This window comes from Corynebacterium glutamicum ATCC 13032 (assembly GCF_000011325.1).
Taxonomy (GTDB): Bacteria; Actinomycetota; Actinomycetes; order Mycobacteriales; family Mycobacteriaceae; genus Corynebacterium; species Corynebacterium glutamicum.
On sequence record NC_003450.3, the window covers coordinates 519,045 to 574,389 of the forward strand.

At 54.0% G+C, this 55,345-nt stretch carries 65 protein-coding genes, 1 pseudogene and 1 riboswitch (2 of these 67 only partly in view); of the genes and pseudogenes, 38 read left to right on the forward strand and 28 right to left on the reverse strand.

The genetic code is table 11. The features are described 5' to 3' along the window. The 3 genes from CGL_RS02505 to CGL_RS02515 form a co-directional block, all read left to right on the forward strand. Positions 1–1,451, forward strand: the 3' portion of a protein-coding gene (locus CGL_RS02505) for a DNA-directed RNA polymerase subunit beta' (RefSeq protein ID WP_011013691.1). The gene continues 2,551 nt to the left of window position 1, outside the view; the window shows 1,451 of its 4,002 coding nt (coding positions 2,552–4,002); the start codon falls outside the window, past its left edge; it ends in the stop codon at positions 1,449–1,451. A gap of 175 nt (positions 1,452–1,626) precedes the next feature. After that, the gene (locus tag CGL_RS02510; RefSeq protein WP_003860534.1) at positions 1,627–1,809 is read left to right on the forward strand and encodes a hypothetical protein; all 183 of its coding nucleotides are present in this window, start codon (positions 1,627–1,629) and stop codon (positions 1,807–1,809) included. Between the two features lie 11 nt (positions 1,810–1,820). Then, entirely contained in the window at positions 1,821–2,603 is a 783-nt protein-coding gene (locus CGL_RS02515) for a helix-turn-helix domain-containing protein (RefSeq protein ID WP_011013692.1), read from the forward strand. Between the two features lie 28 nt (positions 2,604–2,631). Here CGL_RS02515 and CGL_RS02520 read toward each other — a convergent pair whose 3' ends face one another. Beyond that, the gene (locus tag CGL_RS02520; RefSeq protein ID WP_011013693.1) at positions 2,632–3,327 is read right to left on the reverse strand and encodes a DUF1707 SHOCT-like domain-containing protein; all 696 of its coding nucleotides are present in this window, start codon (positions 3,325–3,327) and stop codon (positions 2,632–2,634) included. Positions 3,328–3,649: 322 nt separating this feature from the next. On the opposite strand from CGL_RS02520, the gene rpsL reads away from it, so the two are divergent. The 5 genes from rpsL (at position 3,650) to CGL_RS02545 (ending at position 9,727) form a co-directional block, all read left to right on the forward strand. Beyond that, positions 3,650–4,018, forward strand: coding sequence for a 30S ribosomal protein S12 (gene rpsL / locus CGL_RS02525; protein ID WP_003854221.1), 369 nt, complete (start codon positions 3,650–3,652; stop codon positions 4,016–4,018). Positions 4,019–4,024: 6 nt separating this feature from the next. Continuing rightward, complete coding sequence (gene rpsG, locus CGL_RS02530; protein WP_003854222.1) at positions 4,025–4,492, forward strand: 30S ribosomal protein S7; 468 nt, start codon at positions 4,025–4,027, stop codon at positions 4,490–4,492. 347 nt (positions 4,493–4,839) lie between these two features. After that, positions 4,840–6,969, forward strand: a complete 2,130-nt coding sequence (fusA, locus tag CGL_RS02535; RefSeq protein WP_011013694.1) for an elongation factor G — start codon at positions 4,840–4,842, stop codon at positions 6,967–6,969. A 362-nt stretch (positions 6,970–7,331) separates the two neighbouring features. Further along, on the forward strand, positions 7,332–8,522 hold the full coding sequence (gene tuf / locus CGL_RS02540; protein WP_011013696.1) for an elongation factor Tu: 1,191 nt from the start codon (positions 7,332–7,334) through the stop codon (positions 8,520–8,522). A gap of 473 nt (positions 8,523–8,995) precedes the next feature. Further along, positions 8,996–9,727: a hypothetical protein gene (locus CGL_RS02545; protein ID WP_011265571.1), complete on the forward strand. Its 732-nt coding sequence runs from the start codon at positions 8,996–8,998 to the stop codon at positions 9,725–9,727. Positions 9,728–9,731: 4 nt separating this feature from the next. Here CGL_RS02545 and CGL_RS02550 read toward each other — a convergent pair whose 3' ends face one another. From CGL_RS02550 to CGL_RS02560, 3 genes are read right to left on the reverse strand one after another with little or no spacing between them, the layout of a single operon-like run. Continuing rightward, positions 9,732–10,526, reverse strand: a complete 795-nt coding sequence (locus CGL_RS02550; RefSeq protein WP_011013698.1) for an ABC transporter ATP-binding protein — start codon at positions 10,524–10,526, stop codon at positions 9,732–9,734. A gap of 18 nt (positions 10,527–10,544) precedes the next feature. Then, positions 10,545–11,711, reverse strand: a complete 1,167-nt coding sequence (locus CGL_RS02555) for a FecCD family ABC transporter permease (RefSeq protein WP_011013699.1) — start codon at positions 11,709–11,711, stop codon at positions 10,545–10,547. Then, positions 11,701–12,747: an iron chelate uptake ABC transporter family permease subunit gene (locus tag CGL_RS02560; protein WP_011013700.1), complete on the reverse strand. Its 1,047-nt coding sequence runs from the start codon at positions 12,745–12,747 to the stop codon at positions 11,701–11,703. The genes CGL_RS02555 and CGL_RS02560 overlap by 11 nt, the downstream gene beginning before the upstream one ends. A gap of 306 nt (positions 12,748–13,053) precedes the next feature. Between CGL_RS02560 and CGL_RS02565 the strand changes: the two are divergent. The 12 genes and pseudogenes from CGL_RS02565 to rpsQ form a co-directional block, all read left to right on the forward strand. Then, positions 13,054–13,482, forward strand: a pseudogene (locus CGL_RS02565) (acetyl-CoA hydrolase/transferase C-terminal domain-containing protein); the annotation flags it as partial. Between the two features lie 572 nt (positions 13,483–14,054). After that, on the forward strand, positions 14,055–14,360 hold the full coding sequence (gene rpsJ / locus CGL_RS02570) for a 30S ribosomal protein S10 (RefSeq protein ID WP_003854291.1): 306 nt from the start codon (positions 14,055–14,057) through the stop codon (positions 14,358–14,360). Positions 14,361–14,392: 32 nt separating this feature from the next. Next, a complete protein-coding gene (rplC, locus tag CGL_RS02575; protein WP_003854292.1) occupies positions 14,393–15,049 on the forward strand; it encodes a 50S ribosomal protein L3 in 657 nt (218 codons plus the stop codon). After that, positions 15,046–15,702, forward strand: a complete 657-nt coding sequence (gene rplD, locus CGL_RS02580; protein WP_003854293.1) for a 50S ribosomal protein L4 — start codon at positions 15,046–15,048, stop codon at positions 15,700–15,702. The genes rplC and rplD overlap by 4 nt, the downstream gene beginning before the upstream one ends. Then, positions 15,702–16,007, forward strand: a complete 306-nt coding sequence (gene rplW, locus CGL_RS02585; RefSeq protein WP_003854294.1) for a 50S ribosomal protein L23 — start codon at positions 15,702–15,704, stop codon at positions 16,005–16,007. The genes rplD and rplW overlap by 1 nt, the downstream gene beginning before the upstream one ends. 24 nt (positions 16,008–16,031) lie before the next feature. Further along, positions 16,032–16,874: a 50S ribosomal protein L2 gene (rplB, locus tag CGL_RS02590; RefSeq protein WP_003854295.1), complete on the forward strand. Its 843-nt coding sequence runs from the start codon at positions 16,032–16,034 to the stop codon at positions 16,872–16,874. 16 nt (positions 16,875–16,890) lie between these two features. Continuing rightward, positions 16,891–17,169, forward strand: a complete 279-nt coding sequence (gene rpsS / locus CGL_RS02595) for a 30S ribosomal protein S19 (RefSeq protein WP_003854296.1) — start codon at positions 16,891–16,893, stop codon at positions 17,167–17,169. 3 nt (positions 17,170–17,172) lie between these two features. After that, positions 17,173–17,535 carry a 50S ribosomal protein L22 gene (rplV, locus tag CGL_RS02600; RefSeq protein WP_003854297.1) on the forward strand — a complete coding sequence of 121 codons (363 nt, stop codon included), beginning with the start codon at positions 17,173–17,175 and terminating at the stop codon, positions 17,533–17,535. Next, positions 17,535–18,281, forward strand: coding sequence for a 30S ribosomal protein S3 (rpsC, locus tag CGL_RS02605; RefSeq protein ID WP_003854298.1), 747 nt, complete (start codon positions 17,535–17,537; stop codon positions 18,279–18,281). Before rplV ends, rpsC begins: the two co-directional genes overlap by 1 nt. A 2-nt stretch (positions 18,282–18,283) precedes the next feature. After that, positions 18,284–18,700, forward strand: a complete 417-nt coding sequence (gene rplP, locus CGL_RS02610) for a 50S ribosomal protein L16 (RefSeq protein ID WP_003854302.1) — start codon at positions 18,284–18,286, stop codon at positions 18,698–18,700. Beyond that, positions 18,700–18,930: a 50S ribosomal protein L29 gene (gene rpmC / locus CGL_RS02615; protein WP_003854304.1), complete on the forward strand. Its 231-nt coding sequence runs from the start codon at positions 18,700–18,702 to the stop codon at positions 18,928–18,930. The genes rplP and rpmC overlap by 1 nt, the downstream gene beginning before the upstream one ends. A 2-nt stretch (positions 18,931–18,932) precedes the next feature. Beyond that, a complete protein-coding gene (gene rpsQ, locus CGL_RS02620) occupies positions 18,933–19,211 on the forward strand; it encodes a 30S ribosomal protein S17 (protein WP_003854306.1) in 279 nt (92 codons plus the stop codon). A 122-nt stretch (positions 19,212–19,333) separates the two neighbouring features. Here the strand turns inward: rpsQ and CGL_RS02625 are convergent, their stop codons facing one another. Both CGL_RS02625 and CGL_RS02630 read right to left on the reverse strand, forming a co-directional pair. Further along, on the reverse strand, positions 19,334–19,603 hold the full coding sequence (locus CGL_RS02625; protein WP_011013702.1) for a hypothetical protein: 270 nt from the start codon (positions 19,601–19,603) through the stop codon (positions 19,334–19,336). A gap of 67 nt (positions 19,604–19,670) precedes the next feature. Next, the gene (locus CGL_RS02630) at positions 19,671–20,369 is read right to left on the reverse strand and encodes an LppP/LprE family lipoprotein (protein ID WP_011013703.1); all 699 of its coding nucleotides are present in this window, start codon (positions 20,367–20,369) and stop codon (positions 19,671–19,673) included. Between the two features lie 327 nt (positions 20,370–20,696). Here CGL_RS02630 and rplN point away from each other — a divergent pair, with 327 nt between their 5' ends. The 4 genes from rplN (at position 20,697) to CGL_RS02650 (ending at position 23,038) form a co-directional block, all read left to right on the forward strand. Beyond that, entirely contained in the window at positions 20,697–21,065 is a 369-nt protein-coding gene (gene rplN, locus CGL_RS02635; protein WP_003854312.1) for a 50S ribosomal protein L14, read from the forward strand. A 2-nt stretch (positions 21,066–21,067) separates the two neighbouring features. Beyond that, complete coding sequence (gene rplX, locus CGL_RS02640) at positions 21,068–21,382, forward strand: 50S ribosomal protein L24 (protein ID WP_003854314.1); 315 nt, start codon at positions 21,068–21,070, stop codon at positions 21,380–21,382. After that, complete coding sequence (gene rplE / locus CGL_RS02645; RefSeq protein WP_003854317.1) at positions 21,382–21,957, forward strand: 50S ribosomal protein L5; 576 nt, start codon at positions 21,382–21,384, stop codon at positions 21,955–21,957. Before rplX ends, rplE begins: the two co-directional genes overlap by 1 nt. Before the next feature lie 106 nt (positions 21,958–22,063). Then, positions 22,064–23,038, forward strand: coding sequence for an SGNH/GDSL hydrolase family protein (locus CGL_RS02650; protein ID WP_011013704.1), 975 nt, complete (start codon positions 22,064–22,066; stop codon positions 23,036–23,038). Between the two features lie 4 nt (positions 23,039–23,042). Here CGL_RS02650 and CGL_RS02655 read toward each other — a convergent pair whose 3' ends face one another. The 5 genes from CGL_RS02655 to fdhF form a co-directional block, all read right to left on the reverse strand. Further along, positions 23,043–23,852 (reverse strand): aldo/keto reductase, encoded by an 810-nt coding sequence (locus tag CGL_RS02655; protein WP_011013705.1) that lies wholly within the window; start codon positions 23,850–23,852, stop codon positions 23,043–23,045. 21 nt (positions 23,853–23,873) lie between these two features. Next, positions 23,874–24,368 (reverse strand): hypothetical protein, encoded by a 495-nt coding sequence (locus CGL_RS02660; protein ID WP_011013706.1) that lies wholly within the window; start codon positions 24,366–24,368, stop codon positions 23,874–23,876. Then, complete coding sequence (gene fdhD, locus CGL_RS02665; RefSeq protein ID WP_011013707.1) at positions 24,368–25,285, reverse strand: formate dehydrogenase accessory sulfurtransferase FdhD; 918 nt, start codon at positions 25,283–25,285, stop codon at positions 24,368–24,370. The genes CGL_RS02660 and fdhD overlap by 1 nt, the downstream gene beginning before the upstream one ends. A gap of 2 nt (positions 25,286–25,287) precedes the next feature. Further along, the gene (locus CGL_RS02670) at positions 25,288–25,596 is read right to left on the reverse strand and encodes a DUF6457 domain-containing protein (protein ID WP_011013708.1); all 309 of its coding nucleotides are present in this window, start codon (positions 25,594–25,596) and stop codon (positions 25,288–25,290) included. 113 nt (positions 25,597–25,709) lie between these two features. Next, positions 25,710–27,998 (reverse strand): molybdenum-dependent formate dehydrogenase FdhF, encoded by a 2,289-nt coding sequence (gene fdhF / locus CGL_RS02675; RefSeq protein ID WP_011265574.1) that lies wholly within the window; start codon positions 27,996–27,998, stop codon positions 25,710–25,712. 415 nt (positions 27,999–28,413) lie between these two features. Here fdhF and CGL_RS02680 point away from each other — a divergent pair, with 415 nt between their 5' ends. After that, positions 28,414–29,043: a hypothetical protein gene (locus CGL_RS02680; RefSeq protein WP_011013710.1), complete on the forward strand. Its 630-nt coding sequence runs from the start codon at positions 28,414–28,416 to the stop codon at positions 29,041–29,043. Between the two features lie 96 nt (positions 29,044–29,139). On the opposite strand, the gene CGL_RS02685 is transcribed toward CGL_RS02680, so the two are convergent. From CGL_RS02685 to CGL_RS02710, 6 genes are all read right to left on the reverse strand, one after another. Next, positions 29,140–29,946 (reverse strand): ECF transporter S component, encoded by an 807-nt coding sequence (locus CGL_RS02685; protein ID WP_011013711.1) that lies wholly within the window; start codon positions 29,944–29,946, stop codon positions 29,140–29,142. After that, on the reverse strand, positions 29,943–31,652 hold the full coding sequence (locus CGL_RS02690; RefSeq protein WP_011013712.1) for an ABC transporter ATP-binding protein: 1,710 nt from the start codon (positions 31,650–31,652) through the stop codon (positions 29,943–29,945). The genes CGL_RS02685 and CGL_RS02690 overlap by 4 nt, the downstream gene beginning before the upstream one ends. Next, positions 31,652–32,764 carry an energy-coupling factor transporter transmembrane component T gene (locus CGL_RS02695; protein WP_011013713.1) on the reverse strand — a complete coding sequence of 371 codons (1,113 nt, stop codon included), beginning with the start codon at positions 32,762–32,764 and terminating at the stop codon, positions 31,652–31,654. Before CGL_RS02695 ends, CGL_RS02690 begins: the two co-directional genes overlap by 1 nt. Before the next feature lie 42 nt (positions 32,765–32,806). After that, the gene (locus CGL_RS02700) at positions 32,807–33,880 is read right to left on the reverse strand and encodes a hypothetical protein (protein ID WP_011013714.1); all 1,074 of its coding nucleotides are present in this window, start codon (positions 33,878–33,880) and stop codon (positions 32,807–32,809) included. 20 nt (positions 33,881–33,900) lie between these two features. Next, on the reverse strand, positions 33,901–35,085 hold the full coding sequence (locus CGL_RS02705) for a prenyltransferase/squalene oxidase repeat-containing protein (protein WP_011013715.1): 1,185 nt from the start codon (positions 35,083–35,085) through the stop codon (positions 33,901–33,903). A gap of 73 nt (positions 35,086–35,158) precedes the next feature. Next, positions 35,159–35,320, reverse strand: a riboswitch (adenosylcobalamin (AdoCbl) riboswitch). Between the two features lie 84 nt (positions 35,321–35,404). Further along, complete coding sequence (locus CGL_RS02710; RefSeq protein ID WP_011265577.1) at positions 35,405–35,929, reverse strand: GNAT family N-acetyltransferase; 525 nt, start codon at positions 35,927–35,929, stop codon at positions 35,405–35,407. Positions 35,930–36,286: 357 nt separating this feature from the next. On the opposite strand from CGL_RS02710, the gene rpsH reads away from it, so the two are divergent. The 6 genes from rpsH to rplO are packed head-to-tail and all read left to right on the forward strand — an operon-like array spanning position 36,287 to position 38,967. Next, positions 36,287–36,685 (forward strand): 30S ribosomal protein S8, encoded by a 399-nt coding sequence (gene rpsH / locus CGL_RS02715; protein WP_003854344.1) that lies wholly within the window; start codon positions 36,287–36,289, stop codon positions 36,683–36,685. Positions 36,686–36,704: 19 nt separating this feature from the next. Continuing rightward, positions 36,705–37,241, forward strand: a complete 537-nt coding sequence (gene rplF, locus CGL_RS02720) for a 50S ribosomal protein L6 (protein WP_003860588.1) — start codon at positions 36,705–36,707, stop codon at positions 37,239–37,241. A gap of 3 nt (positions 37,242–37,244) precedes the next feature. Next, positions 37,245–37,649: a 50S ribosomal protein L18 gene (gene rplR, locus CGL_RS02725; protein WP_003854346.1), complete on the forward strand. Its 405-nt coding sequence runs from the start codon at positions 37,245–37,247 to the stop codon at positions 37,647–37,649. 40 nt (positions 37,650–37,689) lie between these two features. Next, on the forward strand, positions 37,690–38,325 hold the full coding sequence (gene rpsE, locus CGL_RS02730; RefSeq protein WP_003854347.1) for a 30S ribosomal protein S5: 636 nt from the start codon (positions 37,690–37,692) through the stop codon (positions 38,323–38,325). A 3-nt stretch (positions 38,326–38,328) separates the two neighbouring features. Next, positions 38,329–38,514, forward strand: a complete 186-nt coding sequence (rpmD, locus tag CGL_RS02735) for a 50S ribosomal protein L30 (RefSeq protein WP_003860590.1) — start codon at positions 38,329–38,331, stop codon at positions 38,512–38,514. A 6-nt stretch (positions 38,515–38,520) separates the two neighbouring features. Continuing rightward, positions 38,521–38,967, forward strand: coding sequence for a 50S ribosomal protein L15 (rplO, locus tag CGL_RS02740; protein WP_011013717.1), 447 nt, complete (start codon positions 38,521–38,523; stop codon positions 38,965–38,967). Positions 38,968–39,149: 182 nt separating this feature from the next. On the opposite strand, the gene CGL_RS02745 is transcribed toward rplO, so the two are convergent. The 11 genes from CGL_RS02745 to CGL_RS02795 form a co-directional block, all read right to left on the reverse strand. Further along, positions 39,150–39,362, reverse strand: coding sequence for an aldehyde dehydrogenase family protein (locus tag CGL_RS02745; protein WP_374197334.1), 213 nt, complete (start codon positions 39,360–39,362; stop codon positions 39,150–39,152). Positions 39,363–39,559: 197 nt separating this feature from the next. Continuing rightward, the gene (locus CGL_RS02750; RefSeq protein WP_011013719.1) at positions 39,560–39,925 is read right to left on the reverse strand and encodes a hypothetical protein; all 366 of its coding nucleotides are present in this window, start codon (positions 39,923–39,925) and stop codon (positions 39,560–39,562) included. A 171-nt stretch (positions 39,926–40,096) separates the two neighbouring features. Next, positions 40,097–41,590, reverse strand: a complete 1,494-nt coding sequence (locus CGL_RS02755; protein WP_011013720.1) for an aldehyde dehydrogenase family protein — start codon at positions 41,588–41,590, stop codon at positions 40,097–40,099. Then, the gene (locus CGL_RS02760; RefSeq protein WP_003860600.1) at positions 41,587–42,324 is read right to left on the reverse strand and encodes an HD domain-containing protein; all 738 of its coding nucleotides are present in this window, start codon (positions 42,322–42,324) and stop codon (positions 41,587–41,589) included. Before CGL_RS02760 ends, CGL_RS02755 begins: the two co-directional genes overlap by 4 nt. Next, entirely contained in the window at positions 42,321–43,589 is a 1,269-nt protein-coding gene (locus tag CGL_RS02765; protein WP_011013721.1) for an NAD(P)/FAD-dependent oxidoreductase, read from the reverse strand. The genes CGL_RS02760 and CGL_RS02765 overlap by 4 nt, the downstream gene beginning before the upstream one ends. Positions 43,590–43,598: 9 nt before the next feature. After that, on the reverse strand, positions 43,599–43,919 hold the full coding sequence (locus tag CGL_RS02770; RefSeq protein WP_011013722.1) for a 2Fe-2S iron-sulfur cluster-binding protein: 321 nt from the start codon (positions 43,917–43,919) through the stop codon (positions 43,599–43,601). Between the two features lie 26 nt (positions 43,920–43,945). Beyond that, a complete protein-coding gene (locus CGL_RS02775; protein WP_011013723.1) occupies positions 43,946–44,692 on the reverse strand; it encodes an SDR family NAD(P)-dependent oxidoreductase in 747 nt (248 codons plus the stop codon). Then, positions 44,685–46,586, reverse strand: coding sequence for a PEP-utilizing enzyme (locus tag CGL_RS02780; protein ID WP_011013724.1), 1,902 nt, complete (start codon positions 46,584–46,586; stop codon positions 44,685–44,687). Before CGL_RS02780 ends, CGL_RS02775 begins: the two co-directional genes overlap by 8 nt. 46 nt (positions 46,587–46,632) lie before the next feature. Further along, a complete protein-coding gene (locus tag CGL_RS02785; protein WP_011013725.1) occupies positions 46,633–47,727 on the reverse strand; it encodes a PEP/pyruvate-binding domain-containing protein in 1,095 nt (364 codons plus the stop codon). Between the two features lie 24 nt (positions 47,728–47,751). Beyond that, positions 47,752–49,038: a cytochrome P450 gene (locus CGL_RS02790; protein ID WP_011013726.1), complete on the reverse strand. Its 1,287-nt coding sequence runs from the start codon at positions 49,036–49,038 to the stop codon at positions 47,752–47,754. Between the two features lie 186 nt (positions 49,039–49,224). Next, entirely contained in the window at positions 49,225–50,031 is an 807-nt protein-coding gene (locus tag CGL_RS02795) for an IclR family transcriptional regulator (RefSeq protein ID WP_011013727.1), read from the reverse strand. Positions 50,032–50,407: 376 nt separating this feature from the next. On the opposite strand from CGL_RS02795, the gene secY reads away from it, so the two are divergent. The 7 genes from secY to rpsK form a co-directional block, all read left to right on the forward strand. Then, a complete protein-coding gene (gene secY / locus CGL_RS02800; RefSeq protein ID WP_003854402.1) occupies positions 50,408–51,730 on the forward strand; it encodes a preprotein translocase subunit SecY in 1,323 nt (440 codons plus the stop codon). Then, a complete protein-coding gene (locus CGL_RS02805; RefSeq protein ID WP_003854403.1) occupies positions 51,730–52,275 on the forward strand; it encodes an adenylate kinase in 546 nt (181 codons plus the stop codon). Before secY ends, CGL_RS02805 begins: the two co-directional genes overlap by 1 nt. 156 nt (positions 52,276–52,431) lie before the next feature. After that, complete coding sequence (gene map / locus CGL_RS02810) at positions 52,432–53,226, forward strand: type I methionyl aminopeptidase (protein ID WP_011013728.1); 795 nt, start codon at positions 52,432–52,434, stop codon at positions 53,224–53,226. Between the two features lie 159 nt (positions 53,227–53,385). Then, a complete protein-coding gene (locus CGL_RS02815; protein ID WP_011013729.1) occupies positions 53,386–54,135 on the forward strand; it encodes a L,D-transpeptidase in 750 nt (249 codons plus the stop codon). 227 nt (positions 54,136–54,362) lie between these two features. After that, the gene (infA, locus tag CGL_RS02820) at positions 54,363–54,581 is read left to right on the forward strand and encodes a translation initiation factor IF-1 (protein ID WP_003854422.1); all 219 of its coding nucleotides are present in this window, start codon (positions 54,363–54,365) and stop codon (positions 54,579–54,581) included. Positions 54,582–54,771: 190 nt separating this feature from the next. After that, positions 54,772–55,140: a 30S ribosomal protein S13 gene (rpsM, locus tag CGL_RS02825; protein WP_003854425.1), complete on the forward strand. Its 369-nt coding sequence runs from the start codon at positions 54,772–54,774 to the stop codon at positions 55,138–55,140. Positions 55,141–55,142: 2 nt separating this feature from the next. Then, positions 55,143–55,345: the 5' portion of a 30S ribosomal protein S11 gene (rpsK, locus tag CGL_RS02830; RefSeq protein ID WP_003854428.1), read on the forward strand. Its footprint extends 202 nt past the window's final position; 203 of the gene's 405 nt are visible here — the first part of the coding sequence; the start codon lies at positions 55,143–55,145; the stop codon falls past the right edge of the window.

Sequence of the window (55,345 nt, forward strand, 5' to 3'; positions counted from 1 at the left end):
GTGAAGGCTTGACCGTTCTCGAGTACTTCAACAACTCCCACGGTTCCCGTAAGGGCCTGGCCGATACCGCGCTGCGTACCGCTGACTCCGGTTACCTGACCCGTCGTCTTGTTGACGTCGCTCAGGACGTCATCGTGCGTGTTGAGGACTGTGGCACCCGCCAGGGTGTTCGCGTTCCTGTCGCTGCTGAGGTTCTGGATGCAACTGGTGCTGTCACCGGCTACACCCGCCATGACCTGATCGAGACTTCTGTCTCCGGTCGTGTTCTGGCTGGCGATGCAACCAACGCTGCAGGCGAGGTTGTGCTTGCTGCTGGTACCGACCTGACCGAGCTCAACATTGACCTTCTGGTCGAGGCTGGCATCAAGGACGTCAAGGTTCGTTCCGTACTTACCTGCCAGACCCCAACCGGTGTTTGTGCTAAGTGCTACGGCAAGTCCATGGCTTCCGGCCAGCAGGTTGATATCGGAGAGGCTGTCGGTATTGTTGCTGCACAGTCCATTGGTGAGCCTGGTACCCAGCTGACCATGCGTACCTTCCACCAGGGTGGTGTCGGTGGCGATATTACCGGCGGTCTGCCTCGTGTTCAGGAGCTGTTTGAGGCACGTGTTCCTAAGAACTGTGCACCAATTGCTTCTGTTGAAGGTGTTATCCACCTTGAGGATGAAGGCAACTTCTACACTCTGACCATCGTTCCTGACGATGGCTCCGACAACGTTGTCTACGAGAAGCTGTCCAAGCGACAGGGTCTTGCATCCACTCGCGTGGCTATGGAGTCCAACGCTGGTGCGTTCATTGAGCGCACCTTGACCGAAGGTGACCGCGTCACCGTTGGTCAGCGTCTGCTCCGTGGTGCAGCTGATCCACACGACGTGCTCGAGATCCTCGGTCGCCGTGGTGTGGAGCAGCACCTCATCGATGAGGTGCAGGCTGTTTACCGTGCACAGGGTGTGGCCATCCACGACAAGCACATCGAAATCATCATTCGTCAGATGCTGCGTCGCGGTACCGTCATTGAGTCCGGTTCCACCGAGTTCCTTCCTGGTTCTTTGGTTGACCTCTCTGAGGCGAAGCTGGCTAACTCTGAGGCAATCGGTGCGGGCGGTCAGCCTGCAGAGCTGCGTTCTGAGATCATGGGTATCACCAAGGCCTCTCTCGCAACTGAGTCTTGGCTGTCTGCAGCGTCCTTCCAGGAGACCACTCGTGTCCTGACTGATGCTGCTATCAACAAGCGCTCCGATAAGCTCATCGGCCTGAAGGAGAACGTGATCATCGGTAAGCTGATCCCAGCTGGTACTGGTATTTCCCGTTACCGCAACATCTCCATCAAGCCAACCGAGGCTGCTCGCAACGCCGCATACTCGATCCCAACTTATGGTGAGTCGATTTACGGTGACGATGGATTCGGTGAGTTCACCGGCGCATCCGTCCCATTGGATGAGGCTTTCTAGAGCAAGGAAACCTTAAATCCAGCACAGCTAATTGGTCGCTGAGAAGTTGAGGCCCTGGATCTACTTGAAAAAGTAGAACCAGGGTCTCCTTTCTTTTTGTACACAGACGTGGGGAATAAAACCCTTAACCCCAGATTCTTAGGCAAATCCCCAGATCAGACCTAGTTTTATAACTATGTGGAAACTATCTATTGGCATCGCAGTTGGTGCCATCTTGTTCGGTTTAGGTCTGTGGGGAACCCACTTTGAAGACACCGTCATCTCGATCGCAGGATGGGTCGGAACGTTCGCGTCGTTTGCGGTGTGGTTCTGGGTCATTTGGTGGGCAGCGGTAGGAAATACAAAAAGCCCACTCTAAGATGGCAGGGTATGGATGAGCTGCTCAAACAGGAAGTCAAGGATTTCCTCACCACCAGGCGTGCACGGATTACGCCGGCCGCTGCGGGACTAGAAACGCAGCCGTGGAGTGATCGTCGGGTGCCGGGGCTTCGGCGGGAAGAAGTCGCGGATCTGGCGGGCATTTCTTTGGAGTATTACATCCGGTTTGAGCGCGGAAATCTCAAGGGTGCATCGCCTGAAATATTGCAATCGTTGGCTAAGGCTCTCCAACTGAGCCCAATTGAGCGCGAACACCTTCACAATTTGGCTTATCGCGCCGACCATCCGCGCAACCTACCTAGTGCAGAGACCCCAACGGCACCCCTCCAGGACATCGTTGATGCGGTCACAGATAAACCGGCGTGGATCCGCAACGAGCAGATGGATATTTTGGCTACAAATCGGCTCTGCGCGGAACTTTACGCCCCGATTTTCAAGGATCTGCCCGATCGGCCCAACACTGCGCGGCATTGCTTTATCGGCGCAACAGCCTCCGAGTTCTGGGTGGACCGGGATCAGTTCAGTGCGGAGTTCGCTGCCAAACTACGCCTCGAGTACGCCCGGCGCCCCAGCGTGCCAGGTTTAAAGGAGCTTATCGACGAGCTCCATCAGAAAAGTTCTGTTTTCCGCGATAATTGGGCGTCTGCTGATGTTTTGTCATTCGGCTCTGGCATCAAACGTTTCAGGCACCCAACACTGGGGGAGCGGGTCTATGAATACGAGACGTTTAATCTCAATAGTGCACCGGGGTATGTGTTGAGCATTTACTTTTAGGTGGTGGAGGGGCGCGTCGACAAGCTTTTTAAATGTTTTTCTTGGTGACTACGCTGACTCCGCCCATGAACGCCAGGCCTTTGATGTGGACCGTGGGCGCGTTGCTTGGCAGGCGCGCGGGATTGAGTGCACCGGCCTTGTCCACAGACTGTTCGAAGCCGCCGAAAATGCCCATGCCATCACAAATGACAAAAACACCCTCGGGAACAATAATCTCGATGCCACCCATGAATGTGTAGGCGTTGATCTGAATGCGGTCGCTTTCCAGGAAGGCGTCGCGCAAATCGATCTGATTGCCGCCCATCATGGCGAAGGATGTGTGAACATTAGGCACATGCCATCCACCTTTGCGCACGGTGCCACCCATAAACGAGACCGACATTTTGGAGCCATTCGGGTTGCCGGTAATCCTGTTGCGGACAATATTTACAGGATCTGACACATTGGGCATCGCTGGGGGAGTGGTCTCGTAGGCCGCCGGCGCATAGGAGGCGCCGGGAAATTGCTGACCAAGCAGAGTGTAGGGATTGTCGTTCACATCAGAGATCAGCTCTACAAGAGTGTCTAAGTGGCGGGCATTCCATGCTTTGGAGGAGCGATCTTCAAATTCCTCCAAAGTGAGTTGACCTCGGGAAACAGCTGCAGAAAGTTCATCCACGACTTGGTTTCGGTTAAGGTCAGTGGCGAGCTTCTTTGCTGGTTCGTTTCCTTGAGGAACAGTCATGGGAACCATTCTAACAAGGGATTTGGTGTTTTCTGCGGCTAGCTGATAATGTGAACGGCTGAGTCCCACTCTTGTAGTTGGGAATTGACGGCACCTCGCACTCAAGCGCGGTATCGCCCCTGGTTTTCCGGGACGCGGTGGCGCATGTTTGCATTTGATGAGGTTGTCCGTGACATGTTTGGTCGGGCCCCAAAAAGAGCCCCCTTTTTTGCGTGTCTGGACACTTTTTCAAATCCTTCGCCATCGACAAGCTCAGCCTTCGTGTTCGTCCCCCGGGCGTCACGTCAGCAGTTAAAGAACAACTCCGAAATAAGGATGGTTCATGCCAACTATTCAGCAGCTGGTCCGTAAGGGCCGCCACGATAAGTCCGCCAAGGTGGCTACCGCGGCACTGAAGGGTTCCCCTCAGCGTCGTGGCGTATGCACCCGTGTGTACACCACCACCCCTAAGAAGCCTAACTCTGCTCTTCGTAAGGTCGCTCGTGTGCGCCTTACCTCCGGCATCGAGGTTTCCGCTTACATCCCTGGTGAGGGCCACAACCTGCAGGAGCACTCCATGGTGCTCGTTCGCGGTGGTCGTGTTAAGGACCTCCCAGGTGTCCGTTACAAGATCGTCCGTGGCGCACTGGATACCCAGGGTGTTAAGGACCGCAAGCAGGCTCGTTCCCGCTACGGCGCGAAGAGGGGATAATTAAAAATGCGTAAATCAGCAGCTCCTAAGCGTCCAGTAGTTCAGGACCCTGTATACAAGTCCGAGCTCGTTACCCAGCTCGTAAACAAGATCCTCATCGGTGGCAAGAAGTCCACCGCAGAGCGCATCGTCTACGGTGCACTCGAGATCTGCCGTGAGAAGACCGGCACCGATCCAGTAGGAACCCTCGAGAAGGCTCTCGGCAACGTGCGTCCAGACCTCGAAGTTCGTTCCCGCCGTGTTGGTGGCGCTACCTACCAGGTGCCAGTGGATGTTCGCCCAGAGCGCGCAAACACCCTCGCACTGCGTTGGTTGGTAACCTTCACCCGTCAGCGTCGTGAGAACACCATGATCGAGCGTCTTGCAAACGAACTTCTGGATGCAGCCAACGGCCTTGGCGCTTCCGTGAAGCGTCGCGAAGACACCCACAAGATGGCAGAGGCCAACCGCGCCTTCGCTCACTACCGCTGGTAGTACTGCCAAGACATGAAAGCCCAATCACCTTTAAGATCAACGCCTGCCGGCGCCCTTCACATTTGAATAAGCTGGCAGCCTGCGTTTCTTCAAGGCGACTGGGCTTTTAGTCTCATTAATGCAGTTCACCGCTGTAAGATAGCTAAATAGAAACACTGTTTCGGCAGTGTGTTACTAAAAAATCCATGTCACTTGCCTCGAGCGTGCTGCTTGAATCGCAAGTTAGTGGCAAAATGTAACAAGAGAATTATCCGTAGGTGACAAACTTTTTAATACTTGGGTATCTGTCATGGATACCCCGGTAATAAATAAGTGAATTACCGTAACCAACAAGTTGGGGTACCACTGTGGCACAAGAAGTGCTTAAGGATCTAAACAAGGTCCGCAACATCGGCATCATGGCGCACATCGATGCTGGTAAGACCACGACCACCGAACGCATCCTCTTCTACACCGGCATCAACCGTAAGGTCGGTGAGACCCACGACGGTGGCGCAACCACCGACTGGATGGAGCAGGAGAAGGAACGCGGCATCACCATTACCTCCGCCGCGGTTACCTGTTTCTGGGATAACAACCAGGTCAACATCATTGACACCCCTGGCCACGTTGACTTCACCGTTGAGGTTGAGCGTTCCCTCCGCGTGCTTGACGGCGCAGTTGCTGTGTTCGACGGCAAGGAAGGCGTTGAGCCACAGTCTGAGCAGGTTTGGCGTCAGGCTACCAAGTACGACGTTCCACGTATCTGCTTCGTGAACAAGATGGACAAGCTCGGTGCTGACTTCTACTTCACCGTTGGCACCATCGAGGACCGCCTGGGTGCAAAGCCATTGGTTATGCAGCTCCCAATCGGTGCTGAGGACAACTTCGACGGCGTCATCGACCTTCTTGAAATGAAGGCACTGACCTGGCGTGGAGTTACCCCAATTGGTACCGAAGCTACCGTTGAGGAGATCCCAGCAGAGCTCGCAGACCGCGCAGCTGAGTACCGTGAGAAGCTTCTCGAGACCGTTGCAGAGTCCGACGAAGAGCTCATGGAGAAGTACTTCGGTGGCGAAGAGCTCAGCATCGCTGAGATCAAGGCAGCTATCCGTAAGATGGTTGTTAACTCTGAGATCTACCCTGTTTACTGTGGCACCGCCTACAAGAACAAGGGCATCCAGCCACTGCTCGACGCAGTCGTTGACTTCCTGCCTTCCCCACTGGATCTCGGCGAGACCAAGGGCACTGACGTTAAGGATCCTGAGAAGGTTCTGACCCGTAAGCCTTCCGACGAAGAGCCACTGTCTGCACTTGCATTCAAGATTGCAGCTCACCCATTCTTCGGTAAGCTGACCTTCGTTCGTCTGTACTCCGGCAAGGTTGAGCCAGGCGAGCAGGTTCTTAACTCCACCAAGAACAAGAAGGAACGCATTGGTAAGCTGTTCCAGATGCACGCCAACAAGGAAAACCCTGTTGAGGTTGCACACGCTGGTAACATCTACGCGTTCATCGGCCTGAAGGACACCACCACCGGTGACACCCTCTGTGACGCAAACGCTCCAATCATTCTTGAGTCCATGGACTTCCCGGATCCAGTTATCCAGGTTGCTATTGAGCCTAAGACCAAGTCTGACCAGGAGAAGCTCGGCGTAGCTATCCAGAAGCTTGCTGAAGAAGACCCAACCTTCACCGTTCACTTGGACGATGAGTCCGGCCAGACCGTCATTGGCGGCATGGGCGAGCTGCACCTCGATGTTCTTGTTGACCGCATGAAGCGCGAGTTCAAGGTTGAGGCAAACATCGGTGACCCACAGGTTGCTTACCGTGAGACCATCCGTAAGCCTGTTGAGTCCCTCAGCTACACCCACAAGAAGCAGACTGGTGGTTCCGGTCAGTTCGCTAAGGTCATCATCACCATTGAGCCTTACGCACCTGAGGCAGACGAGCTTGAAGAGGGCGAGTCCGCAATCTACAAGTTCGAGAACGCTGTCACCGGTGGTCGTGTTCCACGTGAATACATCCCATCCGTTGACGCTGGTATCCAGGACGCAATGCAGTACGGCTTCCTGGCTGGCTACCCACTGGTTAACGTCAAGGCAACCCTTGAAGATGGCGCTTACCACGACGTTGACTCCTCTGAAATGGCCTTCAAGCTCGCCGGTTCCCAGGCGTTCAAGGAAGCTGTTGCAAAGGCAAAGCCAGTCCTCCTCGAGCCAATCATGTCCGTTGAAATCACCACTCCTGAGGAGTACATGGGTGAAGTCATCGGTGACGTGAACTCCCGCCGTGGCCAGATCGCTTCCATGGATGACCGTGCAGGCGCCAAGCTGGTTAAGGCTAAGGTTCCACTGTCTCAGATGTTCGGTTACGTCGGTGACCTTCGCTCTAAGACCCAGGGTCGTGCAAACTACTCCATGGTCTTCGATTCCTACGCTGAGGTCCCAGCCAACGTTGCCGCAGATGTTATTGCTGAGCGCAACGGCACCGCTTCCTAAAGATCGTTTAGATCCGAAGGAAAACGTCGAAAAGCAATTTGCTTTTCGACGCCCCACCCCGCGCGTTTTAGCGTGTCAGTAGGCGCGTAGGGTAAGTGGGGTAGCGGCTTGTTAGATATCTTGAAATCGGCTTTCAACAGCATTGATTTCGATGTATTTAGCTGGCCGTTACCCTGCGAATGTCCACAGGGTAGCTGGTAGTTTGAAAATCAACGCCGTTGCCCTTAGGATTCAGTAACTGGCACATTTTGTAATGCGCTAGATCTGTGTGCTCAGTCTTCCAGGCTGCTTATCACAGTGAAAGCAAAACCAATTCGTGGCTGCGAAAGTCGTAGCCACCACGAAGTCCAGGAGGACATACAGTGGCAAAGGCGAAGTTCGAGCGTACCAAGCCCCACGTAAACATCGGCACCATCGGTCACGTTGACCACGGTAAGACCACCACCACCGCGGCTATCACCAAGGTTCTGGCTGACACTTACCCTGAGCTCAACGAGGCTTTCGCCTTCGACTCCATCGATAAGGCTCCTGAGGAGAAGGAGCGTGGCATCACGATCAACATCTCCCACGTTGAGTACCAGACTGAAAAGCGCCACTACGCACACGTTGACGCTCCAGGCCACGCCGACTACATCAAGAACATGATTACCGGCGCTGCTCAGATGGACGGCGCAATCCTCGTTGTTGCTGCTACCGACGGCCCAATGCCTCAGACCCGTGAGCACGTTCTTCTTGCTCGCCAGGTTGGCGTTCCTTACATCCTCGTTGCTCTTAACAAGTGCGACATGGTTGAGGATGAGGAAATCATCGAGCTCGTCGAGATGGAAGTTCGTGAACTTCTTGCTGAGCAGGACTACGACGAAGAGGCTCCAATTGTTCACATCTCCGCTCTGAAGGCTCTTGAGGGCGACGAGAAGTGGGGCAAGCAGATCCTTGAGCTCATGCAGGCTTGCGATGACAACATCCCTGACCCAGTTCGTGAGACCGACAAGCCATTCCTCATGCCTATCGAGGACATCTTCACCATCACCGGTCGTGGCACCGTTGTTACCGGTCGTGTTGAGCGCGGTACCCTGAACGTGAACGATGATGTTGACATCATCGGCATCAAGGAGAAGTCCACCTCCACCACCGTTACCGGTATCGAGATGTTCCGTAAGCTTCTTGACTCCGCTGAGGCTGGCGACAACTGTGGTCTGCTTCTCCGTGGTATCAAGCGCGAAGATGTTGAGCGTGGCCAGGTTATCGTTAAGCCAGGCGCTTACACCCCTCACACCGAGTTCGAGGGCTCTGTCTACGTTCTGTCCAAGGATGAAGGTGGCCGCCACACCCCATTCTTCGACAACTACCGTCCTCAGTTCTACTTCCGCACCACCGACGTTACCGGTGTTGTGAAGCTTCCAGAGGGCACCGAGATGGTCATGCCTGGCGACAACGTCGACATGTCCGTCACCCTGATCCAGCCTGTCGCTATGGACGAGGGCCTGCGTTTCGCTATCCGCGAAGGCTCCCGCACCGTTGGCGCTGGTCGTGTCACCAAGATCATCAAGTAATTTGATGCTCTAACTGTTGAGGTCTTTTAGACTTTGACTAACTGACAGCGATCCCAGAGGAAATATCCTCTGGGGTCGCTGTTTTGTCGTTTCTAGGGTTGGTTTCGGAGTTGGTTTGTCTAGTCGGCGTCTTAGGTTCGATTTCACGGTTTCGGTACCTTGCGCTCAATTTGTTAGGGGCGATCTCAGTCATTTTTTGGTGGTCTTCCTAGTGGTCTTGAGATTAAGAAGGGGGACCTCCTCCGAGATATGACTGTATAAGTTCTACAGTTCGACTTCGCGTATGCTGACATCTCATGCTCAACTTCTCATCCCACGACTTCACTAGGAAATCCTGACATCGCCGACTGAAGTCGACCACGTGAAGTTGAGCGTGGGAACTCGTGTGATGAGAAGTCGCCCTTAGGAAATCGACTTCTACCAAACCACCTCCGAATCTGCATCCCATCACTCCGGAACTACAATCAGGAGTTATGAAAGATCCATCTAGAATTCCCCCAGTTGTGGCTCAGTTACAGAAAGTGTGGGAGGCTCAGCCAGATTTAGCGTTGCCGACACTTTTGGGGATTTTGGGTAACCGTGGCATTGGGTGGGGAAGTACTGATGAGGATCTGGTCGAGGCGCTAAACACGATGTATACGGAGAACCCGGGCGAGATTCGTGGGGGTTCTAGACTTGCAGATCCTCAAAGGGAAGTTCCGGGGCGTTTTCTTGTGGAGACTGAATCTCCGGCTTATCGGATTACAGTGGATCCGTTTCGGATCAGTGTACGGAGAATCGCCAAGGGTCCGCACCGACCTTTGCAACCTGGGGTGTGGGAGTTTCAGGAGATTCGTCGGTGTCGGTCAGGTGAGCCTTTGTTGATTACTGATGTGGAGGGCATTGATCATCGGCTGGGTGTGGTTGTTCGGATTACGCTGCTGAATGATTCTCCTGCTCCAACGACGAAAAGCCTAGACAAGGTCCGACGCCGTGAAGTGGGGGACAAGGTGTTTTACTTGCACTTTGAGAGCGGGGATACTGCTTTGTTGAATCATGGTTTAGAGATCTACCAGGCGTCTAGGCGCACCTTGGAGCAGCACAGTGTGAAATGGGATCAACTCATTACTGCTACTCCGGGACAACTTTTGAAGCTGAAGGAAACCGGCAGTGGGAAAATCCTTGAGCTTGGGGTGTTAGAGAAGATCATTCCGTTGGAGGGGTAGCTACTTAAGCTCCTGCGCGAGACCGACTGAGGGGAACGACGGTGGGGGTTCCTGTGACGGGGTCTGGGGAGATGATGCAGGGCAGGCCAAAAACTCCTTGAACCATCTCGGCAGTTAAGACTTCCTCCGGTGTGCCCGTGGCATGTACGTGCCCATCTTTCATCACGATGAGGTGGTCGGCGTAGCGGGCGGCTTGGTTGAGATCGTGAAGCACAGTGACCACAGTTTTCCCGGCCTCGTTGAATGCGCGCAGCAATTCCAAGAGTTCGTATTGGTGGGCGATGTCGAGGAAGGTGGTGGGCTCGTCGAGAAGCATGATCGGTGTTTGCTGGGCGAGCAACATGGCCACCCACACTCGTTGGCGCTGGCCACCGGAGAGTTCATCGACGAGGCGAGCTGCAAGTTCGGTGAGATTCGTGGAGGCGAGCGCTTGCGCGACGGCGTCTTCGTCGGAGGTGCGCCATTGTTGTATGAGGCTTTGGTAGGGAGCGCGCCCGCGCGCGATGAGATCGTAAACCCGGATGCCTTCTGGGGCGATGGAGGTCTGTGGCAGCAGGCCTAGTTCTCGGGCGATCTCTTTAGGCTTGAATGAATCGAGTTGCCGACCGTCGAGAAGCACTTTGCCGTGCTGCGGATTGAGCACGCGGGAGAAACCGCGGAGCAGGGTGGATTTGCCGCAGCCGTTGGGGCCGATGATGGCGGTGAAGGTGTTGTCGGGGATGGTGACGTTGAGGTGTTCGGCGATGACGCGGTTGTCATACGCCATGGTGACGTCTTCCATGGTCAGGCGGTTATTCATGAGGGATCCTTAAAAGAACTATCGGATGGTGCCGGTGCGGTATTGGCGGCGGGTTTCGCGCAGCAGAAGCCAGATCATGTAGCAACCACCGATGGATACAGTCAACAGGCCAACCGGGATGGTGCGGTAGAAGGAGCTGATAATCAGGGAAAGGAGGTGAGCGCAGCTGAGCAGTGCGGAACCCATTGCAGCGGCAGCAACCAGGCTGACACCAGGGGTTTTAGTGAGGCGACGTGCCAGCTGTGGGGCAACCAACGCGATGAAGGAGATCGGTCCGGCAGCTGCTGTAACCAACGCGGAGGTAGCAACGCCGACAACGATGAGTGCCAAGCGGGTGGAGTTTGTTTTCACACCGAGGGTGGTGGCTACGTCATCGCCCATTTCCATGAAACGCAGTGACCTTGCCAGCACAATGGCGGCCACGATGATGACAGCAGCGATCACCAGAGAGGGGAGCAGAGATTGCCAGGTAATGCGGTTGATGGAACCGGCACTCCAGAAGCCCACAACCATGGCGTCTTCCACATCGGCGCGGGTGATTAGATACGCGTTAACGGAACTGAGCATGGCCGAGACACCGATGCCCACGATGATCAAGCGGAAACCTTGCACACCTTTACGCCACGCCAGGACATACACGGCAAAGGCGGTAACAATGCCACCGACGATGGCAGCGAAAGCGATGCTCCAGTAGTGAGTGTTGCCGAGGACCAAAATGACAAGAACCACCGCCGTGTAAGAACCTGCATCGAAACCAATCACGTCAGGTGAACCCAACGGGTTTCGAGTAATCGACTGGAAAATCGCTCCACCTATGCCAAGCAGCGCGCCGAAGACAACAGCAGCAATGGCTACAGGTAGACGCCATTCCCGCACCACCAACAACTGGAATTTCTCGCCGGTGCCAGCAAGTGCATTAATCACCTGCCCCAAAGACAGTGGGTAATCGCCCATCGTGATAGCCCATGTGGCGCTGCATAGCGCGATGGCGAAAAGGATAAGGCTAACCACCATGAGGCGGGCTGGGATGCGGAAAGAGAACCGGCGCCTCTGCACTGAAACTGCGTGGTAGCCGGGGTTAAGCGCAGGGCTTGTCGAAGCTTCAGACACAGGTCTAGTGGATTCCACCGGCTCAGACGCAGCAACAGGAGTTTCATCAGTTCTAGATTTGATATTAAAGACCACTGGCTTTCCTCCGTCGAACTAGTGCGATCAGGACAGGTGCGCCGATGACTGCGGTAACAATGCCTACTTCAATTTCGCCGGGGCGGGCGATGATGCGTCCCAAAATGTCTGCGCCGAGTACAAGAACAGGGGCGCACAGGGCGCTGAAGGTGATGATCCATCGTTGATCGGGGCCAACTACCCAGCGCACAACGTGGGGAACCATAAGGCCTACGAAGCCGATACCACCAGTAAGGGCGGTCGCGCCGCCGGCCAACAAGGTGACTGAAATGATGCCGAGCACGCGGGTGCGCATCACTTTGGTGCCCAGGGATGCAGCAAGGTCATCGCCAAGCGCAATGGAGTTCAGTGCTCCCGACAGCAGGAGCGCGATGGCCAGTCCGACTGCCAGGAATGGCAATACGGTCATGGTGTCGCTGAGGTCGGTGCGTGCAACAGAACCAAGATTCCAATTGCGGATGCTTTCAAAAGTCTCAGGATCAATCAGTGTGAGGAAGCTCGTGACGCCACCAAGCACGGCGGCCAGAGCAACGCCGGCGAGGACCAGAGCAACAGGATTAACGCTGCCGCTGGTGCTCGCACCAATGAAATACACCAGCAGGGTAGCGGCGGCAGCGCCCAGGAATGCGAACCAGATGTAGCCCGTCACGCTGCTGAGTCCGAAAAATCCGACACCTACGGTCACTGCGAAACCTGCACCCGCGTTAACTCCCAAAATTCCGGGATCGGCAAGCGGGTTGCGCGTCAGCGCTTGAATTAAAGCACCCGCCACACCAAAAGCAGCGCCAGTCACGATGCCCACCAGCGTGCGCGGAATACGCATTGACCACACGATAATCGACGCCTCAGAGCTGTCGTGTGCGGTAAAACCCTGCCATACGGAGCTAAAAGAAAGTGGGTTCGCACCCACAGCAATACTTAAAACAATAAGCGCACCCAGTGCCACGACGATTCCGAGAATGCCCAGCGCTCGGCGCCTGCCGAGGTTTTTGCTTATCGACGTCTCCTTCTGCTTCTCTACCGCCACCGCCGTCATATCGCGTGACTCCTAAAGATCGAGGGGGAAAGAAAAGTATGAGACATCGAAAGTCCTTAAAACTAGCTGAAACTAAAACGCTTAGAACATCTTAGGTGAGCCTTTACTAAATGAAAATCCCCCGTGCTATAAGTTTCATGGGACTATAGGGAAATCTTTAGGAAAACCGATTGCTAAACGTATGAATTTTTAGCGCTTCAGAGGAGTTGGAGCAGTTTGGGGATCTTAAAGGCGACTTCACGTGCGCTGACTTCTCGTGCTCAATTTCACACCACACGACATCACTGGAAAAACCTGACATCGCCGGCTGATATATATGGAAATATCAACTCCACCCACGTTGCGGGTACGCGCGTGATGAATGGTATCGGCGGCTCGGGCGATTTCACGCGTAACGCCTTTGCTTCCACATTTATCTCTCCCTCGGCAGCCAAAGTTGATGCGATTTCCGCGATTGTGCCTTTCGCGTCCCATATCGATCACACGGAACATGATGCGATGGTTGTCATTACTGAATATGGCTACGCAGACCTGCGCGGGCTATCGCCAAAACAACGAGTCCCCAAAATGATTGCCATCGCCCACCCGGACTATCGACCACTGCTGGAAGCATACTTTGACCGGGCGCTGAACAGTGCTGATTCCTATCAGCACACCCTGCATGATCTGCGCACCGCCTTCGATTTCCATAATCGCTTGAACTCACAAGGAACCATGAAAATCGAAAAAGCATAGTGCTTTTCGACGAGCCCTCCACCTTCGCCGCCACCAGAGTGCCGGCGGTCAAGGTGGGTGGGCTATTTCAGTGCGGGGCAGTGAAAGTAAAAACGCAACTTTCTTACAGAACAGGGTTGTCTTTCAGACGACTATGTGGTTAACTACTTGGGCTGCTTTAACACGGCGTGAATTAACCATGCCAGTTGGTAAGGCAAACATGACACCTTCAATTGGAGTCGAGGCGCATGAAAATGCACTTCAACTTCAGGGGGTATCCACTGAAGCCGGGTGACTGGTGAAGGCGGAACCGGAGAAGGGGCATGGCAAATAAACAGCGGCAGTTACGTTAGGGCCTAGATCACGCATTTTGGTCCCTTCCGATTTCCCTGACTTCATTGTTGGGTTCATCGTGGAGCGTTTTATTTGTACAGCGCCCGTGATCCAATGTCAGAAGCATTTGACAGGTCAGGTTAAACACTGGCGTTGCGCCCGAGCCCCAAGCCCGGACAACGTTATAGAGAAAGAATGAAGCGAATTCCCACCGCTTTTCCAAAATGGAAGATGTGGGACGAGCGAGGAAGAGGATAAGCGTGGCGGGACAAAAGATCCGCATTAGGCTCAAGGCCTACGACCACGAAGCGATTGATGCGTCTGCACGCAAGATCGTTGAGACGGTCACCCGTACGGGTGCCCGAGTCGTTGGACCGGTGCCTTTGCCTACCGAAAAGAACGTATACGCCGTTATTCGTTCTCCACATAAGTACAAGGACTCTCGCGAGCACTTCGAGATGCGCACTCACAAGCGCCTGATCGACATCCTCGACCCGACGCCGAAGACTGTTGATGCCCTTATGCGCATCGACCTTCCGGCCAGCGTCGACGTGAACATTCAGTGATCGACGGAATTTTTGGCAGCGGAGAATAAATAATGAGTGAAAACGAGATCAAGGGCATTCTGGGCACCAAGCTCGGCATGACTCAGATCTTCGACGAGGAGAACCGCGTTATTCCGGTTACCGTCGTTGAAGCGGGTCCATGCGTAGTTTCCCAGATTCGCACCGTTGAGACCGATGGCTACAACGCCATCCAGATCGCCTACGGCGAAATCGACCCACGCAAGGTGAACCAGCCATTGACTGGTCACTTCAAGAAAGCAGGCGTTACCCCCCGCCGCCACGTCACCGAGATTCGTATGGACGATGTCTCCGGTTACGAGGTTGGACAGGACGTTACCGTTGAAATCTTCAACGACATCAAGTTCGTTGACGTCACCGGTACCACCAAGGGTAAGGGCTACGCCGGCGCTATGAAGCGCCATGGCTTCGCTGGCCAGGGTGCCGGCCACGGTAACCAGGCTGCACACCGCCGCGTAGGTGGCATTGGTGCAGCTGCTACCCCAGGTCGCATCTTCAAGGGCAAGCGTATGGCTGGCCGCATGGGTAATGACCGCGTCACCACCCAGAACCTCAAGGTTCAGAAGATTGACGCCGATGCCAACATCATCCTTATCAAGGGCGCAATCCCTGGTAACCGTGGTGGCATCGTTACCGTTAAGACCGCAGTGAAGGGCGGTGCACACGCATGACGAATCTGAAGCTGGATGTTCAGACCGCTGATGGAAACATCAACGGATCTGTAGAACTCCCTGCAGAGATTTTTGACCGTGAGGTCTCCGTCGCACTGCTGCACCAGGTTGTCAACGCACAGCTTGCAGCAGCTCGACAGGGCACCCACTCCACCAAGACCCGTGGCGAAGTACGTGGCGGTGGCCGTAAGCCATTCCGTCAGAAGGGAACCGGTCGCGCTCGTCAGGGCTCGATCCGCGCACCTCACTTCACCGGTGGTGGCATCTCCCACGGCCCTAAGCCACGCGACTACTCTCAGCGCACCCCTAAGAAGATGATCAAGGCTGCACTTTACGGTGCACTGTCTGATCGTGCACGCAATGCACGTATCCACGTCGTCTCCGAATTGGTGCCTGGCCAGACCCCTTCGACCAAGTCTGCAAAGGCTTTCATCGAGCGTCTGACCGAGCGTAAGTCCGTGCTGCTCGTAGTGAGCCGTGAGGATATCAACGCCCAGAAGAGTGCTAACAACCTGCCTGGCGTCCACATCCTGGCCGCTGATCAGCTGAACACCTACGACGTTCTCAAGTCTGACGACGTTGTGTTCTCCGTTGAGGCTCTCCACACCTTCATCAACCGCGCTTCCGGTGCGGCACAGGAGGAGCAGAACTAATGGCTACTATCGCCAACCCACGCGACATCATCATCGCACCGGTCGTTTCTGAGAAGTCCTACGGCCTCATGGAGCAGAACGTTTACACGTTCTTCGTCTCCACTGACGCTAACAAGACTCAGATCAAGATTGCCATCGAAGAGATCTTCGGCGTCAAGGTTGCATCTGTGAACACCGTTAACCGTGCAGGTAAGCGCAAGCGCTCCCGCACCGGCTTCGGTACTCGCAAGGCTACCAAGCGCGCTTATGTGACTCTTCGCGAAGGCAGCGACTCCATCGACATCTTCAACGGCTCCGTCGCTTAAGACGTCGATAGAAAAGGACACATTATGGCTATTCGTAAGTACAAGCCGACAACCCCGGGTCGCCGCGCAAGCTCCGTTTCCATGTTCACGGAGATCACCCGTTCGACCCCTGAGAAGTCACTTCTCCGCCCACTGAGCAAGACCGGCGGACGTAACTCTCACGGCCACATCACCACCCGTCACCGCGGTGGTGGACACAAGCGCCGCTACCGCGTCATCGACTTCCGTCGTAACGACAAGGATGGCGTATTGGCGAAGGTCGCTCACATCGAGTACGACCCAAACCGTACCGCTAACATTGCACTGCTTCACTACTTCGATGGCGAGAAGCGTTACATCCTCGCACCGAAGGGCCTGACCCAGGGCACCGTTATCGAGTCCGGCGCTGCAGCCGACATCAAGGTTGGTAACAACCTGCCACTGCGTAACATCCCGACTGGTACCACCATCCACAACGTGGAGTTGAAGCCAGGCGCAGGTGCAAAGCTGGCACGTTCCGCTGGAGCTTCCATCCAGCTTCTTGGTAAGGAAGGCTCCTACGCAGTTCTGCGTATGCCATCCTCCGAGATCCGACGCGTAGACATCCGCTGCCGCGCGACTGTTGGTGAGGTCGGCAACGCCGAGCAGATCAACATTCGTTGGGGTAAAGCTGGTCGTATGCGTTGGAAGGGCTGGCGCCCAACCGTCCGTGGTGTCGTTATGAACCCGGTCGACCACCCACACGGTGGTGGTGAAGGTAAGACTTCTGGTGGTCGCCACCCAGTCTCCCCATGGGGACAGAAGGAAGGCCGCACCCGCAAGCCTAAGCGTTACAGCGATGACATGATCGTTCGTCGCCGTCGTGCTAACAAGAACAAGAAGCGCTAAGAGGAGGTAACGAAGAATGCCACGCAGCCTTAAAAAGGGTCCTTTCGTCGATGAGCACCTCCTCAACAAGGTAGATGCTCAGAACGAAAAGGGAACCAAGCAGGTCATCAAGACCTGGTCCCGCCGTTCCACCATTCTCCCCGATTTCATCGGTCACACCTTTGCTGTCCATGATGGACGCAAGCATGTGCCAGTTTTCGTGGACGATGCCATGGTTGGCCACAAGCTGGGCGAATTCGCCCCTACCAAGACCTTCAAGGGTCACGTCAAGGACGACAAGAAGGGACGTCGATAAGCGATGAGTGACAACATCACCTCCGCAAGCGCGACTGCTCGCTTCGTCCGCGTCAGCCCAATGAAGGCACGTCGCGTCATTGATCTTGTTCGCGGCAAGACCGTCGTTGAAGCACTGTCAATCCTGAAGTATGCGCCACAGGCAGCATCTGAGCCTGTAGCAAAGGTTGTTGCATCTGCAGCAGCTAACGCTGAGAACAACTTCGGCCTGGATCCACGCACCCTGGTTATCTCCGAGGCTTACGCCAACGAAGGTCCAACCATGAAGCGCTTCCAGCCACGTGCTCAGGGACGCGCATTCCAGATCCGTAAGCGCAGCAGCCACATCACCGTGGTCGTTGAGAGCCAGAAGGAAGGAGCCAACTAGTGGGCCAGAAGATCCATCCACACGGCCTCCGTTTGGGCATCACTTCCGACTGGAAGTCCCATTGGTACGCCGACAAGTCTTACGCTGACTACGTCGCAGAAGACATCAAGATTCGCGAATTCCTGTCCAAGGGCCTCGACCGTGCCGGCATCGCCGACGTCGTCATCGAGCGCACCCGCGACCGCGTTCGCGTAGACATCCACACCGCTCGCCCAGGCATCGTCATTGGTCGTCGTGGCGCTGAGGCTGACCGCATCCGCCGTGAGCTCGAGAAGCTCACCGGCAAGCAGGTTGCCCTCAACATCCTCGAGGTCAAGAACGTCGATGCTAACGCTAAGCTGGTGGCACAGTCCATCGCTGAGCAGCTGACCAACCGCGTGGCATTCCGTCGCGCAATGCGCAAGGCTATCCAGTCTGCAATGCGTCAGCCACAGGTTAAGGGCATCAAGGTCGTGTGCTCCGGTCGTCTCGGCGGTGCCGAGATGTCCCGCACCGAGCGCTACCACGAAGGTCGCGTTCCACTGCACACCCTTCGCGCAGAAATCGATTACGGCACCTACGAGGCTCACACCACTTTCGGACGCATCGGCGTCAAGGTGTGGATCTACAAGGGTGACGTCGTTGGTGGACGTCGCGAGAGCGAGATCAATGCACCCGCAGAGCGTCGCGGCCGCGGCGACCGCAACGCACGTCCGCGTCGTGGTGGCCAGCGTCGTCAGCGTGCTGAGCAGAAGCAGGAGGGCTAAACATGCTTATTCCTAAGCGCGTTAAGTACCGTCGCCAGCACCGTCCTACCCGTAGTGGTATCTCCAAGGGCGGCAACCGCGTCACTTTCGGTGAGTACGGCATCCAGGCTCTCGAGCCTGCCTACATCACCAACCGTCAGATTGAATCTGCACGTATTGCAATCAACCGCCACGTCAAGCGTGGTGGCAAGGTTTGGATCAACATCTTCCCAGACCGCCCACTGACCCAGAAGCCACTCGGCGTTCGTATGGGTTCCGGTAAGGGCCCTGTGGAGAAGTGGGTTGCAAACATCAAGCCGGGCCGTATCCTCTTCGAGATGAGCTACCCGGACGAAGCTACTGCTCTCGAGGCTCTGCGCCGCGCTGGCCAGAAGCTTCCATGCAAGGTCCGTATCGTCAAGAGGGAGGATCAGCTCTAATGGCTATCGGTACCCCAGCACACGAGTTCCGTGAGCTCAACGAGGAAGAACTGGTTACCCGCCTCAACGAGGCTAAGGAAGAACTGTTCAACCTTCGCTTCCAGCTTGCCACCGGCCAGCTGACCAACAACCGCCGCCTGCGCACCGTCAAGCGCGACATCGCCCGCATCTACACCGTTATTCGCGAGCGTGAGCTGGGCTTGTCTGTGGTTCCGGGAGCTGAGGCTTAATCATGAGTGAGGCAAACGTGAACAACCAGGAAAAGAGCACCCGCAAGGTCCGCACTGGCTACGTGGTTTCTGACAAGATGCAGAAGACCATCGTTGTCGAGGTCGAAGACCGCAAGCAGCACGCTCTCTACGGCAAGATCCTTCGCTCCGCGAAGAAGGTCAAGGCTCATGATGAGGAGCAGATCGCCGGAATCGGTGACTTGGTTCGCATCGAAGAGACCCGCCCATTGTCCAAGGACAAGAACTACCGTCTGATCGAGATCGTCGAAAAGGCTAAGTAGTTTGGGCGTCATCTACTGATGACCTCTAGCTATTCGCTTCAAGCGAATGCGTAACACCCCTGGTGGAATTTCCTTTTGGGAATCCACCAGGGGTGTTTCTTTGTCTTTATAACAGCCAAGTACTAGAAGCCGAAGACGAAGAATCCAGCTGTCAGCCAAATGGTGGGGGACAGCAGGGCGAGGATTGCGCAGATACCCAAGACCCAACTCTTGGACTTGAAAGCGGTAAACAATGCATATCCAATGAGTGGAACGGCAATGATCGGGTAGATCCACTCACGGATGCCGTACCAGGAAATCGGGACGAGCCACAGGACATATCCGAGGATTGCGACAACTAGAACGCTAAGCCATGCAAAAATTGAAACAGTTTTTTGGTTTTCATGAGCCATCCGAATGTTCCTAATAGAAGGGGCATGGAGATTTAACCACCAACGTATCAAGAGTTTTTAGATGGGGCTACAGCAGATATAGACGCATGTGAGTATCGATGTGTTCTGGGAGATCGCCGCGTCCTGAAAGAACGCCGTTGTCAACGAAGAAGTTAAAGGTGAAATAGTCCGTAACACCTTCGGCAGTAGATCGGCCGGCATGTCCGTAAACAACTTGGATTTCTGAATCTGACACTCTGGTGACGGATTCCACGGTCTTCATTTCAAAAGGAGCAGGACGAGCAACCATATGGCCGTCGATAAACAGCACCACCACGTCGGCGATCGCAGCACCCGTTCCAGTAGAACGTTCGGCGTCTCCATTGGAACCGTTGAGAACCACATAGCTGAGCTTGGAACAGGAATCGTAGCCGTTGTCGCCCATTTGGAAGTGATAGAACCAGTCAGGAACCTGCACGACGGAATCTGCAGATCCAGCTAGCTCACCAACCGGGGTGCGAGATTGTGCAAGATATGGCCCAAAATCCGAGGTACGGGGATCCAAATTGCATTGCACTGGTGCAGTAGTGGAGGCTTCTGTAGCACTTTGCACAGTCGTTCTAGTGGTGGGTTCTGCTGCGGCGGTGGAAGTGAGTGTGGCAGTTACCGTGGTGACATTCTCCGTGGATGTATCAGTGGAGCGCTCATCAAGGGAAACACACCCGCTTAGCACGGCTGTGAGTAGTACTGTGCTGCTTCCGAGGGCGAGATTCTTGCGTAGGGACATGCCATGTACCTCCTAAACTAGGCGACTACTTATGCTGGGAAAACAAGCTGATTAATATATCGCGAATCACACCGATATTGTTCCTTATTAACGCGCAACACGGATTTGAATTCGGGGGTAGGGGTGTGGTTAGATATACAGGTTGTCTGTGTAGGTCGGACTCGCGGTGCTTTTCCGAGTCGCGTTTCCGAGACCCCTCGACGAGGCCGTAAAACGCCAAGCGTTCGTTGCCCACATTCGTGGAGTATGTAGACATCTGTAGTACAAAGACCACGCGTGTTTGGGACGGAAATCCAGCACGCATTAATCCAGGTCAGGAGACCAGTAGTGATTCAGCAGGAATCGCGTCTGAAGGTCGCCGACAACACTGGTGCACGTGAAATTCTGTGCATCCGCGTTCTCGGTGGATCCACCCGACGTTTTGCTGGCATTGGTGACGTCATCGTCGCCACTGTCAAGGAAGCAACCCCAGGCGGCAACGTAAAGTCTGGCGAAATCGTCAAGGCTGTTATCGTTCGCACCAAGAAGGAGACCCGTCGTGCAGACGGTTCTTACATCTCCTTCGATGAGAACGCTGCCGTCATCATCAAGAACGACAACGAGCCACGTGGCACCCGTATCTTCGGACCAGTTGCTCGTGAACTTCGTGAGAAGAAGTTCATGAAGATCGTTTCTCTCGCACCGGAGGTGATTTAAGAATGAAGGTCCACAAGGGCGATATGGTTCTGGTCATCTCAGGTCCAGACAAGGGTGCTAAGGGACAGGTCATCGCGGCTTTCCCTAAGACCGAAAAGGTTCTCGTCGAAGGCGTTAACCGCATCAAGAAGCACGTAGCTAACTCCGCACCAGAGCGTGGCGCAGAGTCCGGCGGAATCGTGACCCAGGAAGCTCCGATCCATGTCTCTAACGTCATGGTCATCGACTCCGACGGAAACCCAACTCGCGTTGGCTACCGTTTCGATGAAAACGGCAAGAAGGTCCGCGTTTCTCGTCGCAATGGGAAGGATATCTAATGACTGAGAATTACATCCCTCGTCTGAAGACCCGTTACCAGGACGAAATCCGCACCAAGCTTCAGGGCGAGTTCGAGTTCGAAAACGTCATGCAGATCCCAGGCGTCACCAAGATTGTCGTCAACATGGGTGTCGGCGACGCAGCTCGTGACTCCAAGCTCATCAACGGCGCTATCGAGGACCTCACCGCAATCACCGGTCAGAAGCCACAGCTTCGCCGTGCGAAGAAGTCCATCGCTAACTTCAAGCTCCGTGAAGGCATGCCAATCGGCGCAAAGGTTACCCTGCGCGGCGACCGCATGTGGGAGTTCCTGGACCGTCTGCTGACCGTGGCACTGCCACGTATCCGCGACTTCCGTGGACTTTCCGACCAGCAGTTCGACGGCCACGGTAACTACACCTTCGGCCTCACCGAGCAGACCATGTTCTACGAAATCGACGTCGACAAGATCGACCGTCCTCGTGGTATGGACATCACCGTTGTTACCACCGCTGTAACCGACGATGAAGGTCGCTCCCTGCTCCGCGAGCTCGGCTTCCCATTCAAGGGTGAAGACGGCAACCGCCAGCAGTAAACTGCATAGTTAAAAGCACTTACCTTAACTGGTAGGTGCTTTTTTCATGTCTACGCAGTGGGTAACTTTCAGAGGAAAATTACCCAACCAAAACAAAGGAACTTTCATGAACGTGCAACGCAAACTGCTGGCGATCGTAGGGGCTTTCATGGCAGGGTCTTTAGCCTTGGGAACACCAACTGCACAGGCCCAAAGCATTGGCAGCAGTGCCTCACAGAGAACTGAAGTCTTACGTGGGCTGACCTCATCTGCCGGAATACCAGATGCCACAGCGCCGGAAGGCGGGGCAAAAGTCGTGGTCTTTGGAGATTCACATGCATCAGGAACCAATGCACCATTTGATGTGGATGAACGCGGCTGCCTCAAGGGGAACCAATCGTGGCCTGATCAATTGCAAGCACAACAAGGATTGCAGCAGGGGGAGCTCATTGACCTTTCCTGCAACGGCGCCTCCATCAACTCGACGGGTTTCCACTTTTCCGATGAAGTTCGGCATGCAGAAGCACTAGGGGCCATTGGACCAAATACCGAGAACATCTTCATCCAATTTGGCAAGAATGATCAGTGGGGACACTCACCAATCAATTTGCGCTATTCCGTGATCAACTGCCTTTTTGATGCGGCCAACGGATGCGGTGAGAAAGCTGTAGCGGCTGGAACCATGCAGGATCCCTCCTCGGTCACCGGCGAAAACTATGCTCAGCGGATGAAACCTGTCATCGACTACCTCAAGTACTACGCTCCAAATGCGCAGATCACGTTGCTGGGATACCAGGAATACACCCCACGAAGCGGAAGCGAGATTTGTGTCCGCGTGGGAGGTACGGAACTAAGGAAACCAGACGCCACCAACCTGGTGTCCTATATGAACAATCTTGAGTCGGCCATTTTTGAAGCCTCTGAGATTCTTGACGTCCAGCATGCCAATCTCCGTGAGGCCACTGCAGGACACAGCAGCTGCTCAGCTGAACCGTGGGTCAACGGAGTGCTGGATATGCGGGTAAACGCTGTAGGAGGCACCTGGCACCCATCTCCAAAGGGAGATGAAGTGACCGCGGGCCTCCTCGGAACCTTGATGTAACTATCTAGAATTCTTCATAGACGGCTGGATCTTGATCTTTGATCCGGCCGTTTTTGCGCGCCAAAGCGGTAATCGCCTGGACGTCTTCGTCGATAAGCGAAATCTTTACCGCCTCCAAGTTGCTGCGCTGCCTGGCCGGGTTGGTGGAGCGTGGAATCGGAACGATTCCCCTGGCGTGATGCCAAGCGAGGGCGATTTCGCCGCTGCCGACCCCGTAGCGCTCGCCGATTTCCTTGAGCAATGGCTCTTCGACGAGTCCGCGACCGTTGCTGAGCGGGCTCCAGGCCTCGGTAATGATGCCCAGCTCATCGTGGAAATCTACCTGCTCCACCTGCGGGAAATAGGGGTGCAACTCGATCTGGTTAACGGCCGGCAGTTCACCGGTTTCGCGGCGCAGGCGATCAATGTGATTTGGAAGGAAGTTAGACACTCCGATGTGCTTGACCAGGCCAGCATCGCGGACTTCAATCAGCGTTTCCCACGCCTCGACGTAGAGATCCTTGCTGGGATTAGGCCAGTGAATCAAGAGGAGATCGATGTAATCTAAGTTGAGGCGGTATAGACTTTCCTCAATGCGGACGCGTCCTAGATCGCGAGCATGGAAGCGGCCAGGGAGCTTACTGGTAACAATCAATTCCTCGCGGGGGACACCCGACTCGCGGACAGCCTTGCCCACGGTACCTTCATTTTCATAGTTGTACGCGGTGTCGATGAGGCGGTAACCAGCATCAATGGCAGTAGCGATGGCTTCAACGCCAGGTGCGCCATCAAGATGAACGGTGCCGAAACCAATTGGAGGAAGGGAAAGAGTCATGTACGCCAGGTTAGCGAAACTTCAGGGAAGGGGATCGGTAAGGAATTGAAGGTTAGGCCTCGAGGAGGAAAAGAATTCAAAAAGGCAGCCGATACGCAGGTCTCCAGGTACTTGACCATGCTCATACTTTCGCTGATCTACAGCCGACCAGGTGTAGATCTCTAGGAAGTAAAACCACTCTTCAAGGGCATTCCACAGACAGTCTTGGATTTGTTTGTGCGAGAGGTCTTCCCAGTTGTTTGGAAACGATAAAGTGACCCCCGGATAGTGGAAAGCACCCGGCTGGTGGGCGAGAAGATCGTTGATTAATGAATCAAAATTGATGATCAATGGCATGACGAAATCTTGGTCGTCATAACTGAAACTGAAATCAGGGAACAGCCACCTTTTCGGGGAGAACTTCATTGCCTGACCGACAGACATATCCCTGTTCTCTGCAGCTGACACGAACCACTGCGGGAAAATCCTCTCCAGCTCTTCGCGTGCTTGATTCGGCTGTTCTACCTGTTCTGGCATTATCCGAGCTCGCCCGCATAGTGGTTAAACTTGTTGCCCCGAACAAAACCAGCAAGGAAAATACCTGAATCCTGCGCCGCCTCGATTGCCAGCGATGTTGCAGCACCAACAGCGATTACACCCGAAATTCCAGCCATGGCAGCCTTTTGGACAAGCTCAAAAGACGCCCTAGAACTCATCACCAAAATAGTGTTTTCCAAGGGGAGCTTTCCCGCCATCAGCATGTTTCCTATAACTTTGTCAGCTGCGTTATGCCGACCGACATCCTCTCGAATAATCAACATCTCACCATCAAGCGTGGCCAAACCAGCAGCATGAACCCCACCAGTTTTGTCGAAAATCTTCTGCTTCGACTTCAACTTATCTGGCAACGACACAATCATCCGAGGATCCGGTGTAATCGGCGTAATGGGCCAGCCCTTCTTGTTCATCAACTGCTCAATAGACGTCGTGCCACAAACACCACAAGCAGACGTAGTCAGCACATTGCGTTGGGCTGCCACGAGGTTTAGTTCGCGTACCGGTTGGAAAGTTGGGATGTGGAGTGCTTCGTGTTGGCTGCCTTCGGGATTATGGGAGGGATTCTGGACGGGATCCCGGGCCGGATTGTCTTTGGGGATGACATCAAGTTCTAAGACGTTGTACGTATTTTGATTATCTGGGCCAACAGCTCCTGCACAATAGCGGGCGGTAAAAACCTCAGAAGCATCCGTGATCAGACCTTCTGACAAGAGGAGGCCATGCACCAACTCAATATCATGGCCGGGCGTGCGCATAGTGGTGGTAAGCGCAGTGCCATTAACCCGAATTTCTAGAGGCTCCTCCACCGCAACAGTATCCGGACGAGTGTTAACAAAAACTTGCTCGTCAGTGGACACAACGCGTGGGACCTGCAAGTTTTGGGTAATCCGACCCATTTTTATTTAGCCTCCGGGTAATTTTTAGCGATGATTTCTTGAAGATGCAGAGCATTAACCAACGTGGACTCGGCCCAATCATCAGTGCTTGTTCCAGAACGGCCAGCAGCTAAACCAAGAAGGAAAGACGTCATTGGTGCCGCTGGTCGAGAAGGGCCATGCGCAACATCACGCGTGAGATTCAACAGGTGGGGGACAACCTCTGCGAGAATGTCTGGATCAATATCCAGCTCTGTGCACACAGTGTCGAGCCATTGATACATTTTCTGCATCTTCTCGGCTTCGTTGTTTTTGCTTGGGGTGGTGTCCACAGTGAAACTCGTTTCTGATGATGGCTGCAATTGTAAAACTGCAATTATAAATAAGCCCGCATCCTCGTTTATTTAAACAAGGAAGCGGGCGCGGAAAATTCCCTGGTGTTTTTCTAAGAAGCAGTACGTCCTGTTGCTTCAAGGCGAACCACAACTGACTTGGACACTGGAGTGTTGGATTTTTCAGCTACTGAATCCAATGGAACCAATACGTTGGCCTCAGGGAAATACGTGGTGACGCAGTCCCTCGCGGTGTCATATTCCACCACTCGGAAATTCGGTGCTCGGCGTTCGCCATCATCAAAGACAGAGACGATATCGACGATGTCTCCATCCTTGAGACCACGTTGCTTACAATCTTGAGGATTGACGAACACTACGCGGCGACCATTGCGAACACCGCGGTAGCGGTCATCCAGACCGTAAATCGTGGAGTTGTATTGATCATGTGAACGTACCGTGTTCATAAGCAAATAGTCCTTGGGTAGCTCAATCACATTGGTTTCATTAACCGTCAATTGGGCCTTGCCATTGGATGTGTTGAAGATGCGCTCACGAGGTCCGTTGGGGAGGAGGAATCCACCGGGGTTGTCGATGCGACGGTTGAAATCGTGGAACCCAGGAATGGTGGCCTCGATGTGATCGCGGACCACATCGTAGTTATCAATCATCGGCTGCCAGAAGGCATCACCGAAGGTCTGCTTACCGATGGTTCCAATGATGTCGCATTCGGACTTCAAATTCAGATCCTTGTTGGCGGTTCGTTTACCAGTGGATGCGTGAACAGCGCCGGCAGAATCCTCAACTGTCACACGCTGGACGCCTGACTTTTGGACATCCTTATCTGTTCGAGCAATCACCGGAAGGATAAGTGACTGCTCACCAGGCCATGCTTGTGAACCATTGGGCTTGGTCGACAGATGCACCGTCAGCTCATTGGATTCCATGCCCTTTTCGACAACAGACGTATCTGAGGACACTCGAACAAGGTTGCCACCGAGGGAGAGAAAGAACTTGGTCTTGCCTTCGCGCATGGCTCGCAGGGAATTTACCGTGTCGAAGCCGTGCTTGCGGGGCACATCGAAACCAAACTCGTTTTCAAGAGCAGCAAGGAATGCCTCCGGCATTTTCTCCCAAATACCCATGGTTCGATCACCCTGGACGTTTGAGTGCCCACGAAGCGGGGCAGTGCCTGCGCCAGGCTTACCAATATTTCCAGTAAGCAGCAGGAAGTTCACCATTTCACGGATGGTGTACACAGCGTTCTTATGCTGGGTGACCCCGAGAGTCCATGACACCACCACGGTGTCAGACTTTTCCACCATGTCAGCGGCCTTGTTGATCTCCGCTGCCGTCAGACCGCATCCCTTGAGCAGAACCTCATCATCGAGTGATTTGAGGTGCTCGATGGTTTCATCCACACCTGAACAGAATTTATCCAAGAATGCATGATCTAGGGCATCTCTACGGATGAGTTCCTTGTTGAGCGCCTGGAAGAATGCGCGGTCTCCATCAAGACGGATCTGCAAGTATTCATCAGCAAGTTTGTCTGAAATGCTCAACGCGCCCTTGACTGATTGGGGCTCACGGAATTTCATCAGACCGGTCTCTGGCATGGGGTTCAGCGCCAGAATCTTGCCACCGTTTTCCTTCAATTCTTTGAAAGCCGTCAACGCACGTGGGTGGTTGGTGCCCGGGTTTTGTCCCACGGAAATCAACAAATCAGTGTTGTAGAAATCCTCCATCACCACGGATCCCTTGCCCAAACCCAAGGTCTCACCCAAGGCAGTACCGGTGGACTCGTGGCACATGTTTCCACAGTCTGGAAGATTATTTGTGCCAAGTCGGCGGGCTAGAAGCTGCAGCATATAAGCCGGCTCATTGGGTGCTCGACCAGAGGTGTAAAACACCGCTTCATCTGGCTCGATCTCGCGGAGCTTCGACGCAATGATCGCAAATGCACGATCCCAAGAAATAGGGCGGTAGTGATCATCGCCAGAAGAACGATCATAAAACATGGGCTCGGTGATTCGGCCACGCTTTCCCAGCCAGTGATCGGTCTTTTCCCGCAGATCATAAATAGAATGCTCTGCCCAGAACTCTTTGCCGGCACGATCAGGTGTTGTTTCCTCGGCGACCGCCTTGGCACCGTTCTCGCAGAACTCAACCACACCAAGGTTGGCAGTGGAAGGCTCAGGCCAAGCACAACCAGGACAGTCGATGCCGCCTGGTTTATTCATGGTGAGCAACGGCAGCAGGGCACGATTCGGAACAGCATGCTGGAGCGCATGCAAAACGCCTGGCACACCAGCAGCAGAAGTAATGCGCCGTCCCACATCCGGATCATCAAATTCATTCGCGGTGGGATTCACGTTCGAAATCTCAGTTGGAGGGGTTGTCATAGGTCACAGTCTAGACCCGGCAATTGAACCCATGCCGAAAAATGAATTCTTCAATCTATATGGGGGTATGTGGAAAACCTAAAATCAAGAGGACTCCCAGCACATGCGATAAAATCTCACATGTCGTTTGATACTGCAAAGTACCGAATCGCACTGTTAGTTTTTCAAGGGAAGCCGGTTAACAATCCGGCGCTGACCCGCAACCGTAGATCACCTTCGCCTGGAGTTTTCACGCAAAGGGGACAAGCCGGATTACTTGGAAAACTGACATTGACTTAGAACCTTTTTGTCGTGGACTACGAAAAGCTTGCATCTTCAAATTCTGCGCACAAAGTGTTCTAAGACGACGTCTGCCCATCGGCGCTCTAATGCACATTACAGCGTTTACAGAATTGAAAATGAAAGGTTCAAAGCCTTGACCATTACTTTTAGCCGCGTTGCTCTGACCACCCTGGCAGTCACCGCAACCACTTTGTCCCTGAGCACTGCTGCGAATGCACAGTCTTCCTTGTTGGATAAGACTCTTGATGCCCGTCAGTGCATCGATGCAGACAACGTCTGGGTCTCAGTTGACTATGGTGCAGATTCCGAAAAAGAACCAGAGGGCGCATGTGCCACCGAGTTCACTGATGGTGTTGTAGCTCTTGAATCTGCTGGGTTCAAACTGACCTTTGACGAATCTGAAATGGGCAAATACATGACCGGTATCAACGGAGTTGTTCCTGATTGGGTTGAAACTGGAACTTACTGGAGTTACTACTCTGGTGAAGTCGCAGATGATTACAGCGTGGACTACACCTACTACGAGGTTGGTGCATCTAATTCTGAACCTGAAGGTGGAACTGTTGAGGCTTGGGTTGTTGGCACCGGCGAGGAAACACCAGCACTCGAGACTCTTCCTGAAACTCCAGCAGCAACCGGATCTTCTGAAGACGGCGGCTGGATTGCAGTCATCGCAGGTCTTCTCGCACTGATCGGTGGTGGAGTTGCAGCTTTGTACCAGGGCTTGATCACTATCCCAGGTCTGGTTCTGCCTAAGTTTTAAGCAACCTAACCTAAAGCTTCAAACAAGAGTGCCCACCGACCCTTCAAGATCGGTGGGCACTTTAGGTTTGCTCCACGAAGCAAGCCAACAAAATCTTTAGACCCGAGGCACCCCGGCCTCCCCGAAGTCACGCTCGACGCCGAAAGCGGCGCGGCGGCTGGCGCGTCGTAAAGCACCTAAAACGGGTTTGGCTGTGAGCAGTAATAGCACTGAGGTGAAGAAGGCGCGGCCGAGATCCCAACCCATGGATGTGGTGAGGCAGAACAGCATGAAGGTGTGGAGGTTTTCCAGGACGGGCGCGCCGGGTGTGAAGGAAAGCCCGCTGGTGACACCGATGGCGTAGGGCCAGAAGCTCATGTTCATCATGGTTCCGTAGCCGAGTGAAGAGACGATGGCGTATAGGACGATGATGAGCATTTCCTTTTTGCCGCGTACTTGGGGGAGTAGGCCGGCGCCGAAGCTGACCCAGGCGGCTGCGAGCATTTGGTAGGGGAGCCACGGTCCGATTCCTGCGGTGAGCAGCGCGGATGCGAACAGTCCGGTGTTGCCGAGGATGAATCCGAAGCCGGGTCCGAAGGCTCGTCCGCCGAGGATGAGGACAAAGAAGACTGCTTCAAAGCCTGCTGCGCCGGCACCGAATGGTCGGACTACGGCAACCATGGCGGTGAGGACGCCGAGCATGGCTACGGCTTTAACGTCGAATCCGTTTTCACTGATTTCGGCGATGACAGCGGCCAGCACGAGGGGAATGACGATCGCGATGTAGAGGGGCGCTTGGGCTTTGTCGGACAGGAAGGATTCCGGGTTGACGATCAGCGGCCAGAAGAAAATCACGATGCTCAAAACCGCAAGGAAGCTTAAGGTGAGGAAGGTTTTGGGCTTGAGTGTGATGGCGTTGATCATGAGATTTCACCATGCCCTAGCGCAGCTTTCACGGCCGAGACTGTGAGCCAGTGTGATTCCTCTTGGATGCCGGCGGTGATTTTTGCGACTTGTGGGGCGTAAGCCGGTGATGCGGGGAGGATTTCTACGGCTGTGCCATCGGAGATGATCTTTCCAGAGGCCATAAACAACACTCGGTCGGCGCACAGTGCAGAGAATTCCACGTCGTGGGTGACCACCAAAATGGCGTGGCCGTCGTCTGCGAGTTGTTGGAAGGAGCGGGCGAGGGATTTCTTGCCGTCGTAGTCTAGGCCGCGGGTGGGTTCGTCGAAAAATACCACGCGGGGTTTTGCGGCGAGTTGGATGGACAGCGCGAGGGAGAGCTTTTGGCCTTCTGATAGATCACGTGGGTGGAGATGGTCCGGGATATTCGGGACCAGTGAATCCAGGATTTCCCGCGTGGTGCCGGCGGGTGCTGCGGCATCTTTATCAGAGCGTGCGAGCTCTGCATGCACGGTTGATTCATACAAAATATCGGTCGGTGTTTGCGGAACCATGGACACAAGATTGCGCCGCTTGGCGGGCTTTAAAGTTTTGGGGTCTGTCCACGAAAATCCCGCGGCCTCATCAAGCACCTGCACCGAGCCCTGATTTCTAGTCCCTGAACCTTGTAAAGCCCACAGCAGGGATGATTTTCCGCAGCCGTTTCGGCCCATGAGCACGGTAATTTCACCGGAGTTGAGATTCAAGTTCACGCCGTCAACGGCACGGATTTCGGGGAAATCAACCATGATATCTTCGGCGATCAAAAGTGGCTGGACAGCGTGGTTGTGTAATTTGTTCACCACTAAACCACGCTGATACAGGCGTTTGCGCATGTCAGCGGAGTGTGCGCGTGCATCGCGGATCGATAGCGGTAGGGGAGCCCAGCCAGCCCAGCGTCCTAATTCCACAATGGGTGGTGCCACATCAGAATCAGCCATGATTTCTTCCGGCGTCCCAACAGTGACGTGCCCATCAGCGCCCACATGCGCCACGCGGTCCACGTACTGCAGTACGCGCTCGATGCGGTGTTCAGCAAGCACTACGGTCATCGCCAAGTCATGAGCCAGCTTGGTTACGGTTGCCAGCACATCCTCGGCACCATTAGGGTCCAAAGCGCTGGTTGGTTCATCCAAGATAATCAGCGCGGGGCGAGTGGTCAGCACCGCGCCAATCGCCACGCGCTGCTGCTCACCACCAGATAGTTCCGCCAATGGCACGTATCGCAGCTCCGCGATGCCTAAAAGATCAAGGGTTTCCTCTACGCGCTTGCGCATGACCGCAGGTGGGAGCCCTAATTGCTCCATGCTGTAGGCAAGTTCTTCTTCAACCGTGTTGGTGATAAAACTTGCCGCCGGATCTTGCCCAACGACGCCGACCACGTCGGAAAGCATGCGTGGTGGGAAATCACGCGTATCCCGGCCGACCACGCGCACGCGCCCATCAAGTCGGCCGCCGGTCGCATGCGGCATCGCGCCGGACATCGCGTTCAGCAGCGTCGATTTGCCGGAGCCGGTGCGCCCCACAACCAGCAGGATTTCGCCTTCAAAAAGCGTCAGATTCACGTCGCTGATCTGCGGCGCCGCCAGCGTGCGCTCATCGTCATAATACGAGGCAGCGACGCTTTCCAGTTCCAGCACGGGGTCCGTCGACCACGCAGTGCGCGCGCTAAAAGGAGCACTCATTAAACTTCGGCCCTTTCTGGGCTATTTATTGCTTTTCGACGCTTGACCCTCACTTTGTTCTTCGGCAAGCGGGGCGTCAAGAATCCTGGCATCGTCGCCACAACAAGTCCTGCCACAACGAGCAACGGAACGGTGTCTGGCATATGCAAAGGAACCCAGGTGGTGATCATGGAACCTGGATCAAGGTATCGTGTCAGCGCAGCCATGAGCAGCGGAATCACACCTGTGATGCACACAAGCCATTCCGCAGCACCCCAAGGCAACTGATCAAAAGTGGTGGATGTTTTTCTATGTGAAGCAACGACCAACGAAATGATCAAGAAGCCCACGCCGGTAATAAACACCGGAACGGCAACGAACATCGGTGATGATGCATCTAAGACCACAAACAGACCAACGGTCACGCCGAGTATTCCGAATGCACCAAAAATAGAGGTCACACGCTGTTGGAATTTGGATACATGAGCCTGCCTGCCATAACCACGGGCATCCATGGAATTAGCCAGGGCCAAAGACCTATCCAAAGTGTCCTGGAAAACCGGCATCAAAATCCGCGCGAAACCACGAACACCTTTGGCATCATCACCACGCAAGGTTCGTGCACGATTAATGCGGAACGCCGACTCAGCCATCTGAGGTGCAATGGAAATACCGATGACCACCGCAGTTCCCAGTTCGCCCAATGCGCCAGGCAACGATTTGAGCAGCTTCTTGGGATCCGCCAAAGAGTTCGCAGCACCCACCGCCACGATCATCGTTCCAAGCGTTAAGCCTTGCGTCGTCGCGATGATCAGACCCTCGAGATACACCGTGCCAAACACGTGGATACCCGCAGCCCATTCCGGCAACTGCACCGGCGGGATCCGAAACAGTTCAATGGTGCCAATTTTTGCTCCCACCACAATGTGCATGACCAACCGGTACACCACGAGCCAACCCGCGATCATCAAATAGATCGGGAAAGCACGCGACCACGGCGATGACCCACGACGGTTAAACACCACAAAACACAACGTGGCAAAAGTGAGCGCCAAAATATAAGGATTGTTGGTCATGCTGGCACAACCAGCAATACCCAACGCCCACACCCACCACGCCCAGGGATGAACCATCCGCCGGGACAGCACATATCGCTCAATCCATTTCACGAAGCTTTAACCCTGGACCTCTGAACGACGAATCGCCCACGCCGCCACAGCAGACGCTGAAACCAAGGAAATGACAGCCAGTGTGAGTCCAATGATCCATCCCTGAGCAGAAGAATCCACCGTGCCTGTGGCGTACGTCTGCTGCGTCGAACCCTCAGCCATGACGTCTCCATCTTGGCCCGCAGGCGCCATAAGAACCTGCGTGGTCATCGGATCAACTTCAGGAGCTTCTGCCACCGCTGTTGCCTGCGGTTGGCTATTTGCTTCACCAGCCCCAGCTGGGGCTTGGACAGCAGCAGTGGTCTTAGCGGCTGCTGCAGCAACCAAGTTCTCGTACTGACCTTTAGTAATCGAGTTTCCTTCAGAATCCTGATACACCAATACCTCATTAGGGTTCTCAGGGTTTACCTCAGCAGTGGGTTCAGCTGCTTGTCCTCTTGCCGAACCAGCTCCAGCCCCTGCGATAGGAGCTTCAGTAGTTTCAGTGGGCTCTTCGTCACCCCCTAAATCGGCGATAGGGGACTCGGAGGTTGGGGTTGTGGTGATGAAATCATTTGGATCAAAATCAATTTTGTAATCCGGATCCGCGGAGTCTAACCCCAACTCCGCCTGAGATTTACTCACCGGGATCGCGCCGGGACGATCAGTATCTCCCCAATACCACGCTTCAACAGTGCCGGGTTTGGGGTAGTAGAGGAAAGCTCCAAGGTTGCTGTATTCCCATTCATCTCCGCCGAGGGGAGCATGCCAATAAGACCAATAAGCTTCAGCAGGTGATGCGGTCATGCAATCGTCCACATCAGGACCTGGGAAATCATTGATTCGGCACAAGAATTCTGGAAACTGAACGGTGGTTTCCACATCAAATCCGGCATCAAGAAGCGTTTGATAGCCATTTCCGCCGGCGTCAGCACAGCCGATGGTGTTGCCCTCAACCATCACTGTCACTTGGTCGTCTTCACAAGGCGTGGTCAAGGCGTGCGCAGAAGGAACCCATGGCGATATGGCAAGAACAATCCATAGTGCGACTGCAGCTGCAAAAGACTTCAGCGACAGGTGAAAAGTTGAGGTTCGAGACATCACTGTACTTCTCTCAGATGTTAAAACTGCAGGTTAGCCATCATTGGTCCCATGACACCAGCGATGGCGGCAAGGATGGCCAAGATGGCGATGATAATTCCAGCGCCGCCAATTCCACCGGTGGATCCCTCTGAATCAGCTGGGGGAGTTGGAATTTCTGGATCTGGAGTTGGATCTACTGGGTTCGCAATGGTGATCAGTTTATCGTTGGCGTAGTTACCGCCTGCAAAACCTAATGCTGCTTGGCCAGTTGCGCGTCGAATCTGATCGCTAATCGCAGTGTTGGTTTCCTTAGCCTTCACGGTGAAAGCAAAGCCACCCTGAATCGATGGGTCTGCATCTTCGCCAAATTGAACAGATGCCAGGTATTCACGAGCCTTGAGGTAGTTTTCCTCATCGCCCGCAAGAGCAAAAGCGGATCCGACAATTCCCGTGGAGTTGGAATTCACACCGGTCCAAGTATTTTTGACACCACCGGTCTCATCCATCGTGGTGACGAGGTAATCGAGAGTGGCTTGTGTGGTTGGATCCTGCGCACCATTTGCCAGAGTCAAAGCCTGTGCAGCCATTGCAGTGACATCGGAATCCGTGGTTTTGCATGTAGGTTCGATTGCTGAGGCTAATTGGACACCACCGTCGGAGCACACTTGAGTTTTAAGGAATTCTGTTGCGCGCTCGGCTGCTTCGGTTTCACCGACGCGGTGCAGAGCTAGAACGCCCCAGGCCTGGCTGAAGTTATTAATTGCAGTTGTGGCTTCACCATTATCTAAGTTTTTGATCTGACCGTTTTCTTGAACAGCGCTGACAAGTTGCGCGATAAAATCAGCATCTCTGACGCCGAGGGCATCTTGGAAAGCTACGGTCTTGGCTAGACGATCGCTGAAGATGTAGTCAGAAACTGAGACATAGCCCTCGAGCTCCGGAGCAATTGCAGCATATGCAGCGTCGATCTCTGGAGAATCAGGGGCAAGCGCATTTAGGGACAGCAACAGATCCTGATTGAGCCCAATATCTGGAGTACCTACAGGCCCAGGGATGAGGCCATTCGTTGCAAATTCTTTTTCGATGAATTGGGTAGCTAATTGAATATCCGATGATGCATCCTGTGCAGCAACGACCTGTGGAGCCAACAGGGAAACACCGGTTGCTAAAGCCACGGTTGCAGCAGACCAGCGAATGGTTCTCTTCCCACGTAGATGAGCCATGAAAACATGTCCTTAAAATGAATTGGAGAAATGTTCTGACCCCGCTTTAAGGCACACATTACTGCGCTTCAATACGGGCTTCAGAACCGTAATCCTCGACGGTTTGGAGCCACTCATTTCTTATTCAGGTGATCCGGCTTAATGCAATACCTGGTGAAAGCGATTGCATAATACGGTTGCGGGTCAGCTTCGGGTTCTCACCGAAATTCCCCTGAAAAAGAACGGATGGTGTCCTACACCATAAAATCACCATCGGTGCTGGTCAAATGAAAGCCCCCGTAGGGGTGGCAGGGAAAATGTAAGTTCTTGCGAAGATTTTTTAAGAATCTGTGGCTATCCAATAGCGTCGCATTCCACGGATCGTGGATTCATAAACTCCACCGCACTTTTCGATGACGTTCCTGGACGCTTCGTTATCTCCTGCGACGCACAGCAAAACCTTGTCGATGCCCAAGGCCTGAGCTTCATGAACACCGAGTTTCAGCGCTGCGGTTGCAGCACCTTTTCGACGCGCAGACGGGCGCACGCCGTAACCAATGTGGCCCGCGACTTCCAGGAGATGTTGGTTCAGCTCGTGCCTTAAAGCTAAGAATCCGACAAGAACATCGTCATCATCAACGATCCAGAAATAGCTGCAGTGCACAAAACCTTCCGGTGGTGGAACCGAAGGATCGGCCGCGTCAGTGCGCTCCTTGAGGTAGTGGTGAAATCCTGCTTCGGAATAGTCGATGGGAAGATAGTTCTCGAAATAACCCGAGCCGTGGATGGGGCCTGATCCGAATTCTTCCAAAGCCTCTTTCCACATGGCGTGGCCTGACAAATGCGGTGAGATTAATTTGTACATCGGGCCAGGTTAGCAGCGCTAACCGTGCCCCGCGTGGGGCACGCGGGGGAGGGCTGATGGAGGGCGGCGTCGATAAGCGTGCTAGGAAGTTTGTGTTTTAGTGTTCACTTGCTGTACTCTGTCCGTTTGGACTTTGCACCAGAAAACTCTATAGAGCACAACGGTGTTTTAAAGATCCATGTAAACGTAAACACCTACTTTGTTGTAGGCCCCCCGCCATGAATGGCGATCCGTGTGGGAAATGGTAGCGAGCAAACCGACTATTGAGTTCGGTGAGCGTTGAGTGGCCAGAAAACACACGGTTAACGTCCAAGGTGGGAAGGGAACCCCAACGAGAAAGGCATCAGGTCGTCTCTAATGACAATGACTGATCCAATCGCCGACATGCTGTCGCGCGTGCGCAATGCTAGCAATGCGCACCACGACACCGTGTCCATGCCATCCTCCAAGATCAAGGCAAACATCGCCGAGATCTTGAAGCAGGAAGGCTACATCGCTAACTACACCGTTGAGGATGCAAAGGTCGGCAAGACCCTGTCCCTCGAGCTGAAGTACAGCAACACCCGTGAGCGCTCCATCGCTGGTCTGCGCCGCGTTTCCAAGCCTGGTCTGCGTGTATACGCTAAGTCCACCAATCTGCCACAGGTTCTGGGCGGCCTTGGCGTGGCTATCATTTCCACGTCACAGGGCCTCCTGACCGACCGTCAGGCTACCGAGAAGGGCGTAGGCGGAGAAGTCCTCGCCTACGTCTGGTAATAGGGAGGATTGACTAAATATGTCACGTATCGGAAAAGAACCGATCACCATCCCATCCGGTGTCGAAACCAAGATTGACGGACAGCTCGTTGAGGTTAAGGGTCCTAAGGGCACCCTGAACGTTAACGTTCCAGAGCCAATCTCCGTTGCAGTGGAAGACGGCAAGATTGTCGTCACCCGCCCGGATGATCACCGCACTAACCGTTCCCTCCACGGTCTCTCCCGCTCCCTGGTTAACAACCTGGTTGTCGGCGTCACCGAGGGCTACACCATCAAGATGGAAATCTTCGGTGTCGGTTACCGTGTCGCGCTGAAGGGCAAGGACCTTGAGTTCTCCCTCGGCTACTCACACCCAGTTCTGATTGAAGCTTCTGAAGGCATCACTTTCGCAGTTGATGGCAACACCAAGCTTTCAGTTTCTGGCATCGACAAGCAGAAGGTTGGACAGGTCGCAGCAGTGATCCGCCGCCTGCGTAAGGACGATCCTTACAAGGGTAAGGGCATCCGCTACGAGGGTGAGCAGATCCGCCGCAAGGTCGGAAAGACGGGTAAGTAAGCAATGAGCAACACTGAAAACAAGCAGAAGCGCGTTTCCGTTGGCAAGGACATCGCGACTCGTCGTCGCGTTGCCCGTGCACGCCGCCACTTCCGCATCCGCAAGAACCTGCGTGGCACCCCAGAGGCTCCACGTTTGGTTGTCCACCGCTCTTCTCGCCACATGCACGTTCAGATCATCGATGACGTTGCAGGCCACACCCTGGCTGCAGCTTCTTCCATCGAGGCTGAGGTTCGCGCAACTGAGGGCGACAAGAAGGCTAAGGGCGCAAAGGTCGGTCAGCTGATCGCCGAGCGCGCTAAGGCTGCTGGTATCGAGCAGGTCGTCTTCGACCGCGCTGGTTACAAGTACCACGGCCGCGTTGCAGCTCTCGCTGACGCCGCTCGTGAAGGTGGTCTGAAATTCTAATGATGACCATTTCTAAGAACATCAACGGAAGGATTGCGTAATGCCGGGACGTGAACGGCGTGACGGCGGACGCTCCGCCGACGACAACAAGCAAAACGATCGCAACGAGCGTCGTGGCGGAGGCCGCCGCGATGACCGTCGCAATCAGCAGCAGGACGAGCGCTCACAGTACATCGAGCGTGTAGTCACCATCAACCGTGTGTCCAAGGTCGTCAAGGGTGGTCGTCGCTTCAGCTTCACCGCACTTGTCATCGTTGGCGACGGCAAGGGAATGGTCGGTGTCGGTTACGGCAAGGCCAAGGAAGTTCCTGCCGCAATCCAGAAGGGTGCAGAAGAGGCTCGTAAGAACTTCTTCCGCGTCCCAATGGTCAACGGCACCATCACCCACCCAGTTCAGGGCGAAAAGGCAGCCGGCATCGTTATGCTGAAGCCAGCTGCTCCAGGTACCGGTGTTATCGCCGGTGGCGCAGCACGTCCAGTTCTTGAGTGCGCAGGTATCCAAGACATCCTGTCCAAGTCCCTTGGTTCTGACAACGCTATCAACGTCGTCCACGCAACTGTGGATGGCCTGAAGCAGCTGGTCCGCCCTGAAGAGGTTGCAGCCCGCCGTGGCAAGACCATCGAAGAGGTCGCACCAGCACGTATTCTGCGTGCACGCGCAGGTCAGGAGGCGTAAGAAATGGCGCTGAAGATTACTCAGATCAAAGGCACTGTGGGCACCAAGCCCAAGCATCGCGAAAATCTTCGTTCCCTCGGTCTGAAGCGAATCCGCCACACCGTGATCCGCCCCGATACCCCAGAGGTACGTGGCATGATCCTGGCAGTTCGCCACCTGATCGTCGTCGAAGAAGTGGCGGGGGAGTAGGTAACAATGAGCGAACCAATTAAGCTCCACGATTTGCGCCCAGCAGCGGGCTCAAACAAAGCTAAGACCCGCGTTGGTCGAGGCGAAGCATCCAAGGGTAAGACTGCAGGTCGCGGTACCAAGGGTACCAAGGCACGCAAGCAGGTTTCTGCAGCATTCGAAGGTGGCCAGATGCCACTGCAGATGCGTCTTCCTAAGCTGAAGGGCTTCAAGAACCCTAACAAGGTTGACTACCAGGTAGTTAACATTGCAGATCTCGCAGAGAAGTTCCCACAGGGCGGCGACGTCAGCATTGCTGACATCGTTGCAGCAGGACTTGTCCGCAAGAACGAACTGGTTAAGGTTCTTGGCAACGGCGACATCAGCGTCAAGCTGAACGTCACCGCTAACAAGTTCTCCGGCTCTGCCAAGGAAAAGATCGAAGCCGCTGGCGGCTCCGCAACCGTGGCATAAGTTCACCAGAACTTTAAAAATGACCTCCAAGGGAAACCTTGGGGGTCATTTTTAGGTTTTTTGGGAGGACCTGGGGTTCTCGGAGGGGGATTGCGCAGGGGGCCTACTGATTGGGTTTGATTTGAGTGCATGGAAAATGCCACTCTGTGGGGTAACAAGAGTGGCATTGCAAAGAGACTTACTTAGTGGGTGGGGAAGCCAAGCTCAATCTGTGATTCATTTGGAAGAGGCCAGCGAGTGGTAACCACCTTGCTTCGGGTATAGAAGTTGAAAGACTCAGATCCATACATGTGTGTGTCTCCGAATAGTGAGTCTTTCCAACCTCCAAATGAGAAAGCGCCAATTGGGACTGGGATTGGCACGTTAATGCCAACCATTCCGACTTCGATGTCCATCTGAAATTCTCGAGCTGTACGGCCATCAACAACTATTGAAGCGCCTTCTTTCAAGGCTGAATCGAGAATTCTGTCCGCACGTCCCTGTGCCTGAGAATTGGAACTTTCCAACCTGGCCTTTTGAAGGGGCTCTATTGGCGAATATCTTGTTCTTGGCTTGTAGAGATTCCGGTGAGGTTTGATTTTGGCGAAAAGGGTTAACTAGTAGCTTGACGGCGCCTGGGCCACATTCGGCTAATAAGTAGGGAAGATTCGGCGATGACTGCTCCTGAAGCCACAAGGAGGACGGCGACATCGAGAATTCCCTCGGGAACGGTGATCCAGAGATAGATGCAAATTCCCACAATGATCAGGCCAACAAGTCCTACGGTCAGAAGAACCCATTGGGGAGATTTTTGAGTGAGTGCTGCGGTAATGATGGCCGAAGCGAAGGAAAGTGCAAGGATAAAGCCAATTACCACTATGTCTGGAATAGAACCAATCTTGAACCACAAACAAAGCGCGACAAGAACTACTGCGTAAAAAGCAAGAATCGATTTACCGGGTACCGGGGGATGTTGCACTGCGCGGACTCCTGTTGGGCATCAAATGTTCTAAATGGGAATAGCTTTTAATAAGCAAACCATACTGAGCATGGATGATCATTAGTTTGATGCGATACAAATGGGCTTCCCTAAAACTAAACACCCGCCACAATGAAACGCGGCGGGTGTTTAGCTGAGAACTTTCAGTAACTAAATGGTTCGGTGAATACTCTTGTATGTCAGGTAAGCACTGAGGCCTTCGATGCCGTATTCCACTCCCATACCGGATTCGTGGCGTCCTCCAAATGGGGCGGAATGGTTGGAACCGAAGAAGTTGATGCCTACGGAACCAGAATCCACTTGACGGGCGACTTCTAGTGCTTGTTCCTCATCCGCACCAAATACCAAGCCACCGAGACCGAATTTCGTGTTGTTGGCTAGTGCGATTGCTTCGGAAACACCGTTTGTATCGTCGTACTTTAGGATGGAAATAACAGGGCCGAAGATTTCTTCGCGTGATATCCGCATGTCGGGGGTGACATCGGCAAACACGGTTGGTTGGATAAACTCGCCTGATTCTAAACCTTCAGAAAGGCTGATTGACCGGGTTCCACCTGCAACCACTCGTGCACCTTCCTCTCGTGCGGAGTCAATGTAAGACATGACGGTTGAGTACTGAGAGGCGCTGGCAACTGGCCCAAAAACCGTTTCTTCATCATAGGGGTCACCTTGTCTACCTGCAGCGATAGTGCTTGCCACTGTTTGTACGACTTCCGCATAGCGTGAGCTAGGGGCAATAATCCGGGTACTGATGTAGCAGGTTTGTCCAGTGTTGCGCATACAGGATCGAATCAACCGCGTCGAGAGTACTGACATGTCTGCATCAGGAAGGATAATCGCGGAAGATTTTCCGCCTAGCTCTAAAGTCACTGGTCGGAGTAGTTCTCCGCAGGCGGCAGCGATCTTCTTTCCAACAGGCGTTGATCCGGTAAACGCTACCTTGTCTACTCCGGGGTGGCGGACAAGGGCATCACCGAAACGCCCTGAACCGGTGAGTAGGTTGACTACGCCTGCTGGCACTCCGGCGGCTTCGATGGCTTCGATGATGAAACGGATCGACAGTGGGGTGGGGGAGGCTGGTTTGATGATGACGGTACAGCCGGCAAGAAGTGCTGGTGCCAGTTTGATGACTACAAGGTTGATCGGGAAATTCCATGGGGCGATGAGTGCGCAGACACCGATGGGATCTTTATCCACGATGGATTCGGCGCTACCGGCAGGAAATGGGCGGATGTCTTCGCCGTCTAACCAAGGCGCGAGAGTGGCAAAGTAACGGAAAATTCCTGCTGCATTGGACGCAGCTCCACGGGTCTCGGAAATGGGGGAACCATTTTCGCGGGTATTAGTAAGTGCTAGAGCTTCAGAACGGGATTCAATTTCCGTCGCGATTTTCAGGAGGTAGCCTGTTCGTTCCGCACCTGTAAGTGCACTCCACGACTTTAGCGCTGTACGTGCAGCTCCCACCGCAGAGTCCAATTCAGATGCGGTTGCTTCTGGAACAGATCCCCATTCTTGACCGACCGCAGGATCAACTACGGGGTTGCGTTGTGTTCCTTCTGCTTTAACCCAGGAACCGTTGATGTAGAAATCATCGACATGGGTATAGGGGAGTTGCAGAGAAGCACGCCTGGTTGCAGCATTCATCGGATCGCATCCGTTCTTAACAGGGCCTTTGCACGATTGAGGTCTGCAGTAGCCATCTGGTGTGCAGCTTCGGTGATTAATTCTGGGAGGATTTCCCTGTGCAGGCGGTCGACATAATCTGAGACTGGCATCCCGAACCATGAGCTAGAAGCCGTGATCCCGGCGCGGTCGAAACGCCAGAGTCGGTCGCAATCGCGAACAAGAGCGTCTTCTAGTGAGTAGGCCACTTGGCGGGTGTCGTGTCCGTCGATGATGTCGCAGACATGCTCGACAAAATCGACAGTATATCCGAGGGATGGAAGCACTCGGCGGGCCACAGTGCAGCCTTCTGTTTCGTGTTCGAAGCGGATTGCTGCTTTGCGCCAGTTTCCGGAGAATCCTTCGGAGATGATTCGGCTCTCATCGACATGTGCCCAGCCCGTGTCGTGGAGGATTGCGGCTACGAGAACCAATTCTCTATCTGCCAGTGGGTAAGCGTCGCAGAGACGTTCAGCGTACGCCACGACGATGGGAAGATGAATGTCGTTGGCGCGGGTGCGGGTTTCCGGCTCAATGGCTTTCCATAATTGCTCAAATCCATTTGAAGGTGTTGCACAGATAGCGGTGGTATCAATTGGACCTACGGCCGGGATGGGACGAATCCCAAAATCCTCCGCAAAAGTGATGGCGCGGGGATCAGAGGCGTGGACGCTGGGGTCTGCTTGCTCCCAAGCGGGTAAATTACTGCGAGTCATCGGGTAACCTCCAGGTCAACGGCTAGTTTTTTCAGCGGCTGCGAAATATCTGCAGCAAGGTCGGCGGGGATATTTTGGTTCCTGGAAAGTGCACTGCGCACAGCCATGAAATCCAGTGGAGCGTTGACGCAATCGGCGGCGATGATGTTGTCGCCACGGTAATAAAGGACAGAGAACTTCTTTTTCTCGGGATCCTGTCGGATTACTGTGCTGTCATAACCAAGGGTAAGTCCTGCAATTTGTAGTTTGAGATCGCCTTGGTTGGACCAGAACCAGGGGATTCCGGCGTAGGCTTCGGGCTGGCCGACGAGTGAGTATGCAGCGATCTTTGCGTGCTCGATGGCGTTATTGACGCTTTCTAGTCGGATGCGTTCATCAGCGGGGGAACCAGGGATTGGATTGGGAATGTTGGCGACATCGCCAATCGCAATGGTGGTGCCATCTGACGCGACGGCATGTTTATCCACCACGATGCCGTTGTTGATGTCTAAGCCCAGAACAGCGGCAAGTTCTGTGTTCGGAATGACACCGATGCCCACAATGACTAGTTGGGCAGGAATTACTGTGCCATCTTCTAGCTCAATGCCGCTGAGCTTTCCATCCTTGCCCACAAACTGTTTCATGCGGGCATCAAGCACGATATTTACGCCACGGGAACGGTGTTGTTCGAGGAAGAATGCTGCGGTTTCTTCACCCACCGCTCGGCCAATCAGACGCGGACCATATTCCAGGACGGTGACATTTTTGCCGAGGTCATGAAGCGAACACGCAGCTTCCAATCCGATGAACCCACCACCGACTACAACGGCATCGGTGACAGAACCAATCATCGCTTTGAGCGCCAAGGCGTCGTCCGCGTTGCGCAGGTAGGTGACACCCTCCAAGGTGGCGCCCGGGAGGTCGAGGTGGCGAGGGCGGGCACCAACCGCTAGAGCGAGACGTCGAAAAGCGAATTCTTGTCCGGCGCCGTAGGCGACCCCTGATCCGTCGTCGTTCTTTTCAATGCGTTCGATGCGCACGCCCTTGACCAGGCGAATATTATTTTCTTCCCAATACTCATTGGAACGGAAAATCAGACGCTCTTTGTCGATCTTGTCCTGGAGGAACTCCTTGGACAAGGCGGGACGCTGGTAGGGGCGGTGATCCTCCTCGCCTAGAAGCGTGATCGATTCGGTGAAACCCGTGGCCCGCAGGGAAATCGCCAGCTGCACACCCGATTGGTTTGCACCGATGATCAAGATTCCAGTTTCAGCTGAAGTATTCATGATTCAACCTCACACTTGCGTTTCTGGCGTGGTCAACGAAAGATCCATGCCTTCGGTGACCTTGATTTGGCAAGACAAACGGGAGCAATCCTCACGGTCCACGGCAGCACCCCACAGCATTTCATCTTCCATCTCCTCCATTGGGGGAAGCGCATCATACTGTGCAGGGTCAACAAACACATGGCAGGTTGCACACGATAAGGAACCGCCGCATTCAGCAACAATTCCAGGCACTCCGTTTCGGACTGCGGTCTCCATTACTGAATCACCAACAGTCGCCTCGATGGTGCGGGTTTTGCCAGCATGATCAATGAAATGAATAGTAGACATGATCTTCTCCTTAGAACTTTTAGTACTTAGATGAACTGTCGGCCACCATCAACGATGAGTGTTTGCCCAGTGATGTATTCGGCTTCTGGGGATGCAAGAAACATGGTGGTGCCGACGATGTCTTTCGGTTGGCTTGCGCGCTTGATGGATCCGCGATCGACACCGTACGTTTCCGCGCTATCCATGAGTCCCAAGCTGGCTTCAGTCAGCGTAAACCCAGGCGCAACCGCATTGACCGTGATCCCACGACCACCCAGCTCTTTAGCAAGCACCCTGGTTAAAGCAATGACCCCACCTTTGGATGCCACGTAGTGCGCCCAGTGTGCAGATCCTGAAAACACAGTCGCGCTGGAAAGATTGACCACACGGGCATTATCGGACAAAAACGGACTCACAGAACGCGTCACCAACCACGGGCCTTTGAGATTGACTCCCATGACCAAATCCCACTCCGCAGGGTCAATATCCTCAAACGGTGAACGAGTCACTGTCGCATATATCGCTGCGTTATTAATAAGGACATCAATTCGGCCACCGCCAAACTCAGCGGCACCGGCGGCTAGGGCCTCGGTGGACTCCAAAGACGTGACATCAACTTCAAAGGCTGCGGCATCTGCGCCCAATGCTTTCAGCTTGTCAACGGTCTCTTGCGCCCCATCCAGATTGATATCCGCCACCGCGATACGGTCTCCTTGGGCTGCGAAACCTTCAGCGAATGCCCGACCCAAACCGCCAGCGGCACCAGTGATAAGAACAGTGCGTGGACTAGGCATGTGTATCCACCCCATGTGCTGCTACTGAGTGCGCATGGCTGTGCGCGCCGGGTCCTTCGATGCGTGGCGCATCTGGATCAACAATGACAACCTTGCCCTTGGTTCCATCGACCTTGAGGTAATCGCCGGTTTTGATGGTGGTGGATGCAGCGCCAGTTCCAGTAACAGCCGGCAAGCCGTATTCGCGGCACACGATCGCAGCATGGCTCATCATGCCACCAATATCAGTGACTGTTGCCTTGATTTTGCCAAAGATTGGGCCCCAAGAAGGTGCTGTTACAGGGGCAACGAGGATTTCATCCTGCTGGATTTCTGAAAGGTCATCTGCGCTGAGAATTACTCGAGCGTAGCCTTCCACCACACCAGGGGATGCAGCCATGCCTTTAAGGGTTCCTTCTTCGGCATCCTCGTCATTGCCCAACCATGATTGCACCTGTTCGGTGGTGATTCCCCAGAGCATGCGGGTGAAAGGTTCGGTGATGGACTCTGGAGGAGTGTTAAGAGCTGGCGCTGGTCGGGCAGTTTTCAAAGCGGTGACAATTGCTTTTCTTCGCTCAATTTCTTCCGGCCAAATGATCGTGCCAATTGGACCACCGGGTGCGCCGACACCCCACGCAGTAGCCAGGTCGAAGAGGACATCGCGGACTTCAGTGCGGTTGAGGTACAACATGTCATCCTCGTTCTCCCAGAAACCGTAGCCCTGGAGAGTGCGGGAAAGTTCGCGTACTTTGCGCCAAAATACTGACATGGTCCAGTGCTCGATGTAGAAGTTATGGTTTTCCACATAGGGGTATGCAGTAGCAGCGAGGCCGCATTTAGCATCAAACTGCGCGAGTTGTTCTCCATCCAAAAGGTCGCGGTATTCTTCCACCACGCGTTCCTTTTCTGCGATGAGTTCATCTTTCGGGCGGGAGATGGTTTGGCCTTCATCTAGGCGGCGGATGTAATCCGCGATGTACCCCAGTGGAAGTTCCAGGTGCTCGATCCAGTATTTATCGTGACCGTAGAAGCCATTACCGACGGTGAAGTTGAACCACGGATCTTGTGCTTCTTCCCAGCGCGCTATCCATGTCGCGCCGCCTTCTGCCTTTGCGATAGCAGCCAAGGTAGCTTGCGGATCATCCGGGTTGGCAAAGTGAGTTTGCAGGCCAAGGTCGACCGCTAGCTGTGCCAGAATCTTTAGTTCATCATCGGGGCGGAACAGCTCCATATCCACGCCCTGAACCATCATCGAAATTGATTGATCAGGGATATCTGGGAAGACTTCCTTGCAGAAATTGAAGAAATCTAGGTAAGCGATGTAACCCAAGTTGAGGAACTCAAAGTGGTATTGCCAGTTTTGGTAGGCGAGCTGAATGAGCCGATCGAAGTTTTCCATGAGTACTTCGGTGCCGTCTTTGGCTTTTCCGGAGACAATATCATCGATAGGCACGTAGTCAGGCAGTGGCTTGAATTCTAGAGATTCCAGCTCATTGATGGTTCCTAATACTCGCTCCTTCCAATTTGCCAGCATTGGCTCCCAGTTTTGGAAGTAGTGCGTGATGCGTTCCTGGAACATGGGGACGCGTTCCGCAATCTGATCTTCAGGCACTGGAATAGGGGACATATAGAGGTATCCCAGATGCACGCGGAACTCGATGCCATTGGCATTCGGGATCATCAAATGCCGAGCGTTGTATTGGCCGAGGCACTTTACAGCGAATTCACCACCGATAGTTTCAAAAGGCTTGAACACAGTTGGCCAGTGCTGTGAATCGCAGAACCAGAATTTCTCATTCTCTTGATCCATGAGCTTGTCTTGGAAAACGAGGTAGTACGGGTACAGATCTTCCCAACCTTCAGCGCCCTTGGGCACTGGAAGATCGGAGGGCTTGGGGAAAGATTTATTAGCCATGGTCAAACTCCTTTTAGATGCTTTTCGACGAAAAGATGCGGTGGTTTTACTTCGTGCCGGTCATTGCGACGGTGATTGAGCTGAAATCGAAGGTGCCTATGGTTTTGGCAGCCTGCGGAGTTGGGGTTTCCTTCTTCACACCGTTGGAGTGGATAGTTTCCGGGCGGGATTGCAATAACAGAAGGTTTTCTCCATCTGGCAGATCAGCGTCCAGCGCCCATTCGATATCTTGTGGGCACTTGTAGTGTTTTTCTGCACGCTTAGCCATTTGTGCCACAGCGAGCATTTCCTCATCAGTCAGACTGCGGCGGTTTGCGCGTTCTTCATCAACGGGCTTTTCCACGAGGCTTCCACTGGTGGCATCGGGGATGAGTTCAGCGTGTTTGCTTCCAATGTGTTCGGAGACAACCTGCAGCGTGATCTTGTCCAGCAAGATATTGTCTGGTGTCACTTCACCTGAGACCACCATTTCACCAACACCCCATGAGGAATCGATGGTGATCTTCGAGCGGTCGCCGTTGGAAGGATTCATAGTGATTGCCACGCCTGCGACACGAGAGTTGACCATTTTTTGAACAACTACCGCCATGGAGAGGCCCTCATTGGGGATGTTGTTTTTCAGACGGTAGATAATGGCACGGGAAGTGAACAGCGAAGCCCAGCATTTACGGATGTGTTCAGTGACAGCGCTCAAACCGACTTGCCACAGATAGGTGTCCTGTTGCCCTGCGAAGGAAGCATCGGGCAGATCTTCGGCAGTGGCCGATGACCGGACAGCAACCGGGACGTCGCCACCGCATCGTTCCATGAGATCGCGATAAGCCTGGTGCACTGCGAAACGAGCATTCTCTGGAACGTCAAGACTGCACAGCTCATCGCGGATGATCGCAGAAACTCGATCCACTTCCTTAACATCTTCTGCATCGAGATCGTTTAGGAATTTATCGATGTGTTCAGCAACCCCTGCTTCACGGATGAATTCATCAAAGCTGGCAGTAGTGACCACAAATCCAGGTGGAACGGGCATTCCAGCATCTGTCATGGTGACTAGTGAAGCGCCCTTGCCACCGAGTACTTCTAGAACAGGATCCAGGCCTTCATCGAAGCGCTGGACAAACGGGATGTTCAAACTGTTGGTCATGGTGTCTCCTTATTTAATAAAGCGTTAAGCGTTCCAAGTCACGGGAACAGAAGTGGGGACGCGGAAGGAGAGGTTCTCCCGGAACCCGATAGCTTTGTCCGCAACCAAGTGCAGGGAAGGAACAAGCCTGGTGACTTCCTCGAGACAGATCTTGGCTTGAAGTTTGGCCAGCATGTTTCCTAGGCAATAGTGGATGCCGAAACCAAAAGACAGGTGCTCGCGCGCATTAGCGCGGCTGATATCGAATTCCTCGCCATTTTCAAAGCGAGCTTCATCGCGGTTCGCGGAACCCATGAGCAGCAGAACACCATCGCCTTCCTTAATGGCAACGCCGCCGATCTCGGTGTCTTTTAATGCTTTTCGACGCCACCCCACGATCGAGCCGGAGTACCGCAAGACCTCATCCACTGCCGCAGGAATCAGTTTTGGATTCTCTAGAATGGCTTGCCACTGCTCTGGATGATCGAGGAGAACTCGGAAACAATTGGAGATCAACGTGGTGGTTGTTTCGTGCCCCGCAAAAAGCAGGGAGTACAGCAAAGAAGCAATCTCATGATCGGTGATTTCTTGACCCTCTTGCTGTGCTCGCACTAGATCAGCGGTGAGGTTGTCGCCACCGTGTGCATGTGCATCAGCTACCATGCGTTGGCATTCCTGCCAGTACTCAACCAAATTGTGTGCGTGTGGGATCTGCTCTTCATCACTAAGATCGCCCCAGGTCATGGCCGCACGGGAATCTGACCACCGCTTGTAGGTGTCCACCATGGAAATATCTGCACCGATCAGCGTCAGGATCGTGATGGTTGGAATGTCGTAGGCAAGATCTGACACCATATCGCCGACGTGTTGATCATTCGCCAACATTTTCTCCACACGATCAATCACCATTGCTCGGATATCTGGTTCGAGTGCTTTATAGCGGCGTGGCGTGAAGGCCTTTTGTGCGATTGCGCGGATGCGGGTGTGCTCTGGTGGAATACGAGCTGATAATCCGGAGTATGCAGTGAAGCCGCCATCGGTCATGATTTGGGTTGCCTGAGGTCCACGCTTGCGGACTGGGGCTTGTGCATTTTCAGAGGAGAATGTTTCCCAGTCATCAAAGGTGGTTTTGATGTCGTCATATTTGGTTACCACCCAGTAGCCGATGCGCTCATCGAACATCACTGGCTCTTCCTGACGGAGTTCTTTATATGCAGGAAACGGGTTGTGCATATCGAAAGGCTGGTAGCCGTGATGGCTGGTGGACTCTGATGTGTGCCCGAATGGGCATCCACCGGTTGAGGTGGATTGTTGGGAAGTCTGGGAAGTCATTGTCATCTCCTGACACTTGTGTGTGGCCGAAGCCGATCACAGTGAAGTTTGAATCACTTTTCCTAAAGATTCGTGATGGCTATCACTTTTAGGTGTGACTCAAAGTGTCGTCAAGAAGAGATGAAGATACGAATTCAGATTCCACTCAGTGGAATCAGTTTTAGTTTATGCAGATGGAGGGCGGGTTTAGGTATCGCCTTTTCGTTCTGCATTTTTGTGTGAAGCCAAAAGTGTGTCCAAAGGAATGAGCGCGGTTGCTTTTGTAATTCTCTGACTTGTCGCCTGAAGGATCGGGAGATAGCGCTCAAGATTTGCAGCCTGTGCGGTGGGAACCACCAACCCCAGTGCTGCTCCCAGTTTTCCTGTATGCCAGACCGGTACGGCGATCGATGCGCCGCCGATTCGTTGCTCGTCATGTGTGATGGCAAAGCCTTGCGAGTGAATTTGTTTCAGCTGCGCAGCCAAGACGTCGGGATTCACAATTGTCTTTGGGGTGGAGGCGTTGAGTGGCAGCTTGAGATAGGACTGTTTTACCCATGGCTCATCAAACGCAAGGAGAATCTTGCCAACCGCAGTGGAGTTCAGAGGTAGTCGACCACCGACTCGAGCCGAGCGTGGAATTTTCTTCGTGCCGTAGGCTCGGTCAATCAAAAGTGCTTCATCTTTATCGCGGACCACTAGCTGCGCAGTCTCGGAAGTAAGTGAGTAGAGCTCTTGGATGAACGGGCGTGCAGTGTCGCGTAACTGCCGTCCTGTATTTTGGGCGAGTTCCCAGATACGTAAGCCCAATTGGTAGCGCCCATCAGATTTCTTGCTGAGTAGTCCGCCTTCGGTTAATTCAGAAACGAGACGGTGGGTGGTACTTGGTGGGAGGTCTGCCAGCTCAGCGATTTCAGTGACACCAAGTGGACGCATGGTGTGTTCAAAAGCTCCCAGTACGGCGATCACCTTGGAGGTGACTGTACGTCCAGGTTCGCGATTTCCTCCCGCCATTATTTAATGCTCCTCTAAGTTCCCCTGGCACTCCGATGAAGGGTAAAAGTTTTGAAAGGTATCAAATCGGCCAGTGTAACGACGTATTGTTCAAGCCTATCGCCAAATCTTTGATGCGACACAGACCCAGTATTTTTATTATCCAACACTTAAGGTAACTATTGGGCGGGGTAGGGGAGGAGCTTTTCGCACCTATGATGCGTCTTACAAAAAAAGGGGTTGCCATGCGGTTCTTGGGTAAATACTGGTAGGGTGGACAAGTCAATCGTGTCCGATTTGTAATCGGACCAGGATCTAAAGAACACATCTCCCGGTACCTTTTAGTCACTATTGTGAAAATATGTGGGTTTAAGTGCTGAGGAGGCCAGGAGGATAAGTGTCCGCCATTATTCAGGCATTCAAGGACGCCGATCTGCGTAAGAAGATTTTCTTCACTATCGCAATGATCGTTCTATACCGCATCGGTGCGCAGATCCCTTCCCCGGGAGTTGACTACGCAACGATTAGTGGTCGTCTGCGTGACTTGACTCAGGATCAGTCAAGCGTTTATTCGCTGATTAACCTGTTTTCCGGTGGAGCGCTGTTGCAGCTGTCCATTTTTGCTATTGGTATCATGCCGTACATCACGGCGTCTATTATCGTGCAGCTGCTGACTGTGGTTATTCCACACTTTGAGGAGTTGAAGAAGGAAGGCCAGTCTGGCCAGGCCAAGATGATGCAGTACACCAGGTACTTAACGGTTGCTTTGGCGTTGCTGCAGTCTTCAGGCATTGTCGCGTTGGCGGACCGTGAGCAGCTGCTTGGCGCAGGTATTCGTGTGCTGTCGGCTGATCGCAACTTCTTCGATCTCATTGTTTTGGTCATCACCATGACTGCAGGTGCGGTGCTTGTGATGTGGATGGGTGAGCTCATCACGGAAAAGGGCGTGGGCAATGGTATGTCGTTGCTGATTTTCGCTGGTATCGCAACTCGCCTCCCAACTGATGGCATGAACATTCTGGGTAACTCCGGCGGCGTGGTTTTCGCTGTTGTTCTGGCTTCCGTTCTGATCCTGGTCATTGGTGTTGTATTCGTTGAGCAGGGCCAGCGTCGTATTCCAGTGCAGTACGCAAAGCGCATGGTGGGACGTCGCCAGTACGGTGGTTCTTCCACTTACCTGCCATTGAAGGTCAACCAAGCTGGTGTTATCCCAGTGATCTTCGCGTCTTCGCTGATTTACATGCCAGTGCTGATTACTCAGATCGTGAACTCTGGTTCGCTGGAAGTGTCTGATAACTGGTGGCAGCGCAACATCATTGCGCACCTGCAGACGCCTTCTTCCTGGCAGTACATTGTTTTGTACTTTGCACTGACCATCTTCTTCTCTTACTTCTATGTTTCCGTTCAGTATGATCCAGCTGAGCAGGCTGAAAACATGAAGAAGTACGGTGGATTTATCCCTGGTATTCGTCCGGGCCGCCCGACTGCTGAGTACTTGGGATTCGTCATGAACCGCCTGCTGTTTGTTGGTTCCCTGTACCTGGCTGTCATTGCTGTGCTGCCAAACATTATGCTGGATCTAGGTGTTGACGCCGGTTCGGCCGGAGCAACTCCATTCGGCGGAACCGCAATCTTGATTCTTGTATCTGTTGCACTGACCACAGTGAAGCAGATTGAGAGCCAGCTCCTGCAAAGCAACTACGAAGGACTTCTAAAATAATGCGACTCGTACTCCTCGGACCTCCCGGTGCTGGTAAGGGCACCCAGGCTGCAATTCTCTCTGAGAAGCTTGGCATTCCTCACATTTCTACTGGCGATCTTTTCCGCGCCAACATTGGCGAAGGTACCCCTCTGGGTATCGAGGCCAAGCAGTACATCGACGCTGGCAAGCTGGTTCCAACCGACGTGACTGCACGTATGGTTGCTTCCCGCCTTGCTGAGTCCGATGCTGCAGAAGGCTTCCTTTTGGATGGTTTCCCACGCACCGTTGAGCAGGCTGACATCTTGGCTAACCTGCTTTCCGAAGCTGGCCAGACCCTCGATGGTGTTGTTAACTACCAGGTTTCTGAAGACGTCGTCGTGGAGCGCATGCTGTCCCGTGGTCGCGCTGATGACAACGAAGAGACCATCCGCACCCGTCTCGGTGTCTACCGCGACGAGACTGCTCCTCTGATCGATCACTACGGTGACAAGATCATCAACATTGAGGCTGAAGGCGAAGTCGAAGAGATCAACGCTCGTACCCTCAAGGCACTGGGCAAATAAGATTTCTTCTCTAGTGCTGCTGAATCTACGATGATAGGTAGATAGCAAGCAGTGACGTGGAAGTACTCACCTCAAGGTGGCCGGAACCGCATGCATTGTGCGGTGCCGGCCACCTTTGGTTTTAACAGTTTAATTTGAAGAAAGAGACGTGGAAGCATGGGTTTCCGTTCCAAGAAGAAGGTTATTGCGGCAAAGACCGCCGCTGAGCTGGACGCGATGCAGGCGGCGGGTGAGATCGTCGGCAAGGCTTTGCAGGCTGTGCGCGCTGAGGCTAAAGCTGGCATGAGCACGTGGGATCTGGATCAGATCGCGGAGCAGGTTATCCGCGATGCTGGCGCCGTTCCTACATTCCTGGGTTACCAGGGTTTTCCGGCATCAGTGTGCGCTTCGGTCAATGAGGTGATTGTTCACGGCATTCCATCCAAGGAGACCATCTTGGAGGAAGGCGATCTGGTGTCCATCGACTGCGGCGCAACCTTTGATGGTTGGGTCGGCGATTCCGCGTGGAGCTTCGGCATCGGCGAGCTGGACGAGGACGTCCAGGGTCTCAACTTGGCTACCGAGTGGGTCCTCATGGAAGGCATGAAGGCCATGGTTCCAGGCAACCGTTTGACCGATGTCTCCCACGCTCTCGAGGTCGCAACCCGCAAGGCTGAGTCCAAGTTCGGCGTCGCGCTCGGCATCGTCGATGGCTACGGCGGACACGGCATTGGCCGCCACATGCACGAGGAGCCATACTTGGCTAATGAGGGCAAGGCCGGCAAGGGCCCTGTGATTCAGGAGGGCTCCGTGCTCGCCATTGAGCCTATGCTCACCCTCGGCACCGAAGATTCCGCAGTGCTGGAAGATGATTGGACTGTCGTGACTCTCGACGGTTCATGGGCATCACACTGGGAGCACACCGTTGCAGCCACCAAGGGCGGCCCGCGCATCCTCACGCCGCGTTATTAAAATGATGCTTTTCGACGCATCCCCACGTTTTGGGGCTAAAAGTTGCCCGGTTGAGCAAAGGTTTGCGACCTCCCCGGCGTGCCGCCAGGGGAGGAGGCGATAAAACTTTTTTACCTTTCGAATATCAAAATCATAAAACAGCCTTATATACTTCAACGTATGGCGAAGAATTCTCGAATCCGATACAGCGCGTCAATCAAGCGTGCCGCAGCTGCAATCCTCACCGCAGCTGCTACCTCAGTCGCGTTGATCGCTGTGCCAGCAACTGCTTCAGCACAGGACCTCGCAACCGGCAGCTCCCAGATCCAGACTGATGCTCGTGAAGGTGCGTGGGCAACCCGCAACACCATCCAAGACCAACTTGCCTCCATTGGGCCAGCAGCCCTCCCAGTCCGCGCAGCGGTAGACAATGCCATCAACGGCATGTTCCCAGGACTTGTTGATGAAAAGGTTGCAGCAGAGCAGGAAGCTGCACGCGCAGAAGCTGAGCGCGAAGCAGCAGCTGCACGTGAAGCAGAAGCAGCCCGCGTAGCCGCAGAAGAAGCCGCACGCTTTGACCGCGGCTCTTGCCCAGCAATCGCTGATGTCTGCGTGGACATTGATGGTGGACGTACCTGGCTGCAGGAAAACGGTCAGGTCACCTACGGTGCAGTCCCAGTTTCCTCCGGCGGAGTTGGCCAGGAAACCCCTCGCGGAACGTTCTACATCAACCGCAAGGTCAAGGATGAAATCTCTTACGAGTTCGGTAACGCCCCAATGCCGTACGCCATGTACTTCACCTACAACGGCCACGCATTCCACCAGGGCAATGTTGCGACTACTTCCGCTGGTTGTGTTCGCCTAAACACTCAAGATGCCATCTACTACTTCAACAACGTTGGCATCGGCGACATGGTGTACATCTACTAAAACTCACCGTTGCTAGCAGGCGCGTTTTCAGATCATGATTGATTGGGCGTGCCTGCTTTTGTGTTTTTTAGGGACCCCAATGCGCGTGATTCAACTCATGTTTGATATGTGCTCCTAAGGTGTGTAACCTATATCGATGGTGTGCGTACATCTTGAGTGACGCAACCATTTTGAAGTGGAAAAACTTAAGGCCTCCCGCAGGGGAGTGTTCTGGAAAAGCGGAGGATATGGCTAAGGAAGGCGCTATTGAAGTTGAGGGTCGCATTGTCGAACCTCTGCCGAATGCAATGTTCCGAGTCGAGCTCGACAACGGACACAAGGTACTCGCCCACATCAGTGGAAAGATGCGCCAGCACTACATCCGTATCCTTCCTGAGGACCGCGTCGTTGTAGAGCTGTCGCCCTATGATCTGACTCGTGGACGAATCGTTTACCGCTACAAGTAAAAATAAGCTTTAAGCCTCCATATATCAGGGCCAGTCGGGGATATCCCGGCAGGCTGACACACCTTCAGGCAACGATGGCTGAAGCCTTGCGAATCACAATCCACCTCCCGGTTTCCGTCCGGGGAAAGTATTGCTTGGCAGGGGCGATTATGGGGAAAACCATCGCAACAACCGGAAAGGTAACTGCCACATGGCACGTCTAGCTGGTGTTGACCTCCCACGCAACAAGCGTATGGAAGTCGCTCTCACCTACATCTACGGAATCGGCCCAGCCCGTTCCAAGCAGCTTCTCGAGGAGACCGGAATCTCCCCAGACCTGCGCACCGACAACCTCACTGATGAGCAGATCGCTGCTCTTCGTGACGTTATTGAAGGCACCTGGAAGGTCGAGGGTGACCTCCGCCGCCAGGTACAAGCTGACATCCGTCGCAAGATCGAAATCGGCTGCTACCAGGGTATTCGCCACCGCCGTGGCCTGCCTGTTCGTGGTCAGCGCACCAAGACCAATGCGCGTACTCGTAAGGGTCCTAAGAAGACGATCGCCGGAAAGAAGAAGTAAAAATGCCTCCTAAAGCACGCACTAACGCGCGCCGCACAGGCCGTCGCGTTGTAAAAAAGAACGTTGCTAACGGCAACGCTTACATCAAGTCCACCTTTAACAACACCATCGTTTCGATCACTGATACCAACGGTGCTGTAATCTCTTGGGCTTCCTCTGGGCACGTCGGATTCAAGGGCTCACGTAAGTCCACTCCGTTCGCTGC

Bases quoted from the DNA above. Each gene is read 5' to 3' on its own strand.
- CGL_RS02510 (WP_003860534.1), top strand. From the start codon at position 1,627: ATGTGGAAACTATCTATTGGCATCGCAGTTGGTGCCATCTTGTTCGGT.
- CGL_RS02515 (WP_011013692.1), top strand. From the start codon at position 1,821: ATGGATGAGCTGCTCAAACAGGAAGTCAAGGATTTCCTCACCACCAGG.
- CGL_RS02520 (WP_011013693.1), bottom strand. From the start codon at position 3,327: ATGACTGTTCCTCAAGGAAACGAACCAGCAAAGAAGCTCGCCACTGAC.
- rpsL (WP_003854221.1), top strand. From the start codon at position 3,650: ATGCCAACTATTCAGCAGCTGGTCCGTAAGGGCCGCCACGATAAGTCC.
- rpsG (WP_003854222.1), top strand. From the start codon at position 4,025: ATGCGTAAATCAGCAGCTCCTAAGCGTCCAGTAGTTCAGGACCCTGTA.
- CGL_RS02545 (WP_011265571.1), top strand. From the start codon at position 8,996: ATGAAAGATCCATCTAGAATTCCCCCAGTTGTGGCTCAGTTACAGAAA.
- CGL_RS02550 (WP_011013698.1), bottom strand. From the start codon at position 10,526: ATGAATAACCGCCTGACCATGGAAGACGTCACCATGGCGTATGACAAC.
- CGL_RS02560 (WP_011013700.1), bottom strand. From the start codon at position 12,747: ATGACGGCGGTGGCGGTAGAGAAGCAGAAGGAGACGTCGATAAGCAAA.
- rplC (WP_003854292.1), top strand. From the start codon at position 14,393: ATGAGTGAAAACGAGATCAAGGGCATTCTGGGCACCAAGCTCGGCATG.
- rplD (WP_003854293.1), top strand. From the start codon at position 15,046: ATGACGAATCTGAAGCTGGATGTTCAGACCGCTGATGGAAACATCAAC.
- rplW (WP_003854294.1), top strand. From the start codon at position 15,702: ATGGCTACTATCGCCAACCCACGCGACATCATCATCGCACCGGTCGTT.
- rplB (WP_003854295.1), top strand. From the start codon at position 16,032: ATGGCTATTCGTAAGTACAAGCCGACAACCCCGGGTCGCCGCGCAAGC.
- rpsS (WP_003854296.1), top strand. From the start codon at position 16,891: ATGCCACGCAGCCTTAAAAAGGGTCCTTTCGTCGATGAGCACCTCCTC.
- rplV (WP_003854297.1), top strand. From the start codon at position 17,173: ATGAGTGACAACATCACCTCCGCAAGCGCGACTGCTCGCTTCGTCCGC.
- rplP (WP_003854302.1), top strand. From the start codon at position 18,284: ATGCTTATTCCTAAGCGCGTTAAGTACCGTCGCCAGCACCGTCCTACC.
- rpmC (WP_003854304.1), top strand. From the start codon at position 18,700: ATGGCTATCGGTACCCCAGCACACGAGTTCCGTGAGCTCAACGAGGAA.
- rpsQ (WP_003854306.1), top strand. From the start codon at position 18,933: ATGAGTGAGGCAAACGTGAACAACCAGGAAAAGAGCACCCGCAAGGTC.
- CGL_RS02625 (WP_011013702.1), bottom strand. From the start codon at position 19,603: ATGGCTCATGAAAACCAAAAAACTGTTTCAATTTTTGCATGGCTTAGC.
- CGL_RS02630 (WP_011013703.1), bottom strand. From the start codon at position 20,369: ATGTCCCTACGCAAGAATCTCGCCCTCGGAAGCAGCACAGTACTACTC.
- rplX (WP_003854314.1), top strand. From the start codon at position 21,068: ATGAAGGTCCACAAGGGCGATATGGTTCTGGTCATCTCAGGTCCAGAC.
- rplE (WP_003854317.1), top strand. From the start codon at position 21,382: ATGACTGAGAATTACATCCCTCGTCTGAAGACCCGTTACCAGGACGAA.
- CGL_RS02650 (WP_011013704.1), top strand. From the start codon at position 22,064: ATGAACGTGCAACGCAAACTGCTGGCGATCGTAGGGGCTTTCATGGCA.
- CGL_RS02655 (WP_011013705.1), bottom strand. From the start codon at position 23,852: ATGACTCTTTCCCTTCCTCCAATTGGTTTCGGCACCGTTCATCTTGAT.
- CGL_RS02660 (WP_011013706.1), bottom strand. From the start codon at position 24,368: ATGCCAGAACAGGTAGAACAGCCGAATCAAGCACGCGAAGAGCTGGAG.
- fdhD (WP_011013707.1), bottom strand. From the start codon at position 25,285: ATGGGTCGGATTACCCAAAACTTGCAGGTCCCACGCGTTGTGTCCACT.
- fdhF (WP_011265574.1), bottom strand. From the start codon at position 27,998: ATGACAACCCCTCCAACTGAGATTTCGAACGTGAATCCCACCGCGAAT.
- CGL_RS02685 (WP_011013711.1), bottom strand. From the start codon at position 29,946: ATGATCAACGCCATCACACTCAAGCCCAAAACCTTCCTCACCTTAAGC.
- CGL_RS02690 (WP_011013712.1), bottom strand. From the start codon at position 31,652: ATGAGTGCTCCTTTTAGCGCGCGCACTGCGTGGTCGACGGACCCCGTG.
- CGL_RS02695 (WP_011013713.1), bottom strand. From the start codon at position 32,764: ATGGTTCATCCCTGGGCGTGGTGGGTGTGGGCGTTGGGTATTGCTGGT.
- CGL_RS02700 (WP_011013714.1), bottom strand. From the start codon at position 33,880: ATGTCTCGAACCTCAACTTTTCACCTGTCGCTGAAGTCTTTTGCAGCT.
- CGL_RS02705 (WP_011013715.1), bottom strand. From the start codon at position 35,085: ATGGCTCATCTACGTGGGAAGAGAACCATTCGCTGGTCTGCTGCAACC.
- CGL_RS02710 (WP_011265577.1), bottom strand. From the start codon at position 35,929: ATGTACAAATTAATCTCACCGCATTTGTCAGGCCACGCCATGTGGAAA.
- rpsH (WP_003854344.1), top strand. From the start codon at position 36,287: ATGACAATGACTGATCCAATCGCCGACATGCTGTCGCGCGTGCGCAAT.
- rplF (WP_003860588.1), top strand. From the start codon at position 36,705: ATGTCACGTATCGGAAAAGAACCGATCACCATCCCATCCGGTGTCGAA.
- rplR (WP_003854346.1), top strand. From the start codon at position 37,245: ATGAGCAACACTGAAAACAAGCAGAAGCGCGTTTCCGTTGGCAAGGAC.
- rpsE (WP_003854347.1), top strand. From the start codon at position 37,690: ATGCCGGGACGTGAACGGCGTGACGGCGGACGCTCCGCCGACGACAAC.
- rpmD (WP_003860590.1), top strand. From the start codon at position 38,329: ATGGCGCTGAAGATTACTCAGATCAAAGGCACTGTGGGCACCAAGCCC.
- rplO (WP_011013717.1), top strand. From the start codon at position 38,521: ATGAGCGAACCAATTAAGCTCCACGATTTGCGCCCAGCAGCGGGCTCA.
- CGL_RS02745 (WP_374197334.1), bottom strand. From the start codon at position 39,362: ATGGACATCGAAGTCGGAATGGTTGGCATTAACGTGCCAATCCCAGTC.
- CGL_RS02755 (WP_011013720.1), bottom strand. From the start codon at position 41,590: ATGAATGCTGCAACCAGGCGTGCTTCTCTGCAACTCCCCTATACCCAT.
- CGL_RS02760 (WP_003860600.1), bottom strand. From the start codon at position 42,324: ATGACTCGCAGTAATTTACCCGCTTGGGAGCAAGCAGACCCCAGCGTC.
- CGL_RS02765 (WP_011013721.1), bottom strand. From the start codon at position 43,589: ATGAATACTTCAGCTGAAACTGGAATCTTGATCATCGGTGCAAACCAA.
- CGL_RS02770 (WP_011013722.1), bottom strand. From the start codon at position 43,919: ATGTCTACTATTCATTTCATTGATCATGCTGGCAAAACCCGCACCATC.
- CGL_RS02775 (WP_011013723.1), bottom strand. From the start codon at position 44,692: ATGCCTAGTCCACGCACTGTTCTTATCACTGGTGCCGCTGGCGGTTTG.
- CGL_RS02780 (WP_011013724.1), bottom strand. From the start codon at position 46,586: ATGGCTAATAAATCTTTCCCCAAGCCCTCCGATCTTCCAGTGCCCAAG.
- CGL_RS02785 (WP_011013725.1), bottom strand. From the start codon at position 47,727: ATGACCAACAGTTTGAACATCCCGTTTGTCCAGCGCTTCGATGAAGGC.
- CGL_RS02790 (WP_011013726.1), bottom strand. From the start codon at position 49,038: ATGACTTCCCAGACTTCCCAACAATCCACCTCAACCGGTGGATGCCCA.
- CGL_RS02795 (WP_011013727.1), bottom strand. From the start codon at position 50,031: ATGGCGGGAGGAAATCGCGAACCTGGACGTACAGTCACCTCCAAGGTG.
- CGL_RS02805 (WP_003854403.1), top strand. From the start codon at position 51,730: ATGCGACTCGTACTCCTCGGACCTCCCGGTGCTGGTAAGGGCACCCAG.
- map (WP_011013728.1), top strand. From the start codon at position 52,432: ATGGGTTTCCGTTCCAAGAAGAAGGTTATTGCGGCAAAGACCGCCGCT.
- CGL_RS02815 (WP_011013729.1), top strand. From the start codon at position 53,386: ATGGCGAAGAATTCTCGAATCCGATACAGCGCGTCAATCAAGCGTGCC.
- infA (WP_003854422.1), top strand. From the start codon at position 54,363: ATGGCTAAGGAAGGCGCTATTGAAGTTGAGGGTCGCATTGTCGAACCT.
- rpsM (WP_003854425.1), top strand. From the start codon at position 54,772: ATGGCACGTCTAGCTGGTGTTGACCTCCCACGCAACAAGCGTATGGAA.